The sequence below is a fragment of the Mesorhizobium sp. LNHC252B00 genome, assembly GCF_000502955.1.
Taxonomy (GTDB): Bacteria; Pseudomonadota; Alphaproteobacteria; order Rhizobiales; family Rhizobiaceae; genus Mesorhizobium.
Map to the genome: position 1 here is coordinate 56,646 of NZ_AYWO01000018.1, position 55,795 is coordinate 112,440.

58 protein-coding genes and 1 pseudogene (2 of these 59 only partly in view) are annotated in these 55,795 nt (G+C 63.5%); 20 read left to right on the plus strand and 39 right to left on the minus strand.

Annotated elements, in window-relative coordinates; all coding sequences use genetic code 11:
* Positions 1-14: the 5' end (the start) of a hypothetical protein gene (locus tag X744_RS149490; RefSeq protein ID WP_023760905.1), read on the minus strand. It extends 739 nt beyond the left edge of the window; 14 of the gene's 753 nt are visible here — the first part of the coding sequence; the start codon lies at positions 12-14; its stop codon lies beyond the left edge, outside the window.
* A 125-nt stretch (positions 15-139) separates the two neighbouring features.
* On the opposite strand from X744_RS149490, the gene X744_RS1000000173925 reads away from it, so the two are divergent.
* On the plus strand, positions 140-391 hold the full coding sequence (locus X744_RS1000000173925; protein WP_156938590.1) for a hypothetical protein: 252 nt from the start codon (positions 140-142) through the stop codon (positions 389-391).
* Between the two features lie 5 nt (positions 392-396).
* On the opposite strand, the gene X744_RS149485 is transcribed toward X744_RS1000000173925, so the two are convergent.
* The 9 genes from X744_RS149485 to X744_RS149445 form a co-directional block, all read right to left on the minus strand.
* Positions 397-2,463: a 3-hydroxyacyl-CoA dehydrogenase NAD-binding domain-containing protein gene (locus X744_RS149485; protein WP_023760907.1), complete on the minus strand. Its 2,067-nt coding sequence runs from the start codon at positions 2,461-2,463 to the stop codon at positions 397-399.
* A 345-nt stretch (positions 2,464-2,808) separates the two neighbouring features.
* Positions 2,809-3,756 (minus strand): ABC transporter permease, encoded by a 948-nt coding sequence (locus X744_RS149480; RefSeq protein WP_023760909.1) that lies wholly within the window; start codon positions 3,754-3,756, stop codon positions 2,809-2,811.
* 3 nt (positions 3,757-3,759) lie between these two features.
* Entirely contained in the window at positions 3,760-4,740 is a 981-nt protein-coding gene (locus tag X744_RS149475) for an ABC transporter permease (protein WP_023760910.1), read from the minus strand.
* A 1-nt stretch (position 4,741) separates the two neighbouring features.
* Complete coding sequence (locus tag X744_RS149470) at positions 4,742-6,211, minus strand: sugar ABC transporter ATP-binding protein (RefSeq protein ID WP_023760911.1); 1,470 nt, start codon at positions 6,209-6,211, stop codon at positions 4,742-4,744.
* 49 nt (positions 6,212-6,260) lie between these two features.
* Complete coding sequence (locus X744_RS149465) at positions 6,261-7,274, minus strand: ABC transporter substrate-binding protein (RefSeq protein WP_023760912.1); 1,014 nt, start codon at positions 7,272-7,274, stop codon at positions 6,261-6,263.
* A gap of 96 nt (positions 7,275-7,370) precedes the next feature.
* On the minus strand, positions 7,371-8,261 hold the full coding sequence (locus tag X744_RS149460) for an SMP-30/gluconolactonase/LRE family protein (RefSeq protein ID WP_023760913.1): 891 nt from the start codon (positions 8,259-8,261) through the stop codon (positions 7,371-7,373).
* 219 nt (positions 8,262-8,480) lie between these two features.
* The gene (locus tag X744_RS149455) at positions 8,481-9,482 is read right to left on the minus strand and encodes a YihY/virulence factor BrkB family protein (protein ID WP_023760914.1); all 1,002 of its coding nucleotides are present in this window, start codon (positions 9,480-9,482) and stop codon (positions 8,481-8,483) included.
* A 155-nt stretch (positions 9,483-9,637) separates the two neighbouring features.
* Positions 9,638-10,363: a response regulator transcription factor gene (locus tag X744_RS149450; protein WP_023760915.1), complete on the minus strand. Its 726-nt coding sequence runs from the start codon at positions 10,361-10,363 to the stop codon at positions 9,638-9,640.
* Positions 10,363-11,649 (minus strand): histidine kinase, encoded by a 1,287-nt coding sequence (locus X744_RS149445; RefSeq protein WP_023760916.1) that lies wholly within the window; start codon positions 11,647-11,649, stop codon positions 10,363-10,365. Before X744_RS149445 ends, X744_RS149450 begins: the two co-directional genes overlap by 1 nt.
* Positions 11,650-12,059: 410 nt before the next feature.
* Between X744_RS149445 and gnd the strand changes: the two genes are divergently transcribed.
* The 6 genes from gnd (at position 12,060) to X744_RS149415 (ending at position 18,566) form a co-directional block, all read left to right on the plus strand.
* Positions 12,060-13,067 carry a phosphogluconate dehydrogenase (NAD(+)-dependent, decarboxylating) gene (gnd, locus tag X744_RS149440; RefSeq protein ID WP_023760917.1) on the plus strand — a complete coding sequence of 336 codons (1,008 nt, stop codon included), beginning with the start codon at positions 12,060-12,062 and terminating at the stop codon, positions 13,065-13,067.
* Positions 13,068-13,087: 20 nt separating this feature from the next.
* A complete protein-coding gene (gene zwf, locus X744_RS149435) occupies positions 13,088-14,464 on the plus strand; it encodes a glucose-6-phosphate dehydrogenase (RefSeq protein WP_023760918.1) in 1,377 nt (458 codons plus the stop codon).
* Positions 14,465-14,476: 12 nt separating this feature from the next.
* Entirely contained in the window at positions 14,477-15,196 is a 720-nt protein-coding gene (locus tag X744_RS149430) for an ROK family protein (protein WP_023760919.1), read from the plus strand.
* 214 nt (positions 15,197-15,410) lie between these two features.
* Positions 15,411-15,869: a MucR family transcriptional regulator gene (locus tag X744_RS149425; RefSeq protein WP_023760920.1), complete on the plus strand. Its 459-nt coding sequence runs from the start codon at positions 15,411-15,413 to the stop codon at positions 15,867-15,869.
* 194 nt (positions 15,870-16,063) lie between these two features.
* A complete protein-coding gene (locus X744_RS149420) occupies positions 16,064-17,164 on the plus strand; it encodes a pyridoxal phosphate-dependent aminotransferase (RefSeq protein ID WP_023760921.1) in 1,101 nt (366 codons plus the stop codon).
* Between the two features lie 163 nt (positions 17,165-17,327).
* Complete coding sequence (locus tag X744_RS149415; RefSeq protein ID WP_023760922.1) at positions 17,328-18,566, plus strand: MFS transporter; 1,239 nt, start codon at positions 17,328-17,330, stop codon at positions 18,564-18,566.
* A gap of 6 nt (positions 18,567-18,572) precedes the next feature.
* Here the strand turns inward: X744_RS149415 and X744_RS149410 are convergent, their stop codons facing one another.
* From X744_RS149410 to hemC, 6 genes and pseudogenes are all read right to left on the minus strand, one after another.
* Positions 18,573-19,289 carry a glutamine amidotransferase gene (locus X744_RS149410; RefSeq protein WP_023760923.1) on the minus strand — a complete coding sequence of 239 codons (717 nt, stop codon included), beginning with the start codon at positions 19,287-19,289 and terminating at the stop codon, positions 18,573-18,575.
* Positions 19,290-19,303: 14 nt separating this feature from the next.
* Entirely contained in the window at positions 19,304-19,783 is a 480-nt protein-coding gene (locus tag X744_RS149405) for a TerB family tellurite resistance protein (RefSeq protein ID WP_023760924.1), read from the minus strand.
* Positions 19,784-19,907: 124 nt separating this feature from the next.
* Positions 19,908-21,525: pseudogene (locus tag X744_RS01000000170035) on the minus strand (heme biosynthesis protein HemY).
* A 10-nt stretch (positions 21,526-21,535) separates the two neighbouring features.
* Positions 21,536-23,041, minus strand: a complete 1,506-nt coding sequence (locus X744_RS149400) for a mitofilin family membrane protein (RefSeq protein WP_023760925.1) — start codon at positions 23,039-23,041, stop codon at positions 21,536-21,538.
* 109 nt (positions 23,042-23,150) lie between these two features.
* Positions 23,151-23,867: a uroporphyrinogen-III synthase gene (locus X744_RS149395; protein ID WP_023760926.1), complete on the minus strand. Its 717-nt coding sequence runs from the start codon at positions 23,865-23,867 to the stop codon at positions 23,151-23,153.
* 1 nt (position 23,868) lies between these two features.
* Positions 23,869-24,795, minus strand: a complete 927-nt coding sequence (gene hemC / locus X744_RS149390; RefSeq protein ID WP_023760927.1) for a hydroxymethylbilane synthase — start codon at positions 24,793-24,795, stop codon at positions 23,869-23,871.
* Between the two features lie 158 nt (positions 24,796-24,953).
* On the opposite strand from hemC, the gene tsaD reads away from it, so the two are divergent.
* From tsaD to X744_RS149360, 6 genes are read left to right on the plus strand one after another with little or no spacing between them, the layout of a single operon-like run.
* Positions 24,954-26,039, plus strand: coding sequence for a tRNA (adenosine(37)-N6)-threonylcarbamoyltransferase complex transferase subunit TsaD (gene tsaD / locus X744_RS149385; protein ID WP_198032259.1), 1,086 nt, complete (start codon positions 24,954-24,956; stop codon positions 26,037-26,039).
* The gene (locus tag X744_RS149380; RefSeq protein ID WP_023760929.1) at positions 26,036-27,058 is read left to right on the plus strand and encodes an NAD(P)H-dependent glycerol-3-phosphate dehydrogenase; all 1,023 of its coding nucleotides are present in this window, start codon (positions 26,036-26,038) and stop codon (positions 27,056-27,058) included. The genes tsaD and X744_RS149380 overlap by 4 nt, the downstream gene beginning before the upstream one ends.
* Positions 27,059-27,094: 36 nt before the next feature.
* Complete coding sequence (locus tag X744_RS149375; protein WP_023760930.1) at positions 27,095-27,391, plus strand: YciI-like protein; 297 nt, start codon at positions 27,095-27,097, stop codon at positions 27,389-27,391.
* A 40-nt stretch (positions 27,392-27,431) separates the two neighbouring features.
* Entirely contained in the window at positions 27,432-27,857 is a 426-nt protein-coding gene (locus X744_RS149370) for an EVE domain-containing protein (protein WP_023760931.1), read from the plus strand.
* Between the two features lie 53 nt (positions 27,858-27,910).
* Positions 27,911-28,510, plus strand: coding sequence for a methyltransferase (locus X744_RS149365; protein ID WP_245266795.1), 600 nt, complete (start codon positions 27,911-27,913; stop codon positions 28,508-28,510).
* A 51-nt stretch (positions 28,511-28,561) separates the two neighbouring features.
* A complete protein-coding gene (locus X744_RS149360; RefSeq protein ID WP_023760933.1) occupies positions 28,562-28,978 on the plus strand; it encodes a DUF1761 domain-containing protein in 417 nt (138 codons plus the stop codon).
* 15 nt (positions 28,979-28,993) lie between these two features.
* On the opposite strand, the gene gcvA is transcribed toward X744_RS149360, so the two are convergent.
* Positions 28,994-29,914 (minus strand): transcriptional regulator GcvA, encoded by a 921-nt coding sequence (gene gcvA, locus X744_RS149355; protein ID WP_023760934.1) that lies wholly within the window; start codon positions 29,912-29,914, stop codon positions 28,994-28,996.
* A gap of 130 nt (positions 29,915-30,044) precedes the next feature.
* Here gcvA and X744_RS149350 point away from each other — a divergent pair, with 130 nt between their 5' ends.
* Positions 30,045-30,305, plus strand: coding sequence for a hypothetical protein (locus tag X744_RS149350; protein ID WP_023760935.1), 261 nt, complete (start codon positions 30,045-30,047; stop codon positions 30,303-30,305).
* A 52-nt stretch (positions 30,306-30,357) separates the two neighbouring features.
* On the opposite strand, the gene X744_RS149345 is transcribed toward X744_RS149350, so the two are convergent.
* Complete coding sequence (locus X744_RS149345) at positions 30,358-30,894, minus strand: L,D-transpeptidase (RefSeq protein ID WP_198032260.1); 537 nt, start codon at positions 30,892-30,894, stop codon at positions 30,358-30,360.
* Positions 30,895-31,038: 144 nt separating this feature from the next.
* Between X744_RS149345 and X744_RS149340 the strand changes: the two genes are divergently transcribed.
* From X744_RS149340 to X744_RS149330, 3 genes are all read left to right on the plus strand, one after another.
* Positions 31,039-31,722, plus strand: coding sequence for a response regulator transcription factor (locus X744_RS149340; RefSeq protein ID WP_023760937.1), 684 nt, complete (start codon positions 31,039-31,041; stop codon positions 31,720-31,722).
* A gap of 121 nt (positions 31,723-31,843) precedes the next feature.
* Positions 31,844-32,299 carry a cyclic nucleotide-binding domain-containing protein gene (locus tag X744_RS149335; protein WP_023760938.1) on the plus strand — a complete coding sequence of 152 codons (456 nt, stop codon included), beginning with the start codon at positions 31,844-31,846 and terminating at the stop codon, positions 32,297-32,299.
* A gap of 146 nt (positions 32,300-32,445) precedes the next feature.
* Positions 32,446-33,537 (plus strand): glycosyltransferase family 9 protein, encoded by a 1,092-nt coding sequence (locus X744_RS149330; RefSeq protein ID WP_023760939.1) that lies wholly within the window; start codon positions 32,446-32,448, stop codon positions 33,535-33,537.
* A gap of 137 nt (positions 33,538-33,674) precedes the next feature.
* On the opposite strand, the gene X744_RS149325 is transcribed toward X744_RS149330, so the two are convergent.
* The 6 genes from X744_RS149325 to tesB form a co-directional block, all read right to left on the minus strand.
* Positions 33,675-34,481 (minus strand): exodeoxyribonuclease III, encoded by an 807-nt coding sequence (locus tag X744_RS149325; protein ID WP_023760940.1) that lies wholly within the window; start codon positions 34,479-34,481, stop codon positions 33,675-33,677.
* A gap of 167 nt (positions 34,482-34,648) precedes the next feature.
* Positions 34,649-35,332 (minus strand): outer membrane lipoprotein carrier protein LolA, encoded by a 684-nt coding sequence (locus X744_RS149320; RefSeq protein ID WP_023760941.1) that lies wholly within the window; start codon positions 35,330-35,332, stop codon positions 34,649-34,651.
* 169 nt (positions 35,333-35,501) lie between these two features.
* Positions 35,502-38,153 carry a DNA translocase FtsK gene (locus tag X744_RS149315; protein WP_023760942.1) on the minus strand — a complete coding sequence of 884 codons (2,652 nt, stop codon included), beginning with the start codon at positions 38,151-38,153 and terminating at the stop codon, positions 35,502-35,504.
* A 497-nt stretch (positions 38,154-38,650) separates the two neighbouring features.
* Complete coding sequence (locus X744_RS149310; RefSeq protein WP_023760943.1) at positions 38,651-40,003, minus strand: ammonium transporter; 1,353 nt, start codon at positions 40,001-40,003, stop codon at positions 38,651-38,653.
* A 31-nt stretch (positions 40,004-40,034) separates the two neighbouring features.
* A complete protein-coding gene (locus X744_RS149305) occupies positions 40,035-40,373 on the minus strand; it encodes a P-II family nitrogen regulator (protein WP_023760944.1) in 339 nt (112 codons plus the stop codon).
* Between the two features lie 217 nt (positions 40,374-40,590).
* Positions 40,591-41,466, minus strand: a complete 876-nt coding sequence (gene tesB / locus X744_RS149300; protein WP_023760945.1) for an acyl-CoA thioesterase II — start codon at positions 41,464-41,466, stop codon at positions 40,591-40,593.
* 99 nt (positions 41,467-41,565) lie between these two features.
* Between tesB and X744_RS149295 the strand changes: the two genes are divergently transcribed.
* Complete coding sequence (locus X744_RS149295; RefSeq protein ID WP_023760946.1) at positions 41,566-42,825, plus strand: ubiquinone biosynthesis hydroxylase; 1,260 nt, start codon at positions 41,566-41,568, stop codon at positions 42,823-42,825.
* Between the two features lie 164 nt (positions 42,826-42,989).
* Here X744_RS149295 and X744_RS149290 read toward each other — a convergent pair whose 3' ends face one another.
* From X744_RS149290 to X744_RS149280, 3 genes are all read right to left on the minus strand, one after another.
* The gene (locus tag X744_RS149290; protein WP_023760947.1) at positions 42,990-43,517 is read right to left on the minus strand and encodes a hypothetical protein; all 528 of its coding nucleotides are present in this window, start codon (positions 43,515-43,517) and stop codon (positions 42,990-42,992) included.
* Between the two features lie 148 nt (positions 43,518-43,665).
* Positions 43,666-44,022, minus strand: coding sequence for a YciI family protein (locus X744_RS149285; RefSeq protein WP_023760948.1), 357 nt, complete (start codon positions 44,020-44,022; stop codon positions 43,666-43,668).
* Positions 44,019-44,255, minus strand: a complete 237-nt coding sequence (locus tag X744_RS149280; protein ID WP_023760949.1) for a hypothetical protein — start codon at positions 44,253-44,255, stop codon at positions 44,019-44,021. Before X744_RS149280 ends, X744_RS149285 begins: the two co-directional genes overlap by 4 nt.
* A 232-nt stretch (positions 44,256-44,487) precedes the next feature.
* On the opposite strand from X744_RS149280, the gene X744_RS149275 reads away from it, so the two are divergent.
* Positions 44,488-44,913 (plus strand): OsmC family protein, encoded by a 426-nt coding sequence (locus tag X744_RS149275; protein WP_023760950.1) that lies wholly within the window; start codon positions 44,488-44,490, stop codon positions 44,911-44,913.
* Positions 44,914-44,965: 52 nt separating this feature from the next.
* Here X744_RS149275 and X744_RS149270 read toward each other — a convergent pair whose 3' ends face one another.
* From X744_RS149270 to X744_RS149240, 7 genes are all read right to left on the minus strand, one after another.
* Positions 44,966-45,595, minus strand: coding sequence for a DUF480 domain-containing protein (locus X744_RS149270; protein WP_023760951.1), 630 nt, complete (start codon positions 45,593-45,595; stop codon positions 44,966-44,968).
* A 33-nt stretch (positions 45,596-45,628) separates the two neighbouring features.
* Positions 45,629-46,408 carry a succinate dehydrogenase iron-sulfur subunit gene (locus X744_RS149265; RefSeq protein ID WP_023760952.1) on the minus strand — a complete coding sequence of 260 codons (780 nt, stop codon included), beginning with the start codon at positions 46,406-46,408 and terminating at the stop codon, positions 45,629-45,631.
* Complete coding sequence (locus X744_RS149260) at positions 46,408-46,845, minus strand: DUF3052 family protein (protein ID WP_023760953.1); 438 nt, start codon at positions 46,843-46,845, stop codon at positions 46,408-46,410. Before X744_RS149260 ends, X744_RS149265 begins: the two co-directional genes overlap by 1 nt.
* Before the next feature lie 2 nt (positions 46,846-46,847).
* Positions 46,848-48,683 carry a succinate dehydrogenase flavoprotein subunit gene (gene sdhA, locus X744_RS149255; RefSeq protein ID WP_023760954.1) on the minus strand — a complete coding sequence of 612 codons (1,836 nt, stop codon included), beginning with the start codon at positions 48,681-48,683 and terminating at the stop codon, positions 46,848-46,850.
* Position 48,684: 1 nt separating this feature from the next.
* The gene (gene sdhD, locus X744_RS149250; protein ID WP_023760955.1) at positions 48,685-49,080 is read right to left on the minus strand and encodes a succinate dehydrogenase, hydrophobic membrane anchor protein; all 396 of its coding nucleotides are present in this window, start codon (positions 49,078-49,080) and stop codon (positions 48,685-48,687) included.
* Positions 49,081-49,082: 2 nt separating this feature from the next.
* Complete coding sequence (sdhC, locus tag X744_RS149245) at positions 49,083-49,502, minus strand: succinate dehydrogenase, cytochrome b556 subunit (RefSeq protein ID WP_023760956.1); 420 nt, start codon at positions 49,500-49,502, stop codon at positions 49,083-49,085.
* A gap of 255 nt (positions 49,503-49,757) precedes the next feature.
* A complete protein-coding gene (locus X744_RS149240; protein ID WP_023760957.1) occupies positions 49,758-50,174 on the minus strand; it encodes a hypothetical protein in 417 nt (138 codons plus the stop codon).
* A 262-nt stretch (positions 50,175-50,436) separates the two neighbouring features.
* On the opposite strand from X744_RS149240, the gene X744_RS149235 reads away from it, so the two are divergent.
* Entirely contained in the window at positions 50,437-50,799 is a 363-nt protein-coding gene (locus X744_RS149235) for a hypothetical protein (RefSeq protein ID WP_023760958.1), read from the plus strand.
* A gap of 60 nt (positions 50,800-50,859) precedes the next feature.
* Here the strand turns inward: X744_RS149235 and X744_RS149230 are convergent, their stop codons facing one another.
* The 5 genes from X744_RS149230 to X744_RS149215 all read right to left on the minus strand — a co-directional run.
* A complete protein-coding gene (locus tag X744_RS149230) occupies positions 50,860-52,077 on the minus strand; it encodes a GGDEF domain-containing protein (protein WP_023760959.1) in 1,218 nt (405 codons plus the stop codon).
* Between the two features lie 110 nt (positions 52,078-52,187).
* Positions 52,188-53,384 (minus strand): GGDEF domain-containing protein, encoded by a 1,197-nt coding sequence (locus X744_RS149225; protein ID WP_023760960.1) that lies wholly within the window; start codon positions 53,382-53,384, stop codon positions 52,188-52,190.
* A gap of 160 nt (positions 53,385-53,544) precedes the next feature.
* The gene (gene leuC / locus X744_RS149220; protein WP_023760961.1) at positions 53,545-54,870 is read right to left on the minus strand and encodes a 3-isopropylmalate dehydratase large subunit; all 1,326 of its coding nucleotides are present in this window, start codon (positions 54,868-54,870) and stop codon (positions 53,545-53,547) included.
* Positions 54,871-55,235: 365 nt separating this feature from the next.
* The gene (locus X744_RS01000000170040; protein ID WP_245266793.1) at positions 55,236-55,496 is read right to left on the minus strand and encodes a VOC family protein; all 261 of its coding nucleotides are present in this window, start codon (positions 55,494-55,496) and stop codon (positions 55,236-55,238) included.
* 141 nt (positions 55,497-55,637) lie between these two features.
* Positions 55,638-55,795: the 3' end of a class I SAM-dependent methyltransferase gene (locus X744_RS149215; protein ID WP_023760962.1), read on the minus strand. The gene runs 478 nt beyond the window's last position; 158 of the gene's 636 nt are visible here — the last part of the coding sequence; its start codon lies off the right edge, out of view; its stop codon occupies positions 55,638-55,640.

Here is a 55,795-nt window from a genome sequence, read left to right on the forward strand (position 1 = left end):
TTTCGGTTTGTCATGATATCTCCTCGGGGAATCGCCACTCTTCGCCCAACCGCTAGCGACCGTCGTATGAGGAATTCCTAATTGTACAGAGTAAACTTTAGACAAATGCCGTCTCAATACGCGATCTGGAATCGCCGGCATGCGTAACCATCTGATATTTCAAAGGAATGTTCGACCATGGGCCGCCGTGGCACTGAAGTCCCATGCCGATCGGACCATAGTCTTGGCTACCGACCGGCAGCACGGAAAAGTCGTGGGGCAGTCTATCGCAAAGGCGCTGAAACAAAGAGCCTGGCGCCCAAATCATGGTCTCGGCCGATGCTCTCACCGCAAATCGCTGGCCGGCCTGTTCGCACGCTTCGTCGAGATCATCGACGCGCGTATCCGCTAAGTCCGCTATCCCTCGGCTTCCCAGGAACCGGTCTCGGCCATTCGCCTGAGCAACGGGGCCACGCGGAACACGTCCTTGCCAGTCCGCTGATGCCAGTACTCGAGCCGCTCGACGATCCTGGCCGCACCTTCGAGATCGGCCCAGAACATGGGGCCGCCCTTGCCGACGGGAAATCCATAGCCGTTGACCCAGACGACATCGATGTCGGACGCGCGGGCCGCGATCCCTTCCTCCAGGATCTTCGCGCCTTCGTTGATCAGGGGATAGAGCGTGCGCTCAGTGATTTCTTCCGCACTGATCGCGCGCGGAGCGATGCCCTTTTCGTCCGCCTTGGCGCGGATCAGCGCCTCGACTTTCGGGTCCGGAACCGGTGTGCGCGAACCGTTCTCGTAGAGATAGAACCCCTTGCCGGTCTTCTGGCCGAACCGTCCTTGCTCGCACAGCGTATCGGCGATGACGGCTGTCAGGCCGCGCGCCTTGCGGTTGCGCCAGCCAATGTCGAGTCCGGCGAGATCGCTCATCTGGAAAGGCCCCATCGGCCAGCCGAAATCGGCAAATGCCTGGTCGATCTGGCGTGGGGTAGCGCCTTCCAAAAGCAGCGCTTCCGATTCCAAGCCACGCGCCGCCAGCATGCGGTTGCCGACGAAGCCATGGCAGACGCCAACGACGACAGCCACCTTGCCGATCCGCCGCGCCAGGTCGACGACGGTCGCCAGCGCATCGGGCGCGGTCCTCTGCGCCCGCACGATCTCCAGCAGCTTCATGACATTGGCCGGCGAGAAGAAGTGCAGGCCGACCACATCCTGCGGGCGCGAGGTCGAGGTGGCGATTTCGTTGATGTCGAGATAGGAGGTGTTGGTGGCGAGGATCGCACCGGGCTTCGCCACCGCTTCGAGCTTGCCAAAGACTTCCTTCTTGACCGCCATGTCTTCGAACACCGCCTCGACGATCAGGTCGCAATCGGCGAGATCGGCATAGTCGGTGGAACCCTTGAACTGGGCGAGCCGCTGCTGCTTGGCGTCGTCGCTTAGCGAACCGCGCGTGACGGACACCGAATAGTTCTTGTCGATGGTTGCCAGCCCGTGCTGCAGGGCTTCCTGGCTGGTTTCCAGGAGGGTGACGGGGTAGCCGCCATTGGCGAAGGCCATGGCGATGCCGCCGCCCATCGTGCCGGCGCCGATGACTCCGACGCGGGCGATCCTGCGCTTGACGATGTCCTTCGCCGAAATTTTTGCCGCCTCACGTTCGGCGAAGAACAGATGGCGCTGCGCTCGCGACTGATCGCTGCCGACCAGTTTCACGAACAGCGCACGCTCAGCAGCCAGCGCCGCGTCGAAGGGCAGCGTGACGGCGTTGCGCACCGACAGCGCACAGGCGACCGGCGCCTCGAGGCCGCGCGCCTTCCTGGCGAGGTCCGCGGCCTCGGCGTCGAGAGCCGCGAGGTCGGTCTCTTTGAGCTCGTCATCGCGATCGCGCACCGGGGTGAAGGGACCACCCTTTCGGGCTATTTCCCTGGCGAAGTTCACGGCATGCGTGGTCAGATCGCCTTCGAAGACGGCATCGACCAGGCCGGCTTCATGCGCCTCGGCCGCGCCGATCGGCGCGCCGGAAACGATCATCTTCAACGCCTTCATCGCACCTACCAGGCGCGGCAGCCGCACCGTGCCGCCGCCGCCCGGCAACAGGCCGAGCTTGACCTCGGGCAGGCCGAGCTTTGCGCCGGCGTCGGCAACGCGGAAATGGCAGCCGAGCGCCAATTCCAGCCCGCCGCCAAGCGCGGTGCCATGAATGGCGGCGACCGTCGGCTTGGCGATGGTTTCCAGCGTTGCCACGATGGCGCGCAGCTCGGGCTGCTGCACCGGCTTGCCCAATTCGGTGATGTCGGCGCCGGCGACAAAGGTGCGGCCGGCACAAGCGATGACGATGGCGGCGACCGAAGCATCATCCCGCAAGCCGACCAGCGCCTGCATCAGCGGCTCACGGACATGAAAGCTCAGCGCGTTGACCGGCGGATTGTCGATGGTGACGATGGCGACATCCCCACCCCGGTTGACCCTGAGGAAATCGGACACGCAAAACCTCCCAGCAATGGTGAGCGGCTTGCGGCCGCGCGATCGGGATTTACAGCGCCTCGACGCGGATGGGAACCGGCTGCCTGGCTGGCATAATGATTAGCCGTTCGAGGTGCCTGGCCGCCATCATCTCCGAAGTAGCGATCCTTCACACCCCCTCTGCCCTGCCGGGCATCTCCCGCGCAAGGGGGGAGATTAGCAGCTTCTGCGTCTCGCTCACTTAGCAATGTTGGATATTGGCGAAAGCCGCGATAATGGCCGATCTCCCTCCTTGCGGGGGAGATGTCCGGCAGGACAGAGGGGGGTGCTGTCCCGCCAACGTCCCATGTCGTGCGCCCATCACATTCAGCGCAGCGCCTTCTGTCCGCCCGCCGCAGTGATGACGCCAACAATGATCAGCCCCGTCAGCAGCAATCGCACACCAGCACTGACGCCGAACGTGTTGAGCATGGTCAGCAAAAGCACCAGGAACAGCGCCGCGCCCCAGACGCCGGGGACATTGGCCTTACCGCCGGCCACCGACGTGCCGCCGATGACGACGACGGCGATCGAGGCCAGCAGGTATTCGTTGCCGATGTCGACATTGGCGCCTCGGAAATAGCCGGCGAGCAGCGCACCATCTATGCCGCCAAGCGCGCCCGACAGCATGTAGGTGAGGAAGCGGATGCGGCCGACATTGACGCCGGCGAGCCAGGCGGCGCGAATGTTCTGGCCGATGGCCAGCACCGAGCGGCCATAGACCATACGCTGCAGCGCGATGGCAGCTCCGACAGTGAACAGCACGGTGAGGATCGCCAGCACCGGAATGCCCAGCACCTGCCAGTTCGCGAAATCGGCGAAGCCTGGCGGCGGCTTGATCTGCAGCCCGCGCCCGTAGCTGATGTCGATCGACTGGATAATGAAGCTGGCCGACAGCGTTGCGATGATCGGCGGAATGCGCAGTGCCCAGATCAGCAGATAGTTGGCGGCGCCGATCGCCGCCCCGCAGGCAAGCGCCGCCAGCAGCCCGACCGCGATCATCGAATCGTTGCCGTCCATCACCTTCATGGCGACGGCACTGGCAAGGCCGATATTGGCCGGCAGCGACAGGTCGACATTGCCCGGGCCAAGCGTGATGACGAACATCTGGCCGACACCGACGATGACCGTGAACACCGCCAGCGACAGCGCGGCGGTCACCATGCCGCCGGCGCCGTAGCCGCCGGTGAAGACGATCGTCGCCAGCCAGACCAGCAAGGCGCCGAGAAACGACCAGATCCAGGGTTTGGTGAGCAGCGATTTCACCGATGCCATCGCTTACCTCTCCCTGCGGCTGATCAGCACCCGCGCCGCCAGCACGATGATCAGGATGGCGCCGTTGGCGGCCACCTGCCAGTCGGGTGGAATGTGCATGAAGGTGAGCAGCGGCGAGGCCGCCAGCGCCAGCGTCAGCGCGCCGATTACCGCGCCGATTGGCGACACCCGGCCGCCGACGAACTCGCCGCCGCCCAGGATGACGCCGGCAATCGCCAGCAGTGTGTAGCCATTGCCGATATTGGCGTCGGCCGAGGTGGTGATGCCGATCAGTGCCATGCCCGACAGCACGCCGAACAGGCCAGCTAGCGCAAACAGCACGATCTTGGTCTTGAGCAGCGACCAGCCTGCGCGCCCGAGCGCCGCCGGATTGCCGCCCGAGCCGCGCAGGATGACGCCATAGGAGGTGCGCATCAGGCCGAAATGGACGATGAAACCGATCAGCAGCGCGGCAATGATCGGGAACGGCACCAAAGGCGGCTTGAACGCCATCAGCCCAAGCAGCCAGTCCGGCGCCTTGCCGCCTGGTTTGGGCAGAATGAGAATCGCCAGGCCCTGCCAGACGAAGCTCATGCCGAGCGTCACCACGATCGACGGCAGATTGCGCAGATGGATCAGTGCGCCGAGCAGCGCATAGACGAAGATCGACCCGAGCAGGATCACGACGCCGATGAGCGGCGCTTCCTTCAGCCAGGTCGCGGTGACACAGCCGACAAAGCCGACGAAGGTGCCGATCGACAGGTCGAGCTCATTGCCTGATATGACGAACATCTGCGCGATCGTCGCCAGCGCGATTGGGATCGCCAAATTGAGCATCAAGCTGAAGCCGAAATAGCTGATGGCGCGCGGGTTGAGCCAGGCGATGGCAAGCAGCACCAACGCCAGCGACAGCGCCGGCAGCAGCCCGCGCAACAGGCGGGCGCGGGCCAGAGCGCCACGCTCGGCGGAAGTCCTGGCAGCGGTTTCGAGACTGGCGGCCGTCATCTCAGGCCGCATCGCCGAACGAGGATTGGATGATCTTCTCTTCGGTCAACTCGTCGCGGCGCAGATTGGCGACGATGCGGCCGTTCTTGAAGACATAGACGTGGTCGCAATTGTCGAGCTCTTCGGTTTCCGTGGTGTACCAGAGGAAGGTGCGGCCGCGGCCTGCTTCCTCGCGCACGAGGTCGTAGACCTCCAGCTTGGTGCCGATATCGACGCCGCGCATCGGATCGTCCATCAGCACGATCTCAGCATCGGAGCCCAGGGCGCGGGCAAACAGCGCCTTCTGCTGGTTGCCGCCCGAAAGCGAGAAGATGTTGTTGTTCATATCCGGTGTGCGGATGCCGATCTTCTTCTGCCAGAACTGGGCGAGTTCGGCCTCGCGCTGCGGCGATATCAACAGCCGGTTGCGCAGGCGCGCCAGCGAGCGGATGCCGATATTTTGCGCGATCGACCATTGCGGAAAGATGCCGTCCGCCTGGCGGTCGCCGGCCACCAGCGCCACCGGCGCGGTCACTTGGATGCCGGCCCGAGCGTGCGATGCCGCGGCGAAGATCGCCAGCAGCAGGTCGGTCTGGCCATGGCCCGCCAGTCCGGCTAGGCCGATGATCTCGCCGGCGCAGGCGACAAGGTCGGTGCCGTCCTTCTGTGCGGCGGGACGCGCCCGGACCCGCAGCGGACTGGCCCCGGGCTTGGCGGCAGCGATTTCGGCGGCGATCCTCTGGCGCGCTTCCGCTCCGCCCATCGCCGTCACCAGCCGGTCGCGGTCGAAGGCGCTGGCAGCATCAGCGACAACCACTTTGCCGTCGCGCATCACCACGATGCGGTCGGCATTGCGCAGCACCTCGCCCAGTACGTGCGAAATCAGGATGCAGCTTTTGCCGCCGGCAACGAAGCGGCGCACGAAAGCCAGCAACTGGCCAGCCGTATGGGAGTCGAGCGACGATGTCGGCTCGTCGAGGATGACGAGGTCGAGCCGATCCTGGATCACCGTGAATGCGCGCGCCACCTCCACCATCTGGCGCCGGCCGATCGACAGATCGCCGACGATGTCCGAGGGCGAGATGCTGTGGCCCGGAAATATCTCGTCAAGCTTGGCGGCGATCAGATCGGCCGCCTTGCGTCGCCAGCCGAAGCCGCGCAGCGAAGCATGGTTGATGCGCGTATTCTCGGCGACGCTGAGATTGGGGCACAGCGACAGTTCCTGGAACACGCAGCGTATGCCGAGCTGCTGCGCCCGCGACACCGAGTAGTTCGCCTCGATGCCGCCATGCACGCCGATCTGCCCGCTGTCGGGCGTCAACGTGCCCGCCACCATATGCATCAGTGTCGACTTGCCGGCGCCATTGTGGCCGACGAGACCCACGCATTCACCGGGCCCGACATGAAAGTCGACGCCGCCCAGTGCGCGAACGGCGCCGAAATGTTTTTCGGCGCCGTTCAGTCTGATGATGTCAGCGTTCCCTTCAGGCATGCTCAACGATATCCGCTCGGCGATACGGACGGCAACGCTGCCGTGATGCTCACTTGATGTTGGCCTTGATGGCCGCGATCGCATCTTCCTGCGTGTATTCGTGGCTGGCAACGCCACCCTTGGGGATCTTCGGCAACTCGGCCTCGAAATCGTCTTGGGTGAACGCCAGATACGGCACCAGCAGATCGTGCGGAATATCCTTGCGGCCATCGAGCACCTGCTGCGCCACCCAGAAGGCGAGCGACGAGACGCCGGGCGCGATCGATGCCGACCAGGTCTTGTAGCCATCCTTGTCCTTCTGTTCCTTCCACCACTGCAGCTCGTCCTGGCGGTTGCCCATGATGATGGTCGGGCGCGGCTTGCCGGCGGCGGCAAATGCCTGTGCCGCGCCATAGCCGTCACCGCCCTGGTCGACGATGCCGACGACATCGGGCAGCGACGGCAGGATGGTCGCCACCGCCTTCTGTGCCGTCGTCTGGTCCCAGTCGCCGGTCACCGAACCGACGATCTTGAACTCCGGATGGGCGGCAACCCCTTCGAGGATGCCGGCATGGATGGCATCGTCGATCGAGGTGCCGGCAAGGCCACGGATTTCCAGCAGGTTGCCGCCCTTGGGTTGGAACTTGGCCATCTGCTCGACTTCCTGCTTGCCCATGTCCTTGAAGTCGACGACGACGCGGTAGGCGCAGGGCTCGGTCACGGTGCCGTCGAAGGAAACAACGACTATGCCGGCATCGCAAGCCTGCTTGATGGCGCCGTTGAGCGCATCTGGCGAGGCGGCGTTGATGACGATCGCGTCATAACCCTGCAGGATAAGGTTCTGCACCTGCGCCGCCTGCGTCGGCACTTCCTTGTCGGCGGTGGTGAAGATGTCGGCCGCGCCGACGATCTTGTCGGCGACCGCCTTCTTGGTGACGATGCCATAGCTGTCGAGCATGGCCTGCCGCCAGGAATTCCCGGCATAGTTGTTGGAAAAGGCGATCTTCTTGCCACTGGTGTCGGCCAGCGCCGTGCCCGAGGCAAGCATTGCCGCCAGAGCGCCCAGAACGAACAGTTTCTTCATGTCATACTCCTCCCAGATGTGTTGACTGATGCAATTCCCGCCGGCTTTGGCCCGGCCTCACTCCCAACTCTGATTTGAGCACGGATTGTCGCGGACTCAAAACAGTCTCAATCCCGGCACGCGCACCCTGAGCCGGTACAGCGACGTCGACGCGGTAATGTAGAGGCTTTGCAGGTCGTCGTCGCCGAAGGTAAAATTCGCGCAATCTTCAGGCGTCCGGATAACGCCCAGAATGGCGCCCGACGCGTCGAAAACATGGATACCACCGGGGCCGGTGCAGTAAAGATTGCCGCGGCTATCGATCTTCATGCCGTCGGGCGCTCCCAGGCCTTCGCCCTCGGTCACCGCCCAGACCGCGCCGCCGTTGAGATCGCCATTCGCTTCGACGCCGAACACTCTGATATGTCCGCGTTCGGTGTCGTTGATGAACAGCCGCGACTCGTCCAGCGAAAAGCAAAGTCCGTTCGGCTGCACGAAATCGTCGGCCAGCAAGGTCAGTCGTGCGCCGTCGCCATCGATGCGGTAGACACCCTGGAACCGCAGCTCCTGAGGATGGGCAACGCCATAGAATTCCACCCTGCCGTAGCCAGGATCGGTGAAGTAGATCGATCCGCCGGTGGCAACAACGATGTCGTTCGGGCTATTGAGCTGCTTGCCCTGATGATGTGTCGCGAGCACGGTCACGCTGCCGTTGGCCTCGGCCCGGATCACGCGGCTCGTCGCGTGCTCACAGGTGACCAGCCGCCCCTGGCGGTCCAGCGTGTTGCCATTGGCCTTGTGGCTCGGCTCGCGGAACAGCTCGATCTCGCCCGCCCTACCGCGGCGATACATCCGGCTTTCGGGAATGTCGGAGAAGACCAGCCACTTCTCGTACGGATGCCAGACCGGCCCTTCGAGGAAGCCGAAGCCGCTCGCCAGCGTTTCGATCGCTGCATCGCCAACGACATCGTCGAAGCCGGATTGGCGGGCGCGCGCCGAAACTGACATCACTGGCTCGCGGCGGCGCCGACAGTTGCGCGAACCGGCATGGTAACGAATGACATGACGCTCTCCCGATATGGTCTTTTTATGTGTCGAGCGTAGTTGCGGCGCCGGCATGGCGATACGGGTCAAAGCGCACGGCCGACTGTGCGTTTGCACAGTCGGCCGTAGGAGCGGCGATAGTCTATAATATTGGCGAACACCCTGTCGCATCGCGGCGTCGGACTAGGGTCGGCGAACACTCAGCAAAAGCATGGTCAATGTCGCACTCGCGCACGCTACCGCTACGAGCGCGATCACGCCGGCAGAGTTGGACTTTTGCCCTGCGCGAAATGAGCCGTGCCGCGCAGGCATAGGACTGCGAATCAAGATCTCCAGATCGGGCCTGCTACCGTGTCGAACTGAATAGGCGCGCGTGAACTCGGCACCGAGAAGGAAAATTTCCGACGAGTAGTAGACCCAGAGCAATATGACGAGCAGTCCACCGGCGGCGCCATACGAGGACGCAATCGCGCTGGTGCCGATATACCAGCCGATAAGCGATTTTCCCAACGTGAACAGGGCAGCCGTCACGACAGCACCGATCCCGACATCGCGCCATTCCAGGCTTCGGTCGGGCAAAACTTTGTAGATGGCGGCGAACATCAGGGAGATCAGGACAAACGAAACGACGCCGTTGATCACGCTGAGTATGATCGTTCCGAACGGCAGATGGGCGTTGATAAAATCGCCCAGTGCCGAAATCGCAGCGCTTGCAATCAGAGAGACCAGCAGCAGGAAACCGAGCGCGGCCACCAATCCCAGACTGGCGGCTCGTGCCCGCACCAGACGAGACAAGGAGTTGCCCTGCGGTTCGACCTTCCAAATCGTGTTTAACGACTGCTGCATTTCGCCGAAGACGCCAGAGGCGGCCACCAACAAGGTGACGAGCCCAATGATCGCGGCCCAGGTCCCGTACAGCTTGCTGGATACGCTTTCCAGCGCAGTCTGGAGGAGATCAGCACTTTCCGGCCCCATCAGCCCGGAGATCTGGGCAGACAAAGCCAATTGTGCTGCATCATGACCGAAGACGAGACCAGCGACAGCAACCACAATCAGCAAAATCGGCGCCAGCGAGGTGGCGGCATAAAAAGCCATCGCGGCACCATGACTAAGAGCATTATCATCGATGAAGCCGGCTACGCTTTCACGCACCAAGTGCCATGAATCTGTGATCGAGGGTCGCACTTTGGGTCCGCGGGCAGTAAATTGGAAATGGCCTTCATTAGCAATGCGCCAGACCTTCCGATGTTCCGGTGGGGCCGCGCCACTGGTTTCAGGAATTGGATCGGAATCTGGCGCGAAATTTCAGCCATGAGATGAGGCGTCGTATAGGGCGAGGCCTACTCCTGCCCCGCCAGCCAGGTGTCGAGCCGGTCCTGTTCGCGGCGCAGCGCATCGATGTTGATCAGTCCGCGCGCCATGGCGAGATAGATCGCCCGCGTCCGCGAGTTGAACACGGAAGCATCGCTGGCGCCGTCCTCCGCCGGCACGATGCCAAGCTTGTCGTAGACATGCTTGATGCGGCTCTGCGCGCCGCGGATCGACAGGCCCCGGCGTGCCGCGATCGCGCGGTCGGTCAGGCCGAGCGCAATGTCGATCAGGCTTTCATATTCGCCGTCGGTGATGCCCTCGAATTTGTCTTGGACGCGGTGCTGGATGCCACGGATCTCGCGATCGATGATGCAGTGGCCTTCGCGGAAAACGCCGCGCAAGGCCGAGCGCATGCCTTCCTCCGTCGCCGATTTGAGCACATAGCCATAGACCGAGCCGGGCGGCACGATCCGCGCGACGCCGCGCACATAGGCCTCATCGGCGAAATTCGACCAGAACAGGATGTGCGTGCCGGCGTGGCGGTTCCAGATCGCCCTGGCAACCTCGATCCCTGTCGCCTTCGGCATCTGCAGGTCGAGCACGACATGCGGCGGCTCTCGCTCGGCCGCCAGATTGATGGCGTCCTCGCCATCGCTCGCCTCGATCACCTCGACATCGCCGGGCCACAATTGCTCCACCGTCCGCCGCGCGAAGGTGCGATGCAGTCCATCGTTCTCGGCGATCATCACAAGCATCACATGGCCTCCGGCACGGCGAACTCGCCGGGTGCTGCTGCAGCCGCCGCGACCAGCAATTCCCGAAATGGCTCCCGGTCGATCTCGACGACGACACGCGTGCCGCCGCTCTTGCGACCGGCTTGGCCGATGCGCAGCCGCGCCCCGATAAGGGCGGCCCGTGTGTGCATGTGACCAATGCCGCCATGCGCCGCCGGGTCAACCACTCCGCATCCCTGGCCGTCGTCGGTGATGATCACCCGCAGCACACTCGCCGTCGACGCCAGCAAGACATCGATGTGGTGCGGCGCGGCATGGCGAACGGCATTGTTGATCGCTTCCTGCACGATCCGGTAGAGCGCGGTGCGGACAGGCTCGGGCAAGCTGTCGGCGCCGCCGTCGCTGGTGTCGGCGATGCGCACGGCGATCGGCGGCTTAGCCCTGGCGACGCTGCGGTTGAGGTGCGCCTCGACCGCATCGCGCAGGCCGAACAGTTCGAGCACGCTCGGCCGCATATCGTCGACGATGTGGCGCAGTTCCGTGAGACAACCGGCAACCTCCTGCTCGAGATCGGCAAGCTGCGCTGCCCGCGCCACGCCTTGGCCACGCAACGCCGAGAGTTGGCGCGCGATGCGGGCGAGGTCGGCGAGCGTCTGGTCGTGCAGGTCCATGGCCATGCGCCGGCGTTCGCGCTCCATGCCTTCGGTCAACTGCGACGCGCCGACCCGCAGCAGCTCGACCCGATTGCGCGCCTCGCTCTCGGCCAGCATGGCGCGGCGTGCCTCCTCGGTCTGGATCAGCGCGAAGATATAGGGCGCGATCAGATCCGCGCATTGCTGGGCTACACCGACATCGGCAAGCGTGTAGCAATCGACCTCGTGCCGGCTGATGTTGAGCGCGCCGATAGTGCCGCCGCGTGCCCTGAGCGGCACGACGATGCGGCTGCGCAGTCGGGCGGCGAAGATCGGCCCATCGATGGCGGTGGCGAAATGGAAGCGCTCGTCGCTCAGTGCGTCGTCGGCGAGCAGATAGGGTACTTCGCCCCACAGCACCGAGCGTATCGGGCTGACTTCGGTTGGCAGCGGATGCTGGGCAAGCTCGCTCCAGCTGGTGTGGAAGCCGGCCTCATAACAGGCGTGGCGGCGGCCGTCATGCGACAGCACCGCCAGATCCATGTGGTCGTGCGGAATGAGCGAGCCGATCTCGATGGCTGTCGCGCGGAACGCCGTGCCGGGATCTATATGGCCGGCAAGCGCCCGCGAAATCGCCAGCAGCCGGTCGATCAGGACCAGGGACACCTCCGGCATGGTTTTCACGATCCTCCCGTGCCGGGAAATAGTGGACGCAGGCTGGCACCGCTGTCAACGACGGCTCGGTTGACGGGGCCGATCAACTTGCGGTGCGGTGATTGAAAACGCTTCGCGTCCTGGTCTAGGGAGGCGAGTCAGGAGACCGACGCAGAATGCCAGTGACGCCGACGCCAACCATTGCTCCGGGCGCCCCGGGAATTCCGGCACGATGGACGCCGAGCGCCAAGAGTGTCGAAACGTCGCTTGGCCGGCCACCCGCAGGGAAGCACGCTGATCTTCACTTTTTTCTGGCCCGGGGCCGGCGATTGGGAGAATGTCGGCTTCTCCGTTCTATCGCGCGCCCAGGATAGCCAGGCGATCCTTCCTCGATAAACCCCGCAAATCTCTTCGGAAACAGGGACGAAACCATGCAGATCGGAATGATGGGACTGGGCCGGATGGGCGCCAACATGGTTCGGCGCCTGATGCGTGACGGCCATGAATGCGTCGTCTACGACATCAACCCCGCCAGCGTCGCGGCTCTGGTGACCGACGGGGCGCTAGGGGCGGCTTCAATGGAAGAATTCGTCGGCAAGCTGGCCAAGCCGCGTTGTGTCTGGCTGATGCTGCCGGCGGCCATCACCGGCAGGATCATCGATCAGGTCGCGCCCCTGATGGAGCCGGGCGACATCGTTATCGACGGCGGCAATTCCTACTATCACGACGCCGTCGACCAGGCCGCGAAACTGGCCGCCAAGGGTATCCATCTCGTCGATGTCGGCACCAGTGGCGGTGTCTGGGGGCTGGAGCGTGGCTATTGCCTGATGATCGGCGGGCCCGATGTGGCGGTGCAACACCTCGACTCGATCTTTGCCACGCTGGCGCCGGGCGCCGACGCCGGCTCCAATCCGCTTAGGGATGCCGGAACCGCGCCCTATGGCTATCTGCATTGCGGACCTAGCGGCGCCGGCCACTTCGTCAAGATGGTGCACAACGGCATCGAATATGGCGTCATGGCCGCCTATGCCGAAGGCATGAACATTCTGAAGTCGGCCAATGCCGGCAAGCGCCAACGAACGGCGGACGCCGAGACCAGCCCGTTGGAAAACCCGCAATACTATCAGTTCGACATCGACCTTCCCCAAGTGGCCGAGGTCTGGCGGCATGGCAGCGTCATCGGCTCTTGGCTGCTCGACCTGACGGCCGGCGCATTGAAAGGCGATCCGGGCCTGGCGAATTTCGGCGGCCGCGTCTCGGATTCCGGCGAAGGCCGCTGGACGTTGAAGGCGGCGATCGACACTGGCGTGCCGGCGCCGGTCTTGTCCTCGGCGCTGTTCGACCGCTTCTCCTCGCAAGGCGAATCCGAATTCGCCGACAAGCTGTTGTCCGCCATGCGCTATGCCTTTGGCGGCCATGTCGAAAAGGCCGGCAAGTGACGGCGGCAGGGGAGACGCGCATGAGCCAGGAACGCTCCGACACGCTGGTGCTCTTCGGAGCGACCGGCGACCTCGCCCACAAGAAGATATTTCCAGCGCTTTACCAGATGGTCGCCAAGGGCACGCTGACCGAACCGGTGATCGGCGTTGCCTTCGACGCCTGGGACATCAAGCAATTGCAGGCCCGCGCCCGCGACGGCATCGTCAATGCGCTGGGCAAAATCGACGAGAAGGTGTTCGCACAGTTCGCCTCGCAACTGCGCTATGTCAGCGGCGACTACCGCGACGGAGCGACCTTCGAGAAGCTGAAAAGCGCGCTTGGCACCGCACAGCGGCCGATGCATTACATGGCGGTGCCGCCGACCATGTTCGAGACCGTCGTCCAGGGGCTGGAGCAATCGGGCACGGCCCAGGGCGCGCGGCTGATGGTGGAAAAACCTTTCGGCCACGATCTGCAATCGGCACGCTGGCTGAACCGGGTTCTGCATCTGGTGTTCGACGAACAGTCGATCTTCCGCATCGACCACTATCTCGGCAAGGAAGCGATCCAGAACCTGCTCTATTTCCGCTTCGCCAATTCCTTTCTCGAGCCGATCTGGAACCGCAATTTCGTCGAGAGCGTGCAGATCACCATGGCCGAGGATTTCGGCATCGAGGGTCGTGGCCGCTTCTATGACGATGTCGGCTGCATCAGGGATGTCATCGAGAACCATCTGCTCAACATCCTGTTGCTGCTTGCCATGGAGCCACCCGTCGGCCGTTCCGCCGACGACCTGATCGACGAGAAGGTGCAGGTGCTGCGCGCCATCCGCACGCTGACCAGGGACGATGTCGTGCGCGGCCAATTCACTGGCTATCTCACTGAACCGGGCGTGGCCCCGAACTCGCCGGTCGAGACCTTCGCGGCGGTGCGCTTCTTCGTCGACACCTGGCGCTGGCAGGACGTGCCGTTCTTCATCCGCGCCGGCAAGAACATGCCGGTGCATGTCACCGAAGTGGTTGTGCGGCTGAAGCGGCCGCCGCTCGACGTCTTCGATCCGATCAAGCCCGCCGACCAGAACTACGTCCGCTTCCGTATCGACCCGCAGGTGGTGATCGCCATCGGCGCGCAGCGCAAGGCGCCGGGCGACGACATGATCGGCGAACAGGTCGAACTGACGGCGCTCGACGACAGCAAGGGCGACATGCCGCCCTATGAGCGGTTGATCGGCGACGCCATGAACGGCAACGGTCAGCTGTTTACCCGCCAGGATGCCAGTGAGCTGGCCTGGCGCATCGTCGGGCCGGTGCTCGGCGACACCACGCCGCCCAATCTCTACGAGCCGGGGACATGGGGTCCGGCGGACGTTATGGGCGGCTTCGGGCCGCCCAACGGCTGGATCGATCCGGAAAAGTGAAAGGGTGGCACAATGGCCAAGGCGGTGAAGCAATCGGCATCGGGCTCCGAGAAATCAGGCACTGAAAAGATCGTGCTTTCGATCGATATTGGCGGCTCGCACGTCAAGATCCTGACCAGCGCCGGCGGTGCGGAACGCAGGGCGGACTCCGGACCGGGCCTGACACCGCAGCAGATGATCGACGCGGTGAAGAAGCTCGCCGAGGGCCTGTCCTATGATGTCATTTCGATGGGCTATCCCGGCCCGGTCAATCATAACAGACCGCTCACCGACCCCGCCAATCTTGGCAAGGGTTGGGCTGGATTCGACTTCGCGGGTGCGTTCGGCAAACCGGTGAAGGTGGTCAACGACGCACTGATGCAGGCCATTGGCAGTTACGAAGGCGGGCGCATGCTGTTCCTCGGGCTCGGCACCGGTCTGGGCGCGGCGATGATTGCGGACAATGTCGCCCAGCCGATGGAACTCGCCCACCTACCCTATAAGAACGGCAAGAGCTTCGAGGACTATGTCGGCGAACGCGGCCTGGTAAAGCGCGGCAAGAAGAAATGGCGCGGATATGTCTTCGATGTGGTCGAACGGCTCCGTGCCGCGATGCTGCCTGACTATGTCGTCATTGGCGGCGGCAATGTCGACAAGCTCGATGAATTGCCCGCCGACTCCAGGCGCGGCGACAACACACGCGCCTTCGAAGGCGGATTTCGTTTGTGGCGCGACAAGGCGCTGATAGTCTGATATTGTTATTGTTTAATATAGTTGTTCAAAATAGCGTGTGATATGATACAAGTCATTGCAGTGCGCAGATTTGCCGATTAGGAATTCCGCGCCACAACAACGCCGCCCGTCCCGTGGATGCACAAAGGACGCTTTAGCATTTTGATTTTGCGCATGATCCTTCGGGGAATCGAATCCGATTTTCAGGTCATTCGCTTTTAGACGGAGAAATAGAGTGATCGACGATAGCAACAGCGCCCGTAAAGACATCGACCTGCTCGAACTGACCGCTCACATCGTATCCGCTTACGTCGAGAAGAACCGTTTGCCCGTCTCCGGCCTGCCTGACCTCATCGCCAGCGTCAGCGCCTCGATAAGCGGGCTCGGCAAGCCGGTGGCCCCATTGGCTGCTCCGCTGGTTCCGGCGGTCAACCCCAAGAAGTCGGTGACGCCCGATTACATCATCTGCCTCGAAGACGGCAAGAAGTTCAAATCGCTGAAGCGTCACATCGGCGTGCATTTCGGCCTGACGCCGGACGCCTACCGCGCCAAATGGGGCTTGCCGTCGGATTATCCGATGGTCGCCCCCAACTATGCCGCCTCGCGCTCGCTGCTGGCGAAGTCGATCGGTCTTGGCCGCAAGGCCGCCCCCATCAAGGCACCTAAGGGCAGGAAGGCCAAAGTTTCAGCCTGAGGCATGTCGCTCAAAAGCATTTCCTCGGGCTTGACCGAGGGTGCGCAGTAGTTTGGGATAACGACCTCCTAAGGCAAGGACCTATTTCGGCGCTGAGCCAATAAATTGATTGAAGCCTGCCGGCGAATCCGCCTTGGCAGGCTTCATGTTTTTATGGCTTGGATGGGTCGAACGGGTTCGTTGGGGAGTGAGCCATGAACTACACCAGAATGGTGATCGAGAAAGAGGCGCCGGAAGAGTACGGCTACGACCGTATCCGCCACAATCTCTCCGAAAGCTCGATCGCCGACCAGAAGCTCTCCGACATCGGCCTGTCGCTGCCTGATCTCACGCTTTTCTATGGTGAGCATCGCGGCGACAAGGCTTTGCGCGCGCAGATATCGGCGCAGCATGCCGGCATTTCATCAGATGATGTCCTGGTCACCGCCGGCGCCGCAGGCGCGCTGTTCATCATCTCGACCTCGCTTTTGTCGGCGAACGACCATCTCGTCGTCATCAGGCCCAATTACGCCACCAACATCGAAACCCCACGGGCGATCGGCTGTGCCATCGGCTTTGTCGACCTGGCTTTCGAGGAAGGCTTCGCCATCGATGTCGAGCGCGTCAAGGCGGCGATGCAGCCGAACACCAGGCTGATCAGCGTCACCTGCCCGCACAATCCGACCGGCACGATGATAAGCCGGACCGATCTCGATGCGCTGGTGGCGCTGGCCGAAAGCAGCAACTGCCATCTGCTGGTCGACGAGACCTACCGCGACCTCTCCTATGGCAAGCGGCTGCCGTCGGCCGCGTCGCTGAGCCGGAAGGCGATCAGCGTCTCGTCATTGTCCAAGGCCTTCGGCATTCCCGGCATCCGCATCGGCTGGCTGATCACCAGGGATGCGGAGCTTCAGGAAAAGTTCCTCGCCGCCAAGGAGCAGATCGGCATCTGTGGCAGCGTCATCGACGAAGCCATCGCGCGCGGCATGCTCGAGCGCCGCGACGCTTTCCTGGCGACGCTGCTGCCTGAAATGGCGAAGCGCCGCGACATCGTCCAGGCATGGATCGACCGCGAGCCGCTCGTCGACTGGGTGCGGCCGGAAGGTGGCGTCGTCGGCTTCCCCCGCCTGAATGTCGATCACGGTTTCGACCTCGACCGGTTCTATGTGAATCTGCTTGAGAACCACGGCACGTATGTTGGGCCCGGCCACTGGTTCGAGATGGAGAAGCGGTTCTTCCGCATCGGCTTTGGCTGGCCGACGGAAGCCGAACTACGCGGCGGCCTCGACGCAATCTCCGCCGCGCTGCAGCAGTAAACTCCCCGTGCGGTCGATGGAGCAGGTTGAAAATTCCTTGATCCAGCACCGATTTTGACGCATATCCGCGGCGAACTGAGCTAAAAGTTCCGCCAGCCGGACCAGCGCCCATCGTGGAAGTGCCCCGCCAGCTGATGCCATCACAACGGGGCCTCTTGAATCCATGACAACCGAACAGATATTGCCCGACCAGCGCTATGCCGCGTTCCGCCATCGCTCCTTCCTGAGCTATTGGGCGGCGCGTTTTCTCACCACCTTCGCCACCATGATCGTGTCCGTCGCTGTCGGCTGGCAGATGTACGACCTGACCCGGAACCCGCTCGATCTCGGCCTGGTCGGCATCGTCCAGTTCCTGCCTTCGCTGCTGCTGGTGCTGGTCACCGGCGTCGTCGCCGACCGCTTCGGGCGTCGGCTGATCATGGCGCTGGCGGTGGTGCTGGAAGCGATCTGCGCGCTGACGCTGCTGCTTCTGACGCTGCGCGGCATCAGCGGACCGCTGCCGATCTTCGCCGTGCTTGCCATGTTTGGCATCGCCCGCGCCTTCTTCGGTCCGGCCTCCGCCTCGCTGTTCGCCAATCTGTTGCCGCCTGAGGATTTCGCCAACGCCATCGCCTGGAATTCATCGGCCTGGCAGACGGCGACCATAGTCGGTCCAGTTGCCGGCGGCCTGCTCTACGGCGTGTCGCCGGAAGTGGCCTACGGCACAGCCGCCGCCCTGATGCTTGTGTCCGGGCTGCTGATCTTCACCATCCCGAAGCCGTCGCAACGCACGGAGACCGAAAAGCCGACGATGCAGAACCTGTTCGGTGGGTTCAGCTACATCTGGAGCGAGAAGATCGTGCTGGGGGCTATTTCGCTCGATCTGTTCGCGGTGCTCCTGTCCGGCGCCTCGGCGCTGCTGCCGGTCTACGCGCGCGACATCCTTCAGCTCGGCCCCTGGGGTCTCGGTCTGCTGCGCTCGGCCCCGGGTGTCGGCGCCATCTGCGTCGCCGTCTGGCTGGCCGGCCATCCGATCCGCAACCATGCGGGTTTGATCATGCTCGGCTTTGTCGCCGCGTTCGGCGCCTTCACCGTGCTGTTTGGCCTGTCGACCATCACCTGGCTGTCGATCGTCGCCCTTGCCTTCCTTGGCGCGACCGACATGTTCAGCGTTTACATCAGGGAGACCTTGATCCAGCTGTGGACGCCCGACCATGTGCGTGGCCGCGTCAATGCCGTCAACCAGGTCTTCGTCGGAGCTTCCAACGAGGTCGGCGAATTCCGGGCCGGAACGATGGCAGCACTGATCGGCACGGTACCGGCCGTCGTGGTCGGCGGTTTCGGCGCGATCGTCGTCGCCGGATTGTGGGTGGTGTTGTTCCCTCAACTACGCAGGGTGCGCCATCTCAGCGGGCGCAATTGACGTGTCTTATCGAGCGGCCGGCTTGCCGAAGATCAGACGCAGGAACTCGTCCAGCCATCGCCTGAGATGCATGTCCCAGATCAGCCGGCCGCCGAGATGATCGCGGCCGGGCTGCGCGCCCGGCAGCTCGAAGCGATGCGCGCCGCGCACCACCCAGCGCTGCATCATCACCCTGGTCAGCTCGCCATGGAACTGGATGCCCCAGGCATTGTCACCATAGCGGAAGGCCTGATTGGGATAGGTCTCGGCCGTCGCCAGCAGCGTTGCGTCCTTGGGTAGCGAAAAGCCCTCGCGGTGGAACTGATAGACCATCTCAGGCCAATGCATCAGTTGCTTGCCGGCTTCGGTCGCCTTCAGCGGATACCAGCCGATCTCGACCAGCCCTTCGCCGTGGCCCTCGACCTTGCCGCCGAGATGGTTGACCAGCATCTGCGCGCCAAGGCAGATGCCGAGGCACGGCCGGTTCTCCCTGAGCGGTATTTCCAGCCAACTGGTCTCGCGGCGGACGAATTCATCCTCGTCATTGGCACTCATCGGCCCGCCGAACACCACCGTGCCGGCATGGCCGTCCAGCGTGTCCGGCAAAGTGTCGCCCAGCGGCGGACGTCGAACGTCGAGCTCGAAACCCTCTTCCAGCAGCATATGGCCGACGCGCCCGGGGCTCGAATTCTCCTGATGCAGCACGATCAGTATCTTCGGCTTCGAACTCGTTTGGCGCGGCATGGGAAGGCGAAAACCTATTCGTCGCTCGATGTTCCGGTGGCGCCAGGTGCAAGTGCGGCCGCCTTGCGGCGCGCCTCGACACGGTCGCTGCGCTCGACGCCGATCAGCTCGGCGACGCGCCAGACAGTGTTGTCCTCCAGCTCGTGCAGCTCGCCATCGGCATAGACGATTTCCCACATCAGGCCGATGAAGGCCTTGCGCGCATCGGCATCGAGATGACGCTTCAAGACACTGGTGAAGGCATAGAGGTCGATCGCCTCATTGTCGGCCCGCTCGCCGGCGGCGACAAGCGCTTCAAGTTCGGCACCGCTGATCGAGTAGCTCTGCGCCAGCACCGCCTTGAACCGCTCCCATTCGACATCCTGGCGCACGCCATCGGCGTTCATCACATGGTAGAGCAGCGCCGAAGCCGCAACGCGGGGATCGTCCGTACTGGAACGCGCGCCAGCGCCGGACGGCAAATCCCTGAGAAATGACAGAACGCGTTCAAACATAGATCCATTCCTCAGAGCATGATGCCGAAAAGTGTGAAGCGGTTTTCTCGGACAAACGGGACCCGTTTGTCCAGACATCATGCTCTATTTCCTTGAGTCAGAGGGGCCTGGCGGCCGGCCCAATTCAAAACAACCGAAACCGGCGTGGCGATTTTTCCGCTTCCTCGTCCGGATCGACGCCGGGATCATCCGGCAGCCGCGTATGCTCCTCGGCCGGCTCGACGCCCTCGGCATCCGTCGGCACCGCGGCGAAGGCCGCCGCCGTGATCGGCCTGACATGATCCTCTTGGCTCTCGGTGTCCTTATCCGCGGTCCCGGTCGGGCGGCTTTCATCGATCACCTCGACCGGCCTCTTCTCGCTCGTCGGCTTTGCCAGTGCTTCAACGACCGGCGCCGCACTGGCCGGTGCATCGTCATGGCTGTCGATCAACTGGCCGAGACGCTCCATCGGGGCGCGCCACTCGAAGGCATCTAGCCGACCCGTGATCGGCGATACCGGCGCCCAGCGTTCCGACACCACGCCGTCGGCGACCCAGGCCGGATCGCGCGGCGCCCGTACCGCCCTCGACAGCAGCTGCCGCACCTTACCCTGGTCGCCGGTCTCGGCCTCCTCGATGTCCGCGAGCAGCAGATAGGCGCCCTCGCGGCGGTCCATCCGGATCGCGGCCTCGGCCTCGCGGCGGGCGGTCGAGAAGTCCTGCGCGTCGAGTGCGGCGCGCGCCACCGTCATCGACGATTCGGCGTGGTTCTTCTTCATCTCCTGCAGCTTCTTCGCCCGGTTGAGGCGGTCGAGCACGGCGTCACCCGGCCTTGCATGTGTATAGAGCTCGGCGACCTCAGGGTGCGGCTCGGCCTTCCACGCCGCCTCGAGGATCTTTGAGCCCTTGCGCACGTCGTTCTGCTTGAAGAATGCCGCGGCGGCGGCAACGGCGGCGGGCGCGAAGTCCGGCCGAAGCCGGTTGGCCTCGATCGCCGCGGTTCTGGCGGCAGCGGGATCGCTGTCGGCGAGCGCCTGCGCCTTGGCGGTCAACAGCACGGCGCGGCGGCGATTGGCGGCTTNGGCGATTGGCGGCTTCGCGCTCGATCTGCCGTGTCGCCTTCTGCGCGTCGACCAGTTTCAAGGCACCGTCCCAGTCGCCGCGCGCCGTCAACTCTTCCAGCGTCGATTCGGCGGCCCAGGCCAGCTGCGGCGCCACCGCCGCGGCGCGGCCGGCGTAGTGTCTGGCGGCGTTGCGGTCGCCGAGCCGTTCAGCTTCGAGATAGAGCCCGCGCAGGCCAAGCAGCCGCATTTCGGGATCGTCGAGCATGCTCTCGAATTTCTGCCGCGCTCCTTCATGATCGCCTTCGAGCAGCGACGCCTGCGCCTCCAGCAGATGGATCAGCGGTTCCTGGTCGGAACGGATCAGCTTGGCCGCTTCCTTGGTCTTCTTGCGGGCCAGCGCCCCGTCACCGGCGCCGGCGGCGATCATGCCGGTCGACAGCGCCTGATAGCCGCGATCGCGACGGCGGACGCGGAAATAGCGCGAGATGGTGTAGGGGCTGTTCCACAGCGACTTGAGCAGCCACCACAGGATCATCACCGCGGCGACGACCGCGACGACAGCCACCGCCGCCACCATCAGGCTGACCTGGTATTGATAGCCGCTGAAGGTGACGACCATGTCGCCCGGACGGTCGGCCAGCCAGGCAAAGCCCAATCCGAGCGCGAAAACGACGATGAGGAAGCCCAGCAGGCGGATCATTCTGTTGCCCTCATGCCTTCATCGCGCCGGAGATCAGTGCGTCGACCTGCGTTTCGACTTCGATGCGTGCCTTCAGTTTGCCGGCAAAGTCGGCGCCGGCAGCCTTGGCGGCTTGCGGCAGCGTGTCATATTCACTGAGTGCCTTGGCGTAGTCGCCCTGTTTGACCGCCGCTTCCATCCGCGCGACGATCTCGGGCGCTCCAGCACCTTCGACAGCGCCGATCGGCCTGACCTTCACCAGCGATTCGGCGCTCGACAAAAGGTTCTGCAGGAAGCCGGCATTCTCATCGACAGGGGTTGCCGCGGCGACCATGGCAGTGGCGGCGGCATCTGTCTGCGAGGCGATCTCGGTGCGGGTGGAGACGCCCTTTTCAGCATAGGGGCGCAAGGTCGCAAGCTGCGGCGCGTCCGGTGAAATCGCGGCGAGGGTTTCGAGTTCGGCCGCAAACGGCCCGCCACGCTCGAGCGCCGCCTTCAATGCCGACGCGGCGATGGCGAGCGCGATCTTCGGCTGTCCGGCCGTCGCTTCTACCTTGCCGGAAAGTTGCGACACCGACTGCTCCAATGCGGTGAGCCTGCCATCTTGCGCTGTCATCGCCGCGCCTGTCGACTTCACCAGTGTATCGAGGCCGGCCAGTTTTTCGTTGAGCGGGCCGAGATCGACCGGCGCCGTGCCGCCTGCCTTGCCAAGTGCTGCGACCTCCGATTCAATCTGCTTGATCCTGTCGCCCAGTGCGGCGAGCCCGGCAGTGTCGCCAGCTCCGCCGGATTCGACCGCCGATTTCAGCGCCGCGACATCGGCCCTGACCTGCTCCAAGCCTGAAGACAGCCCGACTATCTTGGCTGCTGCATCGCTGTTGCCGCCAGCTTCCTTCAAGCCGGCGATTTCGCTCTTCAGCGAAGCGATCTCGACATTGACGCCCTCGAGCGAGACACCGGCATTGGAGCCCGGCGCGCCGAGCAGGCCCGCAAATTGCAGCCCCCCGGCGCCGAGCAGCGCGATGACGCCACCGATGATACCGGCAGCGATGCCGTTGAAGCTGCTACGCCTTGCCGGGGGCGGTACCATTTCCTCGTCCCGGGCCTCGGTTTTGGCTTTGTTGCCGTCGGTCTGCGTGCGCTTCGCCGATGCGTCTTCGAAATTGTAGTCGAAGGCTTTGGTTTTGCCGGCCGGCGCGTCGGACGATCCGGGATCGTTGGACGATTCGGGACCGTCGAACGATCCGGGATAGGGGAGCTCAGCCTCACTACTGCCCTTGCCCGCCGCCGCTGGCTGCTCCGATTCGGCGTGGGCGTCGGCATGCTCCCAGGGCTCGAGGTCGGTCTGGTCGGCATGCACCGGCTCATCGGGGCCCTCAGCCTGCGAAGCGTTCTCTGCTTCCTCAGCCTTCGCCTCGTCTGTCTGGGCCCTGGCTGCATCCTCGTCGACGACGCGTGAAACGGCGCCTGGCTCCAGATCGATGGTCACCGGCTCGCGGCGGCTTTTCGAGTGTCGCATCTTCGGCGTCTTGACCATGCCTGGCTCCGCACAATTCGCTTCGTCTCAACGCCTTGCGGCGCACGATAGTTCAAAAAGGGTCTAGCACATCACCAAGCGGTGAAAAGGGGCGGTGTGATGACGCGGCTCAGAGCCGCTCCTGCAAAAGCGCCAGCAGGGCTTCCTCGTCAGGCTGCGCGGCAATGCGGGTTCTTTCGCTTGCGATATCGTCGAGGGCTGCCGCGATGCGCGCCGAAAGCGCGAAAAACCATGTTTTCTCAAACAGCCCTTGCAGAGCGAGCCGGCTGGCCAGCACCTGGATCGCGGCAGCCGCCTTGGTTGAATAGAGCAGCACCGCGTCGACAGGTTGGCCTGCCAACATCGCAACAATGGCCTCGTCCGAATAACCCAATTGCAGGGTGTCATATGTCTCGACGGCATGGACCCGGACGCCCGCCGTCTGCAGCCTCTGTTCGAATGCCGGAAAGCGCACGCGCCCGCAGAGATAGGCAATCGTCTTGCCTGAGTGGTCGCCAGCAAGTCTGTCGGCGAGACCTTCGGCATTACCTGGGCCTTCACTGACAGACAAAAACCCCGCTTCGCGCGCGGCTTGCGCCGTCCTTTTGCCGACGGCATGGCAAGGCAACGCGGCGAACGCCGCGATGATTTCCTTCGGCGCATGGCGCACGGCATTGGCGCTGGTGACGGCCACGGCGACGGCATCGTCTGGAACCACTCCGCCATCGACCGGCAAAGCCACCGTTTCGGTCAAGGGCAACAGGATTGGCTGGAACCCTGTCTCCTTAAGTTGCCGCGCGGTGCGCGAGGCGCCCGGTTCCGGTCTCGTCACCAGGACGCGACGCATTTCAGAGCCAGCCGTCGAAGAACTTTTCGCCGGCTTTGGCCCGCACCGTCCGCGCGGCTTCATCGCCGATGCGGGCGGCGTCCTGCGCCGGTCCCTGCAGCTCGACCGTGTGCGACTGCGTGCCGTCGGGCGAGATGATCAGTCCGGCGAACGACAGTTTTCCGTCCTCGATCGTCGCATAACCAGCGATCGGCGTGCGGCAGGAACCGTCGAGCGCTGCCAGGAAGGCGCGTTCGCAGGCCAGCGCCTGGCCGGTCGGCACATCATGGATAGCCGCCAGCATCTTTTCGACATCGCGGTCGCCGATACGCGTTTCGATGCAGATCGCGCCTTGCCCCGGTGCCGGCGGGAAGATGTCGAGCGGTATCAGGTCGGTCACGACATGCTCGAGCCCAAGGCGCTTCAGCCCTGCATAAGCCAGGATGGTGCCGGCGGCGACGCCTTCGTCGAGCTTGCGCAGCCGCGTCTGCACGTTGCCGCGGAACATCACCACGTCGAGATCAGGCCGCATGCGGCGGATCAGCGCCTGCCGCCGCAGCGACGACGAGCCGACTTTCGCTCCCTGCGGCAGTTCGGCGATCGTCTTCGCCGCCTTGCCGACAAAGGCGTCGCGCGCGTCCTCGCGCGGCAGGAAGGCGGACAATTCGAGACCGTCGGGCAGCTGCGTCGGCATGTCCTTCGACGAGTGCACGGCGATGTCGATCCGGCCCGCCAGCAGCGCCTCCTCGATCTCCTTGGTGAACAGGCCCTTGCCGCCGGCTTCCGACAGCGGCCGATCCTGGATGCGGTCGCCGCTGGTCGAGATGACGACGATTTCGAACGCCTCTGCCGGCATGCCATGCGCGGCCATCAGTCGCGCCTGCGTTTCATGCGCCTGTGCCAGTGCTAGCGGACTGCCGCGTGTTCCGATTCTCAAGGTTGTTTGCATGGCGCGCGGTCCGTGATACCCCCCGGCCTGAGCATTTTGCAGCCAAGTGGAGCCACTTGGGGTCGCAGAAATGCGGCTAAAGTAACCGAGGCCTTTTCAGGCCCTTCTCCTAGCGGGGAAAGGCCTGACAGACAATCTCTTGGGATAGCGACGAATTGATCCGCGTTCTTGGCATAGAGACGAGTTGCGACGAAACCGCAGCCAGCGTCGTGGCGATAGACGGCGATGCCGCGCCAAAAATCCTGTCCAACATCGTGCTTAGCCAGATCGAGGAACATGCCGCATTCGGCGGCGTCGTGCCGGAGATCGCGGCCCGCGCCCATGTCGAGGCGCTGGACGGCATCATCGAGGCGGCGCTTGCCGATTCGGGCGTCGCGCTCGCCGACATCGATGCGATCGCCGCGACCGCCGGTCCTGGCCTGGTCGGCGGGCTGATCGTCGGGCTGATGACGGCCAAGGCGATCGCCGCGGCGGCCAACAAGCCGCTGATCGCCATCAACCATCTCGAAGGTCATGCCTTGACGGCACGGCTGACCGACGGGCTCGATTTTCCCTATCTGCTGCTGCTGGTCTCCGGCGGCCATACGCAGATCCTCGCCGTGCGTGGAGTCGGTGACTATCAGCGCTGGGCAACCACCATCGACGACGCGCTCGGCGAGGCCTTCGACAAGACGGCCAAGATGCTCGGCCTGCCCTATCCCGGCGGACCGAATGTCGAGAAGGCGGCACAGACCGGCAATGCCTCACGCTTTGTCTTTCCGCGTCCGATGAAGGGCTCGGCACAGCCCGATTTCTCCTTCTCCGGATTGAAGACCGCCGTGCGCCAGGCGGCGGCGGCGATTGAGCCCTTGAACGACCAGGATGTCGCCGACATCTGTGCCTCGTTCCAGGCGGCGGTCGCCGATGCGCTGGCCGACCGCGTTTCTCGCGCGTTGGCCCGCTTTCGAGAAACATTTCCCGCCACCAAGACTCCGGCGCTGGTCGTTGCCGGCGGCGTCGCCGCCAACCGTACTATCAAGGCGATGCTTGAGCGGCTCTGCGCCGAATCCGGCTTCACCTTCATTGCGCCGCCGCTAAAGCTTTGCACCGACAATGCGGCGATGATCGCCTGGGCTGGCATCGAGCGGCTGCGCCAAGGCATGGCGCAGGACAACGGCTTCGATTTCGTGCCGCGCTCGCGCTGGCCGCTGGACAGCATCTCGACCCCGATGGTCGGCTCCGGCCGGCGCGGAGCCAAGGCATGAACGAGGGGGCAATGAGCCGCAACGACACAGCGCCAACCGGCTGGCGCGTTGCCGTGCTCGGCGGCGGGGCCTGGGGCACTGCCTTGGCGCTGGCCATGCTGCGCGCCGGCCATTTCGTCCGCCTTTACGCGCGCGACCCGGAGACCGTCGCCGCGATCGACCGCGGCGAAAATCCACGCTATCTGCCGGGCATTATGCTCCAGGCCGGCATCGTGGCGACGAGCAACATCCAAGCCGCGCTCGACGGCGCCGATTGCGTGCTGGCGGTGACACCGGCGCAGTCGCTGCGGGCTACGCTGGCAGCAGCGAAGGACCATATGCCGGCCGGCAGCCCGCTCGTTCTCTGCGCCAAGGGCATCGAGCGCGATACAGGCGCCTTGCTGTCGGCAATCGTCGAAGAGATCCTGCCGCAAAATCCGGTCGCGGCCCTGTCGGGCCCAAGCTTCGCCACCGATGTCGCCCGCGGCCTGCCGACGGCCGTGGTCGTCGCCGCCCGCAACGAGACTCTCGCCGCCGATCTCGCAGCCCGCTTTTCGGCCGAGAACCTGCGCTGTTATTCGAATGACGACTTGATCGGCGTCGAAATCGGCGGCGCCTTGAAGAATGTCTTTGCCATCGCCGCAGGTGCTGTCACCGGCGCCGGTCTCGGCGCCAGCGCCCAGGCCGCCATGGTGACGCGCGGCTTTGTCGAACTGCGCCGCATCGGCGCCGCCTTCGGCGCGAGGCCTGAAACCTTGATGGGGCTTTCCGGCCTTGGCGACCTGCTGCTCACCTGCTCGTCCACCCAATCGCGCAATTTCGCCTATGGGCTGGCGCTCGGGCAAGGCAAGCTTCTTGCCGGGTTGCCGCTGGCCGAAGGCGTGCCGACGGCGGCGATCGCTGCCCGCATCGCCATAGAGCACAATATCGACGCGCCGATCATTGCCGCGGTCGCTGCCATACTGGACGGCGCTATCACCATCCGGCAGGCTGTGACGGCCTTGATGACCCGGCCGCTGAAGACCGAAACCAACGATTGATCCCACGACATCTATTCAACGACCAGGAGAGAGACCATGCTGTTTGCTGTGATTTGCAAGGACAAGCCGGGAAGTCTGCAGGTGCGCCTTGACACGCGGCCCGAGCATATCGCCTTCCTGGAAGGCCTGAATGGCGACAAGAAACTGGCTTTTGCCGGTCCGTTCCTTGACGCCGAAGGCAAGCCCAATGGCAGCCTCGTCGCCATCGAAGCGCCCGACATGGCGGGTGCACAGGCCCTTTCAGCCGCCGACCCCTACGCCAAGGCCGGCCTGTTCGAGAGCGTCGAAATTCGCCCGTGGAACTGGACGTTCAACAAGCCGCCGGCTAGTTAATTCCGATCGTCGGCGAGCGACCCTCAGGAGCAGAAAAGACATGAACTACTGGCTGTTCAAATCCGAACCTTCGGTCTTCTCCTTTGAGGCGCTGAAGGCCAAAGGCAAGGCCGGCACGCAATGGGATGGCGTGCGCAACTACGCCGCACGCAACAACATGAAGGCGATGCAGATCGGCGATCTCGGCTTCTTCTATCATTCCAACGATGGGTTGAACGTGGTCGGCATCGCCGAGGTCTGCGCGCTGGCCCATCCCGACACCACGTCGGATGATCCGCGCTGGGAATGCGTCGACATCCGCGCCGTCAGGGATGTGCCGAACCCGCCGACGCTGGAAGAGATCAAGGCCAATCCAAAGCTTGCGGACATGGCTCTGGTGCGGCTCGGGCGGCTTTCCGTGCAGCCGGTGACGCCGGCCGAATGGAAGGAAGTCTGCCGCATGGGCGGCTTGACACCGGCTCCGTGACGGCGCTGACGCCGAACAGCGCCAAACAATTCATTCTCGACAACACGGCGCTGATGGCGCCGCCGCACGCGCCGGAAATCCTGCTTCATCTTGCTGATGAAGCACATGAATTGTGGCAGCGGACCGAGGACGAGTTGGTCGAGATTGGCCTGCCGCCGCCCTTCTGGGCCTTTGCCTGGGCCGGCGGCCAAGGCCTTGCCCGCTATGTCCTGGACAATCCCGGCGCCGTGCGGGGCAAGCGCGTCCTCGACTTCGCCTCCGGCTCCGGCCTTGTCGCCATCGCCGCCGCCAAGGCCGGCGCTGCGAAGGTGATCGCAACTGACATCGATCCGTTCTGCGCGACCGCGATTTGTCTCAATGCCGAGGCCAACGACGTCATAATCGAATTCCTCGGCACGGATTGCATCGGCACCGATGCGGGATGGGACATGATCCTGGCCGGCGACGTTTTCTACGACAGATCCTTCGCCGACCGGCTGATGCCGTGGTTCTCAACCCTAGTGGCGCGCGGCGCCGAGATTCTTGTCGGCGACCCCGGCCGGTCGTATATGCCGAAGTCCGGGCTGGAACCCCTTGCGGTCTATGAAGTGGCCGTCACACGGGCTCTGGAGGATGCGCTGGTCAAGCGCACGACGGTCTGGCGCTTTGCTTGACGCCATCGCCGAACAGGCGTTCCATCATATCCGCATCTGGAGGGGGGACTCATGGATTTTTCAGCAGTGAACTGGCTGGCGGTGATCGCCGCCGCAATCGTGGCATGGCTGTTCGGCGCCGCCTGGTACATGGGCCTGAGCAAGCCATGGCTGAAAGCCGCCAAACTTGATCCGACCACGATGAAAAAATCGCCTCTGCCCTTCGTGATCAGCTTCGTCGCCGAACTGGTCATGGCGTACATATTGGCGCTTGTCGTCGGCGCGATAACGGGCGGCGAGCCGACATTGCTCGCCGGGCTGATCTTCGGCTTCGTGCTTTGGCTGGGCTTCGTCGCCACAACGCTCTCGGTCAACCATCGCTACGAGAATTTCGGCTGGGATCTGACCCTCATCGACGGCGGCCATTGGCTCGGCGTGCTGCTGATCATCGGCGCCGTGATCGGCTGGTTCGGCGCCGCGGCAGCCTGACAGTCTGCCGCAATCTCAGGTCCGCGTCTTGGCGACTTCCTCGAGAATCCAATCGCGAAAGGCGACGATACGCGGATCGTCGGCGGTACTCTCGGGATAGACCAGGAAATACGCGAACTCGGGCGCTACCCGCAGGCCGAGTTCAAAGGGCTGCACCAGCCTTCCCTGGGAAAGGTCGTTCGCCACCATGGCGAAATCGGCGAGCGCGACGGCATTGCCGTCGAGCGCCGCCTGGACGGCATCTGTAGAGTTTTTGAACACGACGGTTCGGCTGTCGTCGAAATCGTTGACACCGGCGGCCGCCATCCACATCCGCCAGTTCGGCCATGTCACGCCTTGTCGCGACCACTCGATATGGGCAAGCGTGTGGTTGAAAAGATCGCGCGGCTCGCGCAGCGGCGGACCGGAGGTCAACAGGCTCGGGCTGCACACCGGAATGAGGATGTTGTCGAACAGCCGGTGGGCGCGAAGTCCCGGGTATTTGCCGGCACCAAAGCGGATGCCGACATCGATGTCATCAAGTTCGAAATCCCGCAGTTCATAGGCGATGTCGAATCTCAGCTCGATATGGGGCTGATGCTTGCGAAAATGGTCGACGCGACGCATCAGCCATTTTGACGCGAACTGTGCGTCGAGCGTCACCTTCAAAAGGGCCGTACCGCGCGTCAGCTTATGCGCCCGCGAAACGGCCCGGCCTAGCAGGTCGAGCGCGTCGGTGGAGGCCTCGAACAGCACAGCGCCCGCCTCGGTCAGCCGGATGGTGCGGCTGGTGCGTGTAAAGAGCACCAGTCCGAGCTGATCCTCGATTTCCTTGATCTGGTGGCTGACGGCGGCTGGCGTCAGGCCCAGCTCATCGGCGGCGCGGGTGAAATTAAGGTGCCGGGCCGCTGCTTCCAGCGTCCTCAAGGCGCGAGTTCCGGGCAGCAGGCGGGTCATCTTATCCTCAAAGAAAACTTGATGATCCAGAGAAAACTACTCGTTTCTCACAGTAATTTCAATATGGCATGATCCAGCCATCGAAGCATTATCAAGCCGGACTTGATGCCCGGAGAGAACGGATCACCCCATGTCCATCATCGCTTTGAATTCATCGACACGCCGTCCGGCCTGGCTGACGGAGGCCCTTGACTGGCTGCGCCATGCCCGGGTCGCGATCAATCTCCCGCACCAGAACGTCGAAGACCTGTCGGATCGGCAGCTGCGCGACGTCGGCGCCAGGCGCAAGGACGTTGCACGCGCCATGGACCGCGAAATGGGCCGCCTCGGCCTTCTCGACATCGGCTGGCAAAGGAATAAGGAGACAGGCAGTAAAGGAATAGGGGGCTAAAGCGCGCCGACGCGCATCCACTCCCTACTCCCTACTCCCTACTCCCTACTCCCTACCTCACCACCCTCACCACCGTCCGATCCGACAGCAGCGGCAAAAGCCGCGCCATGGTTCGCGCCGTCACCGCCACGCAGCCTTGCGTCGGCGTGAAGCCGGGGCGCGCCAGGTGGAAGAAGATAGCGCTGCCGCGGCCGCGCCGGCGTGGCGCCACGTTCCAGTCGAGCACCAGGCAGGCATCGTAGAGCCGGTCGTCGCGCCGCATGCGTTCGTGGCTGGCACCATAGGGGATCTTGACCGGCCTGTTGTAATTGCGGTCGTCAGGCACTTCGCACCAGCCCAGATCAGGCCCGATCGGCGTCATCGTCAGACGGGTCTTGCGGCCGCTGGAGAACTGATCTCCCCGGAAATATCCCGACAGGATCCGCATCGAGGCCAGCGGCGTGGCGCCGTCGCCTTCGCGCTTGTCGGCCGAGATACCGCCGCCCCCCAGCGCGCACGCAAACACCGTTTTGCCGGCCTGCAGCAGGCCCTGGCTTGGATGGCCGGGCCTGGCCCGCACGGTCAGCACGCGCAGCCCTTTTCGCAAAATTGCGCCGGCTGCATTGCGATCGTGTTTTTTCTTGTATGATCGTGCCACGGAACAAATCACTGTGATCGGCTGTTGTGCCGGTCAGCTTCCGCATAAACAGGCAGCGGTCAACTGAATTTTCTTTTCAAAACAACGGATTGATCCATGACTTCACGCACCATTCTAATCGTCGATGACGATGACGACCTGCGCGGCACCCTGGTCGAGCAATTGTCCCTTTACGAGGAATTCGACGTGCTGCAGGAATCGACTGCCGCAAAAGGTGTCGCCACTGCGCGCGGCGGCCTCATCGATCTGCTTATCATGGATGTCGGGCTGCCCGACATGGATGGCCGCGAAGCGGTAAAGATCCTGCGCAAGGGCGGCTACAAGGCGCCCATCATCATGCTCACCGGCCACGACACCGATTCGGATACGATCCTTGGCCTCGAAGCCGGCGCCAACGACTATGTGACGAAGCCGTTCCGTTTCGCTGTGCTGCTCGCGCGCATTCGCGCGCAATTGCGCCAGCATGAGCAGAGCGAGGACGCCACTTTCTCGGTTGGGCCTTACACCTTCAAGCCCAGCCAGAAACTGCTGATCGACCCGCGCGGCGGCAAGGTGCGGCTGACGGAGAAAGAGGCCTCGATCATCAAATATCTCTATCGCGCCGACCAGAAGGTGGTGACGCGCGACGTGCTGCTCGAGGAAGTGTGGGGCTACAATTCCGGCGTCACTACGCACACGCTGGAAACTCATGTCTACCGGCTACGCCAGAAGATCGAGCGCGATCCTTCCAATGCGGAAATTCTTGTGACAGAAAGCGGTGGCTACAAGCTGGTTCCTTAAACATTTCATTATCCAATGAGCGGTCTGGGCGGGACTGCTGTCGGGTGCGATCCTGTCGGAGGGGGATTCAGGATCGACTCGTGAAGGAGGGATTGGACTGACCGTTCGGGGACACAGCTAGATGGCGCTGGATGACGACATCCGCATCCTGTCCGCCGTGAGGCTCTTCGAGGGCTTCACGCAGGAACAATTGCGCCTGCTCGCCTTTGGCGCCGAGAACACCAGGCTGCTTGCCAACCACAAGCTTTACCGCGAGGACGACGAGGCCGATTCGGCCTATATCGTGGTCAGCGGGCGTATCGTCCTCTATCGGGAGCAGGATGGCGAACGCATCCCGATCGGCACCGCCGGCCCCGGCACGATCCTGAGCGAACTGGCCTTGATCGCCGACACCAATCGGCTGACCAGCGCATCGGCCGAAATCGATTCCGAAGTGATCCGGCTCAGCCGCAAGATGTTCCGCCGTATCCTGGAGGAATATCCCGAAGTGGCGGTTCAGTTGCACCAGCGAATCCTGGAGGATTTCCAGGCGATGATCCGCCGCATCGAAGAGCTGGCGCCACGCTTCTCCGGCTGAGATGGAGGCGCAGATATACGGGCTGACCGTACTGCCGCCCGGACCTGAGGGTTCCGTTGACAGGCAACAGGTGAAATCCTACAGAACCCCTCGAAGGCGGGCGGCCTAACAGGCACCGCCACCACCAGGTTCCTGGGGAGCGAGGCATGCTGCCAGCTCGGTATGAGACGATCATCCTGTATGCCCGCAACGACGCGTTCGGCGACGGATTGATCCGGATTCCGGCTTTGCGCGCCGCCAGAACCGCGTTCCCCGATAGTTTTATCGTCTACGGAACCACCGGCTCGTCGTCCCTTGAACATGTCCTCGATCGCCATGCCGGCCACTTGGTCGATGCGATCAATGTACGGACGCCTCTGGCGCATCTCGTCGCCAGCCACCGCAAGGGCAAGGGGCGATTGGCCGTTGTCGATTTCCGCATCTCGGCGCGTTGGCTGCTCCAGGCCTCGGCGTCGCTGCTCGGCCGCGGGATCGCCTATGAAGCGAACTTTCCGGGTTTCGCTCTTTCCTGGCGCCCTGGCCAAAGGTCGGAAGCACGACCCGAGCACAATGCATGGCGTTACCACCGCCTCATCGAGCGACTTGCGGGGAAACGGTTGCCTTTCGACCATCGGCTGGAGCCCACCCCGGCCGCGCGGGCGGCGGCCAGGAGCCTGGCGGAGGGCAAGCATGCTCCCTTGATCGTTGTCGCGGCGCATGGCGACGGCGGCAAACGCATGACGGCGGATCAGGTTGTCGCTATCTCCGACAGCTTGATCGCCGACGGGGCAAATCTTCTCTATGTGAAAACCCCGGGGGACGGCCCTGATGTGGCAGAACTGGCCCAACGCGTGCCGAAGCTGCAACTTGTCGATTCCAGCACGGTCGAGGGTGTCGATGTCAGCGATCTTCTGCTGGCGCTCGGAGAGTTTGCCGATCTTTACATTGGCGCCGAAGGCGGTACGGCACATCTCATGGCGACCGTGATGACGCCGATGGTCATCGTCAGTGGCGGCGCCAATATGGCCCGTTGGAGGCCGCTTTCCAATTGCGTGGACGTGATCGAGTCCCGCCACGCAAGTCCAACCGGCCTGGTCGCCAATGTCCCGGCGCCGAAAATTATCGAGGCGGCCCAGCGGATGCTGGCGACGCGCCACCGCGACCACCCCTACCTGCTGGATCACGCGGCAGGCGTATCAGCGCCGCAATTTCGGGACAACGACACGCGCAAGGACAAAGACTTGAAGCGCGTCGTTTGAATCCGTCTGGCGCGCTTTGGGGTGTGTTTGAGATTCAGATCAGGCCGCGTCGAAAAAGGCGGGTTCCGAGTGAAAGCACCGGTAGTACAGGAGGCCGTCATTTGCAGTCCGGCGGCCTCACTTGAATATAGACACACCTAATCCAGATCGAACCGCGCGATGACAGGCACATGGTCCGACGGGCGCTCCCAGCCGCGCGCCAGGCGCAGGATCTCGTAGCCGGAAAAGCTGGGCACCAGATTTGGCGACGACCAGACATGGTCGAGCCGGCGGCCGCGGTTAGACGCTTCCCAATCCTGCGCTCGGTAGCTCCACCAGGTGTAGAGCTTCTGCTCATGCGGCACGTTGAGCCGCATCAGGTCGACCCAGTTGCCGGCGAGGCGCATCGCCTCGAAATTTTCCGTCTCGACCGGCGTGTGGCTGACGACGTTGAGCAGTTGCTTGTGCGACCAGACGTCGTGTTCGAGCGGGGCGATGTTGAGGTCGCCGACCAGCACCGAGCCGGACACCTCGTCATGCTCGGCCCGGATGGCATTCATCTCGGCGACGAAATCGAGTTTGTGCTTGAACTTCCTGTTGATGACGGGATCCGGTTCGTCGCCACCGGCCGGAACGTAGAAATTGTGCAGCAGGATCGCCTTGCCGCCGGCCCGCACCGTCACCGAGAGGTGCCGGCTGTCCTCGATCTCGCAAAAGCGTCGCTTCTCGACCACCTCGATCGGCCGCCGCGCCACCGTCGCGACGCCGTGATAGCCCTTCTGGCCATGGAAGGCGATGTGCTCGTAGCCGAGCTTGCGGAAGGCTTTTTCGGGAAACAGCTCGTCCGGAACCTTGGTTTCCTGCAGGCAGAGCACGTCAGGCGCATGCTCGACGAGCAGGCGTTCGACGATCGGCATGCGCAGCCGAACGGAGTTGATGTTCCAGGTGGCGATGGAAAAGGGCATTGGCAATCCAGGACAGCGTGCAACCGGCCAGAACCGATGGGTCCCGGCGGGGAAGACGCCTTTTGACGGAGTCAGCCCGGGAAATTGCCAGCCGCGGGCGGCAAAGACAAGCCGGGCAACGCCCGACGAGGCCCGGCCCGCTGCTTTCCACAGCTATAACGACAGGCTTAGCGCGGCTTGTTGGTGTTGAGCTCGCGGTTCGCCGTGTAGTCGATGGCAAAAGTGTCAGGCGCGAAGCTGACGCCTTCCTTGGTGTTGAAGATCATCACCGTCGTATCCTTGCCCTGCGCGTCGGTGATCGTCCACTGGCGCAAATCGAAGGTTTTCGGATCGAACATCATGGTGATCTTCGAATTGCCGAACACCGATTTGTCGGCGAGCTGGATGGTAGTAAGGTCATCCTCCTGCTTGACGCTTTTGACCCGGTCGCCGGAGAGGTCGATCCTGTCGTCGAGCAGCAGCTTCAAAGGCGTCTTCGACAGCGGATAGAGATCTGACGTGTTGAGCTTCTTGTTCAGGATGACCACCGACTTGCCGTCTGAAATCACCCGGAAGTTTGAAGAGCCATCATAGTTGAAGCGGATCTTGCCGGGCCGTTCGAGGAAGAACTTGCCGCCTGTCTGCTCGCCCTTGGGGCCGAACTGCACGAATTCGCCGCTCATCGATTTGACCGAGGAAAAATGATCGGCGATCTTCTGTGCCGCGGCCGGCACGGCCGCCTGCGCCGAGGCCAGCACCTGGAAGCCGGGCACCGCGTTGAAGGCTGCCGCCCCTGCAATCGCCAGGCCGAGGCCCAGCAACTGACGCCGTGAGGGAGCAACTTTGCCGGGCGCTGAAGGATCATTTCTCATGTCGGTCACTCTCATCTGATTCCTGAGTTGTTCTGTGCTTGGACCGCCAGTTAGGCTGAAATTTGGCGGGTCAAGCGTCCCTCAGTCGGTTCAACGCCTTGAAACGTTCCAGGTTGCCGGACCGGCTGTCACAAGCGTCAGGCCTTCTCGTCAGAATCAGGCCTTCTCGTCAGAACTTGTCGTCTTCGGTCGGCACCAGGATCTCGCGCTTGCCGGCATGGTTGGCCGGGCCGACGATGCCCTCCTTCTCCATCTTCTCGATGATCGAGGCGGCGCGGTTGTAGCCGATGCCCAGCCGGCGCTGGATATAGCTGGTCGAGGCCTTGCCGTCGCGCAGCACAACGGAAACCGCCTGATCGTAAGGATCGTCGGAATCCTCGAAATTGCCGTTGCCGCCACCGCCGCCTGAACCGCCCTTGCCGGACGGCTCGTCGTCGTCCTCGCCGTCGTCCTCGGTGATGGCGTCTAGATATTCCGGCACGCCCTGCAGCTTCAGATGCGCGACGATCTTCTCGACCTCTTCGTCGGCGACGAAGGGGCCGTGCACGCGCTGGATACGGCCGCCGCCGGCCATGTAGAGCATGTCGCCCATGCCGAGCAGCTGCTCGGCGCCCTGTTCGCCCAGAATGGTGCGGCTGTCGATCTTCGACGTCACCTGGAAGGAGATGCGGGTCGGGAAATTGGCCTTGATGGTGCCGGTAATGACGTCGACCGACGGACGCTGCGTGGCCATGATGACATGGATGCCGGCGGCGCGCGCCATCTGCGCCAGGCGCTGCACCGCACCCTCGATGTCCTTGCCGGCGACCATCATCAGGTCGGCCATCTCGTCGATGATGACGACGATATAGGGCATTGGCTCGAGATCGAGATTCTCGGTCTCGTAGATCGCCTCGCCGGTCTGGCGGTCGAAGCCGGTCTGCACGGTGCGTGAGATCTTTTCGCCCTTCTTGTCCGCCTGGCTGACGCGGGCATTGAAGCCGTCGATGTTGCGCACGCCGACCTTGGACATCTTGCGGTAGCGGTCCTCCATCTCGCGCACGGTCCATTTCAGCGCCACCACAGCCTTCTTCGGATCGGTAACAACCGGCGTGAGCAGGTGCGGGATGCCGTCATAGACCGAGAGTTCCAGCATCTTCGGATCGATCATGATCAGCCGGCAATCCTGCGGCGTCAGCCGGTAGAGCAGCGACAGGATCATGGTGTTGATGGCGACCGATTTGCCCGAGCCGGTGGTGCCGGCGACCAGCACGTGCGGCATCTTGGCGATGTCGACGATGACCGCCTCGCCATTGATGGTCTTGCCCAGCGCCAGCGCCAGCTTGGCCTTCGTCGTCTCGAAATCACGGCTGGCCAGAATCTCCCTGAGATAGACGGTCTCGCGCTTGGCGTTCGGCAGTTCGATGCCGATGGCATTGCGGCCGGGCACCACGGCGACGCGGCAGGCGATGGCGCTCATCGAGCGGGCGATGTCGTCGGACAGGCCGATAACCCGCGACGATTTGATGCCAGGCGCCGGTTCGAGTTCATAGAGAGTGACCACCGGACCGGGACGGACGGCGATGATCTCGCCCTTGACGCCGAAATCCTCCAGCACGCCTTCGAGCAGGCGCGCATTCTGCTCCAGCGCGTCCTTCGACAGGCTGGCGTCGCGCACCACGTTCTTCGGTTCCGACAGGAAGTGCAGCGACGGCATTTCGAATTTTTCCGAGCCGATCAGCGATGTCTGCGCCTCCCGCTGGACACGGGCGCCGGGAGCCGGACGCGGTGCCGGTGCCTCGACGCGGGTGGCGGCATCGGAGCGGAACGGCTGGACCTTGGTGGTGCCGCGCCTGATGGGCTCCTGTTCCGGCCCGAAATCCAGATCGTCGTCGGCTTCGAAAATATCGGCATCGTCGGGGTCGAGCGAGACGCTGCGGTCATTGACCATGGCGGCGAAGAATTCGGGCTCGACGCGGGCGCGGCCAGCCTGGCTCATCCGCGTTTCAGCGAACTCAGCCGATTCGACCCGTTCGGCGGCGCGCCGCCAGGCGGTGGAGCGCTGTTCCATCTCCGGCTCGTACTCGTCACGCTCCTGCCTTCGGCGCGCGGCGCGGCGGTGCATCCACGCGCGGAACGAGAGCCACCAATGAGTAATTGCCCCGAGCGCCAGGATACCCTCGTCGCCTTCGTCCTCATCATTGTCGAACAAAAGGTCGTCCTCGCGCGGATCAGCGGGCTCGTCCTCCATGACGGCAAATCCGTTCTTGCGTCCGATCAGCGCCGACCCATGGGCAAAGAGCCACAGCGCGGGTGCGGCCAGCAGGATGGCGATGATGCTGGCGATAAGCCCGGTCGGATAGCCGCCGATGACGACGCTGGGGATCTTCAGCACCATGTCGCCAAACACGCCGCCGAGGCCGGTAGGGAGCGGCCAGGTCTTGGGCGGCACCACACAACCGGCCATTGCCGCGGCCAACAGCGCGAAGCCGAACCAGGACAGCCCGCGCTTGGGCAGCCTGTCGATGCCGCGCGCGGAAAACAGCAGGAACCCCCAGATCACCGTCGGAACCAGCGCTGCGACGGCGGCGAGGCCGAAGAACTGCATGGCCAGATCGGAGAACACGGCACCCGCATAGCCCATGGCGTTGGTGACGGTGTTGTTCGTCGCGTGGGAGAAGCTCGGATCGGCGACGTTCCACGTGGCAAGGCTGGCGACCCCAAAGGCGGTGAGCGCGAACAGCCCAGCGCCGACCATCCGCCCGACCTGACGCCGCGCGAAGGCTTGGATGCCGTGCCCCGTATCGGCCAGCGCGAGCGGTGCTGAGGCCCCTGAACGCATGCTCTTCCCCGTCTGTCATGGACTCGCCAGGTGCGTGGCGCACTCCGGCAGATTCGGGTCTCAGACTATCGGTGGGAAGGTTAAAGGCGCATTAACTATAAGGGGTTGAGGTGATCAAACCTCGTTACCACCGGTTGAGCCGCTTGGAATGCATGCAGCAGTGCCTTTGAGGCGCTGGCAAACACCATGATGGACGACGGAGCTGGCAGATAGACCTGCCGCGGAACGAGACAATAGCGGGCCTGCGTGCCCGCCATTGTCCGTTTTTGGCAACAAAAGATCGGGCTGGGGCCCGGCAGGTCAGTTGGCGCCACCGAGCGCCTGCAGGTTTGCGCAGAATTCGGCGTGCGGCTTGCTCATCGCCGCATCCTGGCAAAAAAGAGGCCCGGAAATTATCCGGGCCTCAATGCGTGAACTCCTTTCGAGAGTGTCACGACGGGATGGTTTGGGGGGCCGGCGGGAGGAGGTTCCACCGGCCCCGTGAGGCGGAGCTGGCCTTACGGCACCACTTCGCCATGCTGGGAGATGTCGAGGCCTTCGACCTCTTCCTGGGTCGTCGGACGCAGGCCGACCAGCGCCTTGACGATGTAGAGGATCACGAAGGTTGCAATCCCCGTCCACACGATGGTGACGGCGACGCCGTAGATCTGCTTGCCGAGCGAAGCGCCTGCACCGAGGCTGTTGATCGCCGGATCGGCGAGAACACCGGTGAGCAGAGCGCCGATGACACCGCCGACGCCATGCACGCCGAAGGCATCAAGCGAGTCGTCATAGCCGAACATGTGCTTGACCTTGACCGCCGAGAGGTAGCAGACGACGCCCGCAACGATGCCGACGATGAAGGCGCCGGTCGGGTTGACGAAGCCGGAGGCAGGTGTCACCGCGACCAGGCCGGCGACGGCGCCGGAGATAATGCCGAGCACCGAAGGCTTCTTGGCGACGATCCATTCGGCGAACATCCAGGCGAGTGCCGCGGCTGCGGTCGCAACCTGGGTGTTGAGCATGGCAGCGCCGGCGAGGCCGTCGGCGGCCAGTTCCGAACCGGCGTTGAAGCCGAACCAGCCGACCCACAGCAGCGAAGCGCCGATCACCGAATAGACCAGGTTGTGCGGCGCCATGTTGGTGGCGCCGTAGCCTTCACGCTTGCCGAGAACCAGCGCGCAGACGAGACCCGCGACACCGGCGTTGATGTGGACGACCGTGCCGCCGGCAAAGTCGAGCACGCCGGCCGTGCCGAGGAAGCCGCCACCCCAGACCCAATGCGCGATCGGCACGTAGATGACCAGCAGCCACAGCGCCATGAAGATCAGCAGCGCCGAGAACTTGAAGCGTTCGGCGAAGGCGCCGGCAATCAGCGCCGGAGTGATGATGGCGAAGGTCATCTGGAACATCGAGAACACGAATTCAGGAATATTCGCGACGCCCGGCAGCCACAGCGAGGCAGTGGTGATGCCGTGATGGAAGAATTTCGAGGTGCCGCCGAGATAGCTGTTCATGCCGCCGCCGTCGGAAAAGGCCAGCGAATAGCCGAACATGAACCACAGCACCGTCACCAGGCAGGTGATGGCAAAGCTCTGCATGATGGTGGCGAGCACGTTCTTCTTGCGCACCATGCCGCCGTAAAACAGCGCCAGGCCCGGGATGGTCATCATCAGCACGAGCGCCGTCGAGGTCAGCATCCAGGCGGTATTGCCGGTGTCGAGCACCGGGGTTGGGGCAGCCGGTGCAGCCGCTGCCGCGGCAGGAGCCGCTTCCTGCGCGAAGGCGGCGACCGTGCCCAATGCTGCGAGAGCGAGCGAACCCAAAAGGGCGGCCCGTCCCGTCGTCTTCAAGGTAGAAGGAATATTCATTGAACTCTCCATTGGAATACGTGATCGCCGCTCAGAGCGCGTCGGTGTCTGTTTCGCCGGTGCGGATGCGCACCGCCTGATCGATGCCGAAAACGAAGATCTTGCCGTCGCCGATCTGGCCGGTCTTGGCGGCTGAGGTGATGGCTTCGACGGCCTTGTCGACCATGTCGGCACTGACCGCGACTTCGATCTTGATCTTCGGCAGGAAGCTGACCGCGTATTCCGCCCCGCGATAGATTTCCGTGTGCCCTTTCTGACGCCCGTAGCCTTTGACTTCGGTGACGGTCAGGCCCTGGATGCCGACGGCGGTAAGCGCTTCGCGGACCTCGTCGAGCTTGAACGGCTTGATGATTGCCATCACGATTTTCATAAGGTTGCACCCTTTGCTGTTGCGGTCCCCCGCGTTTGCACGACTTCACCGATCCTAAAGAGCCGGAGAGTGCCCACGTGGATTCAAGCTCCGTGCCAAGTGCCGAAGCAGGGTGTTAACCCGTTGTAAACAAAGGGATGAAGGCGGCCGAAGCCGTGAGGTGCCCGCAACAACGGCAAAGCATCTGCTTAAAAACTATGCAATTTTCGAAAAATGCCTACTCTGTAGGCGGTCGCTTGAGCCGGATCAGCCCTTCCTGCGCAACCGAGGCAATCAACGTGCCGTCGCGGGCAAACAGCGACCCGCGCGTGAAGCCGCGCGAGCCCTGTGTCGACGGGCTGTCCTGCGTGTAGAGCATCCAATCGTCGAGCGCATGGCTGCGGTGGAACCACATGGCATGGTCGAGGCTCGCCGCCTGGATATCGCGGTCGAAAATGGCGCGGCCATGCGCAAAGGTCGAGGTGTCGAGCAGCGTCATGTCTGAGAGATAGGCGAGCACCGCCGCCTGGATGGCGCGATCCGCCGGAACCGGACCGGTGGTGCGGATCCAGATGTTCTGCTTCGGCTCCAACTTTTCGCGGCTCGTGTAATGCTTCAGCATCACCGGCTTCATCTCGATCGGCCGGTCGCGCTCCCAATAGCGTTTGATGCCTTCGGGCACCGCCTCGCCGAACTTGCCCAGCAACTCGCGCTGTGACAGCAACGTGTCGGGTCCGGCAACGTCCTGCGGCATCGGCACCTGGTGTTCGAGACCGACCTCATCCTGCTGGAACGACGCCTCCAGCGAAAAGATCGCCTGGCCGTGCTGGATCGCCACCACGCGCCGCGTGGTGAAGGAGCCGCCGTCGCGGATGCGGTCGACCTCGTACACGATCGGCACCTTGGTGTCGCCGGGCCGCATGAAATAGCCATGCAGCGAATGCACGTGACGATCAGGGTCGACGGTTCGCTGCGCCGCGACCAGCGCCTGGGCGATGGTCTGGCCGCCGAAGACGCGCTGCCAGTCGAGCAAGGGACTGCGACCACGATACAGATTGTGTTCCAGCTTCTCGAGGTCGAGAATGCCGAGAAGCTCGTCCATGGCGGCCGTCATATTTCGCGCCCTCGCAGCAGAAGTGTTATGGCGGTTTCCGACAGGACGGACAGGCAGTCAAGGGCGCAAGACGCGGCTGGCGCGCAAGGAGCGAAGTTGATGCAACGCAAGGTGGACACGAAAACCAAGCCTGGACTCGATGTTCTGGTCGCCGGCGCCGGTTATGTCGGCCTGGCCAGCGCCGTATCGCTGAAGCAGGCCCGTCCGGGCCTTGCCGTCGCTCTCGTCGATGCCGCGCCGGCCGGTGTCTGGCAAAGGGATGGCCGCGCTTCGGCCATTGCCGCCGCCGCCTGCCGGATGCTCGACCAGCTCGGCGTGTGGGCCGAAATGGCGCCGCAGGCCCAGGCGATCACCGAGATGATCATCACCGATTCGCGCACTTCCGATCCGGTGCGTCCGGTCTTCCTGACCTTCGACGGCGAAGTGGCGCCGGGCGAGCCGTTCGCACATATGGTCGCCAACAAAGTGCTGAACGGCGCCTTGCGGGCCCGCGCCGAGAAACTCGGCATCGACATCATCGAAGGCGTGGCGGTGCAGGGTTTCGAGACCAACGGCGGTGGCATCACCGTGCATCTCGCCGACGGTGCGACACTGAAGGCGCGGCTGCTGGTCGCCGCCGACGGCGTCAACTCCAAGCTGCGCGACATGGCCGGCATCAAGACGGTGAAGTGGGAATATGGCCAGTCCGGCATCGTCTGCACGGTCGCGCATGAACGCCCGCACAACGGCCGCGCCGAAGAGCATTTCCTGCCGGCCGGCCCTTTCGCGACGTTGCCGCTCAAGCCCAGCGAGGACGGCACCAATCGCTCGTCGATCGTCTGGGTCGAGCGCACGCAGGATGCCGAGAAGCTGGTGGCCGGTGACGACCTCGTCTTCGAGCATGAACTCGAACAGCGCTTTAGTCTGAAGCTCGGCGAGATCCGCGTTGCCGACAAGCCGCGCGCCTGGCCGCTCGGCCTCACCATCGCCCGCGCTTTCGTCGCTCCGCGCATCGCGCTCGCCGGCGACGCCGCCCACGGCATCCATCCGATCGCCGGACAGGGCCTCAATCTCGGCTTCAAGGATGTCGCCGCACTTGCCGAGGTGATCGTCGAGGCCGACCGGATCGGCCAGGATATCGGCGCGCTCGACGTGCTCGAACGCTACCAGCAATGGCGCCGCTTCGACACGGTCCAGATGGGCATCACGACGGATGTGCTGAACCGGCTGTTTTCCAACGACATCGGCCCGCTGCGCGCCGTCCGCGACATCGGCCTCGGCTTGGTCGAACGCATGCCGCGCCTGAAGGAGTTCTTCATCCGCCAGGCGTCGGGACTGTCCGCTAGCACGCCTCGATTGTTGAAGGGCGAGGCGATCTGATCGGGGTGTCATTACACGCAAGGGTGTGTTGAGATTCAGATCAGGCCGAGTCGAGAACGGTGGGTTTCGAGAACCGGAGCGGAGCGTACGTTTGGGTACGCGAGAACCGGAAGCGCAGGAAGCTGCCGTTCGCAGGCCGGCATCACCTGAATATCAGCATACCCCTAGTTCACCTCGAAACCCAGCTTCTGCCGCAGCCGCAGTATGCGCTGGTCGGATATCTCGAGGCGTTTCTCGCCGCCTTGGGCGGCGCGGTTGACCATCTGCAGCAGGTCGTTGCGCTCGGCGACATCGAGGCGTTCGCGCAGGAACGGCGCCAGCTTGTCGATGACAACAGTGGTGTCGTCGATCTGTGCTGCCGCCCATTTGGCGTAGATCACCGCTTCGTCCGTCTTCTTCTTGTCGGCGATCTCGGAGATCACCAAGCGAATGACAGCCTCGCGTCGCGGCAGGACCGGCCCTTCCTCGGAGACGATTGCGGTGATCAGCGTCGCGGCGGCCACCACCGGATCGTCGATCGCGGTCAGTGGCGACAGGGCCGCCTGCTTGCGCAGCTTCTTGCGGCGCACCGAACCCTGGACCCGGCCGATGACATCGGCAACGTCACGCGCAGCCTCGTTCATGGCCTTCATCCGGTACCACCAGAACGCCGCCGCGCCCAGCACGCCAAGGACAGCAATCAAGAACGGCATGCCGACACCCCCCAAAATCCCGCCAACGATAGGAGAACTCTTGCGGTGCTTCAACATGCAAGAGTTGCGCCGGGCGAAGAACTCGGACCCCGCCAGGCGCTTCCGATGAAACCACCGCTCCAGACGACGGGCGACGAAGGAATCGCCTCTACGATCCCGGCACATCGTAGATCGCGCGCACCTCGATAGTGCCGATTTCGGCCAGCGGAATCTCGGCGGCGATCTCCAGCGCCTGGTCAAGATTATCAGCCTCGATCATGACGAAGCCGAGCAATTGCTCCTTGGTTTCGGCGAACGGGCCGTCGGTGATCAGGCTCTTGCCCTTGCGCCTGCGAAGGGTCTTCGACGTTTTCACCGATTGCAGCGCCTGGGCGATGATCAGTATCCCACGCTGATCCAACGAACGGTCATGAGCCATCGAATCGGCATCGAGCTTGGCCAGACGCTCCGGCGTCATGGCATGGAGGTCCTTTTCCTCACCATAGACCAGACAGACATATTTCATTTCCAGCTCCCTTGCTGCGTCGAACCAGTCGAACCATAGGACGCGGTGACGAGCGTGTCAGCGTTGCCCCTGACCGCTGCCGCATGGTCGAGAAGGCACGCCGCGATGCCGATGATGGCAACCGCGACCAGAAGCCGGCCAAAACCGGACGCCGGCGGGTGCAACCAGAAGTCTTCCGGTCGGCAGGCATTGCGGCCTGCGCCTTTCCACGGTGCGAAAAACAGATTGTCCATACGAACCTCCATCCGGCCACAACCTCGTGGCCGCCCGCAGGACGGGCGCGGGAGATCAAAGCCGACATTTTTGCACATGCACTTTTTCGAAAAGAATTTGGCCACCAACTGCGCAGTGGTTCAAAGAGCGCAGTGGCCTTCGCCTTCGCGCGCGCTATAGTTGACCGGACGCCGGGGCTCCCCCAGGCAACCAGCCGCGGCAACCCCAGCCACGACAACCAAGGAGGAATTCATGGACCGCACCGCAAACGCCGTCTGGAAAGGCGATCTGAAGGGGGGCACGGGCACGCTCGACACCCAGAGCGGAACCCTGAAGGGCACGCCCTATTCGTTCAAGGCACGCTTCGAGGACGAAAGCGGCAAATCCGGCACCAATCCGGAAGAGCTGATCGCGGCGGCGCACGCCGGCTGCTTTGCCATGCAGTTCTCGCATTTCCTGGCCGAGAACGGCACGCCCGCCACCGAACTCGACGCCAAGGCGGTGGTGACGCTGGTTCCCGGCACGGGGATCACCGGCAGCGCCCTCACGGTGGTCGGCAAGGTGCCCGGCATCGATGCCGCGAAATTTGGGGAGCTGGCCGAAAAGGCCAAGGCCGGATGTCCGGTCTCGAAGGCGCTCGGCGCCATAAATGTATCGCTTGACGCTCGGCTCGGCTGAGCACGCTGGATCCAGCGTGATGACCCGGCGCGAACGCACAGGCGCGCCGGGGTTATGCGCCCAGCGCGTCTAGCCGGGCGCGAAGTGCGGCGACTTCCTGCTCCAGCACCTCCAACCGCGCCTCCAGGTCGGAAGCCGGCAGGGCCGATGCACTCCGCTGCGCCGAAAGGGCTGCAACGTCCACAGGGCCGCTGAGGAGATGCACGTAGCGGTCCTCGCGTTGGCCCGGTCCGCGCGGGATTTCCTGGATGAGTGGCGGTCGGCGGCCGATCAGCATGTCGAGTTCGGCGCGCAGATCTTCGATCGATGAGAATCGCGCCATACGCTCGCTCCGCGCCAGCAGTTCATGTGCCGTCTGCGGCCCGCGCAGCAACAGCAGGCCGATCAAAGCGGTCTGCGGCGTCGTCAGCGAGAAGCGCTGCGCCATCTGGTGCTCGTAGCGCTCGACGCGCGAACCGAACATCTGCCGCACCAGCCCCTTTTGTTCGAGCAGCTTCAGCCCCCGGTGCACCTCGACCTGTTCCAGCGCCATCACCGGCTCGCGCGCCGTCTTCTGGTTGGCGGCGGCCAGTGCTGCATTGAGCGTCAGCGGATAGACATCCGGCGTCAGCTCCTTCTTCTCGATCAGGCAGCCGAGGATGCGCGCCTCGACGGGGGAAAGAATTGGAAGATCATCGCTCATTGGATTTGCTCGCGCCGGCAACCAACCTGCCGCCTAGACCCTTCTCTCAACCATCATCTTCTTGATCTCGGCGATCGCCTTGGCCGGGTTGAGGCCCTTGGGGCACGTTTGCGCGCAGTTCATGATGGTGTGGCAGCGATAGAGCCGGAACGGATCCTCGAGATCGTCGAGCCGCTCGCCCTTGGCCTCGTCGCGGCTATCGATCAGCCAGCGATAGGCCTGCAAAAGCGTTGCCGGACCGAGATAGCGATCGCCGTTCCACCAATAGCTCGGGCACGAGGTCGAGCAGCAGGCGCACAGGATGCACTCGTAGAGCCCGTCGAGCTTCTCGCGGTCCTCATGGCTCTGCAGCCATTCCTTGGCCGGCTCAGGCGACACCGTCTTCAGCCATGGCTGGATCGAGGCATGCTGGGCGTAGAAATTGGTAAGGTCCGGCACCAAATCCTTGACCACCTGCATATGCGGCAGCGGATAGACCTTGACGGCGCCGGAAATGTCGTCGCATCCCTTGGTGCAGGCCAGCGTGTTGGAGCCGTCGATGTTCATGGCGCAGGAGCCGCAAATGCCCTCGCGGCAGGAGCGGCGCAAGGTCAGCGTCGGATCGATCTTGTTCTTGATCCAGAGCAGCGCGTCGAGCACCATCGGCCCGCAATCGTCCATGTCGACGAAATAGGTGTCGATGCGCGGGTTCTCGTCATCGTCCGGTGACCAGCGGTAAATGCGGTACTCGCGCAGGTTGGTTGCGCCCTCCGGCTTCGGCCAGGTTTTGCCCGCCTTGATCTGCGAATTCTTGGGGAGTGTCAGTTCGACCATTACCTCAGGTCCTTTCGGATGACGAGCTTCAGCCCGGACCAGATTTCATTGACGGCGGCCACTTTCACGTCGACCAGATCGCGCTTCAGCGCCGCGGCGCGAACAACACCTTCGGTGACGTCAGTGGCCACTTTCGAAGCCTTTTTCGGCCAGGATACCCAGACCATGCCGTCGCGCTTGATCGCTGCCTCGACATCGCCGAGGCGATCCTCGATCTCGGCGCGTTGCCGGGCGAAGGCATGGACGGCGTCGTATTTCAGGATCGTTCCCGAAATATCAGACCAATCGGCCAGCCGATCGACTTGAGCGAAGTCAACGGCCTCAGTGAGATCGCTGAGATCATCGGGGAGCGCGATGAAGGCGGCGGTCATGCCGTCCTTCAGGCCGAGCTTGGCCGGAAGGGGCGTGCCGGAATATCCCGAGGCCGCCAGCGCCATCGTCAATACACCCTGGCCTTCGGTGCGATCTTGACCGGGTTGATACCCCCATCTTGTTCCTTGAGCAGCAGTTCGGTGTGCACTGGCCGATAGCTGAGCGTCACCTTGCCGTCTTCGCTGAGCCTGGCCAGCGTGTGCTTGCGCCAGTTGGCATCATCTCGGGCTGAAAAATCCTCCCGCGCATGCGCGCCACGGCTCTCCTTGCGCGCCGCGGCGCCGTAGACCGTGGTGATGGCGTTGGCCATCAGGTTTTCCAGTTCCAGCGTTTCGACAAGGTCGGAGTTCCAGATCATCGAGCGATCGAACACCTTGACATCCCTGAGCTCGCCCCAGATCTGCGAAATGCGTTCGCAGCCGCTGTCCAGCGATTCCTGGGTACGGAACACCGCCGCGTCTTCCTGCATCGCCTTCTGCATCTTCTCGCGCAGTACCGCCGTCGGCGTCGAGCCGCTGGCGTGGCGCAGCCGATCGAAGCGGTCCATGATCTTTTCGACCGAGGCCTCATTGGGCGAAGGAATTGCCGAATTGCGGTCGATGACCTGGCCCGCCCGGATCGCCGCCGCGCGGCCGAACACCACCAGGTCGATCAGCGAGTTCGAACCGAGCCGGTTGGCGCCATGCACCGAGGCGCAGCCGGCCTCTCCGACCGCCATCAGCCCCGGCGACACCTGGTCGGGATTGAGTGCCGTCGGGTTGAGCACCTCGCCCCAGTAGTTGGTCGGCACGCCGCCCATATTGTAGTGCACCGTCGGCAGCACCGGGATCGGCTCCTTGGTCAGGTCGACGCCGGCAAAGATCTTGGCCGATTCCGAAATGCCCGGCAGCCGCTCATGCAGCACGGCCGGATCGAGGTGGTCGAGGTGCAGGAAGATATGGTCCTTCTTCGGGCCGACGCCGCGGCCTTCGCGGATCTCAAGCGTCATGCAGCGCGAGACGACATCGCGCGAGGCAAGGTCCTTGGCCGATGGCGCGTAGCGCTCCATGAAACGCTCGCCCTCGGAGTTGACGAGATAGCCGCCCTCGCCGCGCGCGCCCTCGGTGATCAGGCAGCCGGCGCCGTAGATTCCGGTCGGGTGGAACTGCACGAACTCCATGTCCTGAAGCGCGAAACCCGCCCGCGCGGCCATGCCGCCGCCGTCGCCGGTGCAGGTGTGCGCCGAGGTGGCCGAGAAATAGGTGCGGCCATAGCCGCCTGTCGCCAGCACCACCATCTTGGCCGAGAAGCGGTGGATGGTGCCGTCGTCGAGGTTCCATGCGACGACGCCTGTACAGGTCCCGTCCGGCTCCATGATCAGGTCGAGTGCGAAATACTCGATGAAGAACTGGGCATTGTTCTTCAGCGACTGGCCATAGAGCGTGTGCAGCATGGCGTGGCCGGTCCGGTCTGCGGCGGCGCATGTGCGCTGCACCGGCGGGCCTTCGCCGAAATTCATCATCATGCCGCCGAACGGCCGCTGATAGATCTTGCCCTCCTCGGTGCGCGAGAACGGCACGCCGTAATGTTCGAGTTCGTAGACGGCGGCGGGCGCCTGCTGGACCATGTACTCCTGCGCGTCGATGTCACCCAGCCAATCCGATCCCTTGACGGTATCGAAAAGGTGCCATTGCCAATTGTCGGGTCCCATATTCGCAAGTGAAGCGGCAATGCCGCCCTGCGCCGCCACCGTGTGCGAGCGGGTCGGGAACACCTTGGTGATGCAGGCGGTGCGCAGGCCCTGTTCGGCCATGCCGAGCGTGGCGCGCAGCCCGGCACCGCCGGCGCCGACGACAACGACGTCGAACTTGTGGTCGACATAAGTATAGCCAGCGCTGTTGGCTCGTTTTGCGTCCTTGGCCAACTCAGCCTCCGAATGTCAGCTTGAGCAGGGCGAAGATCGAGGCGACGCCGACCGCTATGGGGAAAAATGTGTTGAGCGCGATCAGCGCCAGCTTCATGCCCTCGCCATGCACGTAATCCTCGATGATCGCCTGCATGCCGAGGCGCATATGGGTGAGCCCGGAGACCAGCACCAGGGCCATCACCATCGCCACGAACGGATTGGCAAGAGCTGCCCGCACATGCTCATAGTCGGCGCCGTTGAGTGCAATCAGGAAACCGACGAAGAACAGCATCAGCGGGATGTTGGCGATCGCGGTCAGGCGCTGGCGCCAGAAATGTCCGGTGCCCTCGCGGGCGGACCCGAGGCCGCGGACCTTCGCCAGCGGCGTGCGCATGTCGGAGTTGTTGTCGCTCATGATCAGGCTCCCCGCGCCATATAGCCGGCGATCCAGATCAGCAGCGTGAGCAGGATGGAGCCGGCCAGCGTGGCCCAGGCGATCTTCCAGGCCGTGTGCTTCTCCAGACCGTTGCCGGTGTCCCAGACCAGATGGCGCACGCCACCCAGCATGTGGTGCATCAGCGCCCAGGTGTAGCCGAACAGGATCAACCGGCCGAGCCAGGTGCCGAAGGCCCAGTTGACCCAGTCGAACGTCGCCTGCGAGCTTGCCGCAGCCATCAGCCACAGCGCGACCAGCAGCGTACCGAAATACAGCGCCCCGCCCGTGATGCGATGGATGATCGACATCGTCATCGTGATCGGCGGCCGGTACACGCTCAGATGTGGCGAAAGCGGCCGTTCACGTCTGGCAAATTCGCGGGTGGCTGGTGATTTGCTCATGGCTCCCCCAGTTCGGCGTCTCCTGCCTCATGTGGAAATGCGGCATTGCCGCTTCCGGTTGCGACTTCGGACAGCCGGTTTCTAATGCTCTTTTTGCACCGCGTCAAAGCCAGAAAACCGTTTCGAAAACGTAATTTAGTCTGACTAAACGGCAAGCTCCCGGCTTCAATCGATTAGCGCTGGGGCCCGAAGCCGGCTCGATATCGCTGCAGTGCAGCATGCCTGTCACCGGGCCCAGTGATATCGAGATTGGCGCTAGCGTTTGCAGGTCTGCGGCGTCGACCCCTTCTTCATCACCAGCGCTTCGCTTCCGTCGATCACGATTGCGTCATGTGTGCCCGCCTGGTAGCGGCTGCTCTGGTTGGCAGGCGACGCCGCAAACTCCTCGGTCGCGCCGTCGGACCCGACCACACGCAATGACGTGCCGAGATTCTGGATGGCAATCATGCCGTTATTGCCGCATCTGTAGGTGGCCGTGCCTATGCCGGATCGCGGCGCAGTAAGGTCGGTGGTGATCTTGGTTGCAGCTGCCGGGGGCGCCGCGGCTGCGATGGACGGCTGAGCCGGCGCAGACGAATTGACCGCCTTCGGCGCGCCATCCTGCGGCACACAGGCAGCAACGGTAACGAGCAACGGGAAAACGGACACCCAAACCATTCGGCGTACCGCCATTTGCCGTCCTCCCGCGCGGCAAATCAGCCGCGAATGCTTTGCCAAGATTTAGGTCATCCCGACGCAGAGACGAACGCCGGCGCGATGGTGCGGCCAAGCATGGCCGAATGATGGCCGCCGGGTTTTCCATCCAGTCGGATATTAACGGATATTAACCATGTTCACCGAGACATCGCCGCGAAGCGCGTCAGCCTCTTAACAAAGGTTAAGAAAGCGTTAATTTCCGATTCGAGGAGGCTTTCCTCAAGACATGGAGGACGCCATGCGTTCGAATTCGGGCAGATCGCGCCTTGCGGCGCTCACAGTGGCGGCCTCGGTCGTCGGCCTCGTGGCGCCAGCAGTCGCCGGTGCGCGGCATCAGGATCGCGTCTACGCCGATTCCTTCGGCAATCTCGTCATCGACAGTGCCGCCGGCTACAAGCGCATCCTCGTCGGCGAAGGCAGGCTGGCCAAGCAACTGTCCGACTACACCAGCGCCGGCCAGCCCAAGGTGATCTACGAGAACGAAGCCGACGATCTATCAGGCTACAGCGATTGCTACCGGCCACCGGTGCTGGTGAAGGGCCGTTCCTATATGTACGGACTTTCCGACGGTGAGATGCCGGAACTCAGCCCCTGCCGCTAGACTCGTGTTTGGACGCAATTTCCAAGGGAAAGCGCACCGCGCCTTTCTCGGGGAAACGTCTCACATTTCTCCTGGAATTGCTCTGCCGTCCATTCCGGCTGACGACCAGTTGTCGGCTGGCCCGGCCGAGATGCGCACGCAATCGCGCCCGGCATTCTTCGCCTGATAGAGCGCCTGGTCGGCGCGCCGCATCAGATCGGTAAAATCTTCGCTCGGATGAAGTTCGGCGACGCCGAAACTCGCTGTGCAGCGATTGTCCGCCGGCAGCCCGTTTATGGGAAGCGCACTGAAAGCACTGCGGGTGCCCTCGGCAAACAGCCGGGCGGCGGCAAGATTGGTTCCCGGCAGCATGATGGCGAACTCCTCACCGCCGATGCGGCCGGCGACATGATGGCCGGCGGCGGCCTCACGCAGGAAACCTGCAAAAGTCTCGATCACCCGGTCGCCGGACGCATGGCCGAAACTGTCGTTGACGCTCTTGAAGTGATCGAGGTCGGCGATAACCAGGGCGACCGGCACGCCTTGCCGCATCGCGCCAAGCACCGCCAACTCCGCATGGCGGGTGAAGCCGCCGCGGTTGAGCAGGCGCGAAAGCGTGTCCGTCTCCGATTTCGAGGTCACTTCGGCAAGCACGTCGCGAACCAGGATGGCCAGCATCAGCAGCGCCAGCGCCAACGCAAAGACCGTGCCGAGCGATTGCGACACCAGCGCGTAGCTGCTTTGCAGATAGGCTTGCGGATTGGCGCCCCAGCCGCCGAGCGCATGCGCAATGAACGGCTTTGAGGCAAACTGCAGGCCGCTCGCTGCCAGAACGGCCATCAATATGCGATCGAGATGGGCGGGCCCTTGCCTCGATGACCAGACGATTGCCAGCCCGACGAACTGCATGACCGCATAGGGAAGCTGGTAGGCCATCATGCGGACCAGCGACTGGCGTGGCAGGTCCTGCACGAAATACACGGCCATGGTCGTGGCGACCAGGAACAACAGCATCGGCAGCCAGGGCGGCTCCACGCCATACTTGCGGGCAAGCCCGCCATTGAACGCAATTGTGGCGCCAAGGAAAACCGCGAAGGCGGCAACGACCGGGAGCCGCGCGTCGGTGAAGGCGGGAATGCTGAATTCGATCGCCGAATAGGCCATCCCCAGCAGATAGCCAAAAGCCAGCCAGCGCGCCGCAGCGCGGCCGACATCATGGATGGCAATCGCCATGAAGGACGCCGCCAGCAGGCCTGCAACCGACAAATTGATCAAAAGGATGAAGTTGGCGCCGCTCATGATCTTCCCGCACCCGCGCCGACAGCTAAGCATCGACGGGCGAAGAAGACGTTAATGCTAGTGCATGTCGTCAAAAATGGTTCCGGTTTTTTCGGCCCGGCCGTGCGAGATCAGCCCAGCTTGAGCGGCTCCGGGACGAACGCCGTTTCCGGCCGCTCATAAGACAGGCGCACGCTGTCGCGGCCATTCTTTTTGGCTTTGTAGAGCGCGTCGTCGGCACGGCGCATCAGCGGCTCAAGCGCCTCGTCACCGCTTCGGGCCGCCACGCCGAAGCTGGCGGTGACCTTGGTGCCGACAGGAAGCCCGTCGACATGGCCAGCCGAATAAAGCGTTCGCACGGCCTCGGCGAACAGCCGCGCGGCGCCGAGGTCGCTGAGCGGCAGCAGCACGGCGAATTCCTCGCCGCCGATACGCCCGGCAACACCGCGTGCGCCTGCCGCGGAGCGAAGCTTGGCGGCGAAATCAGCGATCACCCGATCGCCCGCCGCATGTCCATGCACGTCGTTGAGCGCCTTGAAATGATCGAGGTCGGCCAGCACCAGCGCGACCGGAAACCGCGCGGTGGCGCAGTGCCGCAAGAGCAGCATGCCTCGCTCCTCGAAACCGCGGCGGTTGAACAGGCCCGACAGCGGATCGGTATGCGTCTCCGTTTTCAGCGCCTTCATCACGTCGAGTGCGGCGGCGCAAAACAGGCACAGCGCAATGAGCAGCGACAGCAGAGCGTGCGACAGAAGCGCCGTCGTCCAGTAGGACGAGCCGTAGAACCCGTCATAACTGGTGAAGGGCCCGTGCGCGACTACGACGATAAGGGTGCGCACGAAGAAGTTGACGCCCGACAGCAGCGACAGCACGAACAGGATGTTTTCGGTCGGGCCGTTGCGGCGCACCGGGCGCAGTTCGGCGGCGACCAGAAGGCTGATCCCACCGAAAGCGAAATTCATCGCCAGGATACGCCAGGTGAGATCCGGCGCGACGAACAGGAACCAGCACAACGAAGCCAGGCCGCCGCCCGCCAGCACGCCGATCCCAACATAGGGCACCTTGCGGCCATGGCGGTGCACGACGGCGCCGGACAGGCAGCAGCCGGCTATGGTGAAGCAGATGTTCGACGCCAGCTTGGTCAGCGGCATGCCGATCGGCAAGGTGAAATACTGCAGCAGGAAGCCGACCGCCGAGAGACTGTAGCTGATCGCCAGCACGGCGAGATACGGGCGGTGGCGTTGATAGGACCATAGCACGAGGAACGCAGCGCCGAGCGCCAACGCTATCGTCGGATTGAGCAGCGCTATGAGCAGACCCGTGTCCAAACGACTGTGATTTCCCCGCTTACGTCGGGGAAGACTTAGAGCGCAAGCGCAAACAAGCGGTTAAGCGAAAGCGAATATGTGAACGGACCGGATAAAAAAGGCCCCGGAGCCGCAAAGCGGTCCGGGGCCTGGAACGTGTTCGAAGCTGGGCGCTTCGGAGTTATTTCCACTCGCGGATGTCGACGAAGTGGCCGGCGATCGCCGCCGCCGCCGCCATCGCCGGCGACACCAGATGTGTGCGGCCCTTGAAGCCTTGCCGGCCCTCAAAATTGCGATTCGAGGTCGAGGCGCAGCGCTCATGCGGCTTCAGCCGGTCGTCATTCATGGCAAGGCACATCGAGCAGCCCGGCTCGCGCCAGNCATCGACATGCGGGCTGACCGTCTTGCCTTCGACCACCTTGGCGACGGCGCGCAGATCCTCGATACGGCCATTGGTGCAGGAGCCGATGAAGACGCGATCAAGCGAGATATCGGTGATCTTGGTGCCTGGCGTCAGCCCCATATAGTCGAGCGCGCGCTGCTTGGAGGTGCGCTTGTTTTCATCGGTTATGTCTTCCGGGTTCGGCACGATGCCTTGCACCGACACGACATCCTCGGGCGACGAGCCCCAGGAAACGATCGGCGGCAGCTTGGCCGCGTCGAGCACGATCACCTTGTCGAAATGCGCGCCCTCGTCGGACCGCAGCGTCTTCCAGTATTCGAGTGCCGCATCCCAGGCCGCGCCCTTCGGTGCGCGCGGCTTGTCCTTGACATAGGCGAAGGTCGTCTCGTCGGCGGCGATCAGGCCGGCGCGCGCACCGCCTTCGATCGACATGTTGCAGATCGTCATGCGTCCTTCCATCGACAGTGCACGGATCGCCTCGCCGGCATATTCGATAACGTAGCCGGTGCCGCCGGCAGTGCCGATCTCGCCGATGATGGCCAAGATGATGTCCTTGGCGGTGACGCCTTCCGGCAACTGGCCGTCGACGCGCACCAGCATGTTCTTGGCTTTGCGCTGGATCAGCGTCTGCGTCGCCAGCACATGCTCGACCTCGGACGTACCGATGCCGTGCGCAAGCGCGCCGAAGGCGCCATGCGTCGAGGTGTGGCTGTCGCCGCAGACGATGGTCATGCCGGGCAAGGTGAAACCCTGCTCGGGGCCGATGATATGGACGATGCCCTGGCGGATATCGTTCTCGGAATAATATTCGACGCCGAAATCCTTGGCGTTCTTGGCCAGCGCCTCGACCTGGATGCGGCTTTCCTCGTTCTTGATGCCGAACTTGCGCTCGGGCGAGGTCGAGACGTTGTGATCGACCACGGCCAGCGTCTTTTCCGGATGCCGGACTTTTCTGCCGGTCATGCGCAGGCCCTCGAAGGCCTGCGGGCTGGTCACCTCATGGACGAGGTGGCGGTCGATGTAGAGCAGGCAGGTGCCGTCATCCTGGCGGTCGACGACATGGTCGTCGAAAATCTTGTCGTAGAGGGTGCGCGGTGCGCTCATGTGCGTAAATCCGTCGATATGAGAATGAGAAAGAGCAGACGCCTGACTTTCGGCCCGGCGAAACGACCTGGACAGGTCGGCCTAGGAAAGTCGGCTGGTCAGCGCCCCGGACACGCGCGCGGAGAAGCGCGACGGCAGGCGTTTCCTGTCCTGCAGCACGAACCCCTTATAGGCCGGATCGCCAAATAGCTCTTCCATGGCGTGGCTCATACCAATGTTTTGGCTTTTCGGCAATTGCGTGCCTTCGCGGAACCTGGTTGCCCGCCCCCCGAAATGGGGAGATCACTGTCTGTCCTTCTTGAATTCGAACAGCTCAATCACATTGCCCGATGGATCTTCAAGCAGAATAGCCCGGCCAGCGCNCCCTACACGACGCTCTTCCGATCTATCAGGGTGTCCAGCCCCCTGGTTATGACCATGAACCTGTTCCATCCGCCTGGCTCCGGTTCACCTCCGGCCTGACCACCGCTTCCCGCACCTGGAGCGCTGAGATACAGGGTAAGATCGTCGCGAAGCAGCGCTGCGAACTTGCCAGGATTGTGCATTTCGACCTTGAATTCGAGATTGTCTCGGTAGAATTCTACCGCCTTGTCTATGTCGGCAACGATATAACGGACGGACGCCATTCAGCCTTCTCCTCTTGTGCCGAGATACTGCGGCGGCGCCATAGTAGCGGTGAGGCGCAGCCCCACGGTTTTGGAACGCACCGACGTGTACATGGTTCCGACCGATGGGGTGCTTGGATGGCGAGGACCAAGCTTATTCCGCTACAGGATTTCGAACACAAAAGTCTTCACCAACGCATCCGGCTCGGCGATCGCATAGCAGCGGAACCATGGGCTTCGCTCGACCGCTCGCCATTTTTTCATCTGCTCCAGTTGGTCGAACACGGCCTGAAAGCCGCCGCTCTCGAACACCTGGTCGC

What these genes read in the sequence shown, in the direction of transcription:
- X744_RS1000000173925 (WP_156938590.1), top strand. Translation starts at nt 140, where the DNA reads ATGCGTAACCATCTGATATTTCAAAGGAATGTTCGACCATGGGCCGCC.
- X744_RS149480 (WP_023760909.1), bottom strand. Translation starts at nt 3,756, where the DNA reads ATGGCATCGGTGAAATCGCTGCTCACCAAACCCTGGATCTGGTCGTTT.
- X744_RS149475 (WP_023760910.1), bottom strand. Translation starts at nt 4,740, where the DNA reads ATGACGGCCGCCAGTCTCGAAACCGCTGCCAGGACTTCCGCCGAGCGT.
- X744_RS149470 (WP_023760911.1), bottom strand. Translation starts at nt 6,211, where the DNA reads ATGCCTGAAGGGAACGCTGACATCATCAGACTGAACGGCGCCGAAAAA.
- X744_RS149465 (WP_023760912.1), bottom strand. Translation starts at nt 7,274, where the DNA reads ATGAAGAAACTGTTCGTTCTGGGCGCTCTGGCGGCAATGCTTGCCTCG.
- X744_RS149460 (WP_023760913.1), bottom strand. Translation starts at nt 8,261, where the DNA reads ATGTCAGTTTCGGCGCGCGCCCGCCAATCCGGCTTCGACGATGTCGTT.
- X744_RS149450 (WP_023760915.1), bottom strand. Translation starts at nt 10,363, where the DNA reads ATGCTTGTGATGATCGCCGAGAACGATGGACTGCATCGCACCTTCGCG.
- X744_RS149445 (WP_023760916.1), bottom strand. Translation starts at nt 11,649, where the DNA reads ATGCCGGAGGTGTCCCTGGTCCTGATCGACCGGCTGCTGGCGATTTCG.
- gnd (WP_023760917.1), top strand. Translation starts at nt 12,060, where the DNA reads ATGCAGATCGGAATGATGGGACTGGGCCGGATGGGCGCCAACATGGTT.
- zwf (WP_023760918.1), top strand. Translation starts at nt 13,088, where the DNA reads ATGAGCCAGGAACGCTCCGACACGCTGGTGCTCTTCGGAGCGACCGGC.
- X744_RS149430 (WP_023760919.1), top strand. Translation starts at nt 14,477, where the DNA reads ATGGCCAAGGCGGTGAAGCAATCGGCATCGGGCTCCGAGAAATCAGGC.
- X744_RS149420 (WP_023760921.1), top strand. Translation starts at nt 16,064, where the DNA reads ATGAACTACACCAGAATGGTGATCGAGAAAGAGGCGCCGGAAGAGTAC.
- X744_RS149415 (WP_023760922.1), top strand. Translation starts at nt 17,328, where the DNA reads ATGACAACCGAACAGATATTGCCCGACCAGCGCTATGCCGCGTTCCGC.
- X744_RS149410 (WP_023760923.1), bottom strand. Translation starts at nt 19,289, where the DNA reads ATGCCGCGCCAAACGAGTTCGAAGCCGAAGATACTGATCGTGCTGCAT.
- X744_RS149405 (WP_023760924.1), bottom strand. Translation starts at nt 19,783, where the DNA reads ATGTTTGAACGCGTTCTGTCATTTCTCAGGGATTTGCCGTCCGGCGCT.
- X744_RS149400 (WP_023760925.1), bottom strand. Translation starts at nt 23,041, where the DNA reads ATGGTCAAGACGCCGAAGATGCGACACTCGAAAAGCCGCCGCGAGCCG.
- X744_RS149395 (WP_023760926.1), bottom strand. Translation starts at nt 23,867, where the DNA reads ATGCGTCGCGTCCTGGTGACGAGACCGGAACCGGGCGCCTCGCGCACC.
- hemC (WP_023760927.1), bottom strand. Translation starts at nt 24,795, where the DNA reads ATGCAAACAACCTTGAGAATCGGAACACGCGGCAGTCCGCTAGCACTG.
- X744_RS149380 (WP_023760929.1), top strand. Translation starts at nt 26,036, where the DNA reads ATGAACGAGGGGGCAATGAGCCGCAACGACACAGCGCCAACCGGCTGG.
- X744_RS149375 (WP_023760930.1), top strand. Translation starts at nt 27,095, where the DNA reads ATGCTGTTTGCTGTGATTTGCAAGGACAAGCCGGGAAGTCTGCAGGTG.
- X744_RS149370 (WP_023760931.1), top strand. Translation starts at nt 27,432, where the DNA reads ATGAACTACTGGCTGTTCAAATCCGAACCTTCGGTCTTCTCCTTTGAG.
- X744_RS149365 (WP_245266795.1), top strand. Translation starts at nt 27,911, where the DNA reads ATGGCGCCGCCGCACGCGCCGGAAATCCTGCTTCATCTTGCTGATGAA.
- X744_RS149360 (WP_023760933.1), top strand. Translation starts at nt 28,562, where the DNA reads ATGGATTTTTCAGCAGTGAACTGGCTGGCGGTGATCGCCGCCGCAATC.
- gcvA (WP_023760934.1), bottom strand. Translation starts at nt 29,914, where the DNA reads ATGACCCGCCTGCTGCCCGGAACTCGCGCCTTGAGGACGCTGGAAGCA.
- X744_RS149350 (WP_023760935.1), top strand. Translation starts at nt 30,045, where the DNA reads ATGTCCATCATCGCTTTGAATTCATCGACACGCCGTCCGGCCTGGCTG.
- X744_RS149340 (WP_023760937.1), top strand. Translation starts at nt 31,039, where the DNA reads ATGACTTCACGCACCATTCTAATCGTCGATGACGATGACGACCTGCGC.
- X744_RS149335 (WP_023760938.1), top strand. Translation starts at nt 31,844, where the DNA reads ATGGCGCTGGATGACGACATCCGCATCCTGTCCGCCGTGAGGCTCTTC.
- X744_RS149330 (WP_023760939.1), top strand. Translation starts at nt 32,446, where the DNA reads ATGCTGCCAGCTCGGTATGAGACGATCATCCTGTATGCCCGCAACGAC.
- X744_RS149325 (WP_023760940.1), bottom strand. Translation starts at nt 34,481, where the DNA reads ATGCCCTTTTCCATCGCCACCTGGAACATCAACTCCGTTCGGCTGCGC.
- X744_RS149320 (WP_023760941.1), bottom strand. Translation starts at nt 35,332, where the DNA reads ATGAGAAATGATCCTTCAGCGCCCGGCAAAGTTGCTCCCTCACGGCGT.
- X744_RS149315 (WP_023760942.1), bottom strand. Translation starts at nt 38,153, where the DNA reads ATGCGTTCAGGGGCCTCAGCACCGCTCGCGCTGGCCGATACGGGGCAC.
- X744_RS149310 (WP_023760943.1), bottom strand. Translation starts at nt 40,003, where the DNA reads ATGAATATTCCTTCTACCTTGAAGACGACGGGACGGGCCGCCCTTTTG.
- X744_RS149305 (WP_023760944.1), bottom strand. Translation starts at nt 40,373, where the DNA reads ATGAAAATCGTGATGGCAATCATCAAGCCGTTCAAGCTCGACGAGGTC.
- tesB (WP_023760945.1), bottom strand. Translation starts at nt 41,466, where the DNA reads ATGACGGCCGCCATGGACGAGCTTCTCGGCATTCTCGACCTCGAGAAG.
- X744_RS149295 (WP_023760946.1), top strand. Translation starts at nt 41,566, where the DNA reads ATGCAACGCAAGGTGGACACGAAAACCAAGCCTGGACTCGATGTTCTG.
- X744_RS149290 (WP_023760947.1), bottom strand. Translation starts at nt 43,517, where the DNA reads ATGCCGTTCTTGATTGCTGTCCTTGGCGTGCTGGGCGCGGCGGCGTTC.
- X744_RS149285 (WP_023760948.1), bottom strand. Translation starts at nt 44,022, where the DNA reads ATGAAATATGTCTGTCTGGTCTATGGTGAGGAAAAGGACCTCCATGCC.
- X744_RS149280 (WP_023760949.1), bottom strand. Translation starts at nt 44,255, where the DNA reads ATGGACAATCTGTTTTTCGCACCGTGGAAAGGCGCAGGCCGCAATGCC.
- X744_RS149275 (WP_023760950.1), top strand. Translation starts at nt 44,488, where the DNA reads ATGGACCGCACCGCAAACGCCGTCTGGAAAGGCGATCTGAAGGGGGGC.
- X744_RS149270 (WP_023760951.1), bottom strand. Translation starts at nt 45,595, where the DNA reads ATGAGCGATGATCTTCCAATTCTTTCCCCCGTCGAGGCGCGCATCCTC.
- X744_RS149265 (WP_023760952.1), bottom strand. Translation starts at nt 46,408, where the DNA reads ATGGTCGAACTGACACTCCCCAAGAATTCGCAGATCAAGGCGGGCAAA.
- X744_RS149260 (WP_023760953.1), bottom strand. Translation starts at nt 46,845, where the DNA reads ATGGCGCTGGCGGCCTCGGGATATTCCGGCACGCCCCTTCCGGCCAAG.
- sdhD (WP_023760955.1), bottom strand. Translation starts at nt 49,080, where the DNA reads ATGAGCGACAACAACTCCGACATGCGCACGCCGCTGGCGAAGGTCCGC.
- sdhC (WP_023760956.1), bottom strand. Translation starts at nt 49,502, where the DNA reads ATGAGCAAATCACCAGCCACCCGCGAATTTGCCAGACGTGAACGGCCG.
- X744_RS149240 (WP_023760957.1), bottom strand. Translation starts at nt 50,174, where the DNA reads ATGGCGGTACGCCGAATGGTTTGGGTGTCCGTTTTCCCGTTGCTCGTT.
- X744_RS149235 (WP_023760958.1), top strand. Translation starts at nt 50,437, where the DNA reads ATGCGTTCGAATTCGGGCAGATCGCGCCTTGCGGCGCTCACAGTGGCG.
- X744_RS149230 (WP_023760959.1), bottom strand. Translation starts at nt 52,077, where the DNA reads ATGAGCGGCGCCAACTTCATCCTTTTGATCAATTTGTCGGTTGCAGGC.
- X744_RS01000000170040 (WP_245266793.1), bottom strand. Translation starts at nt 55,496, where the DNA reads ATGGCGTCCGTCCGTTATATCGTTGCCGACATAGACAAGGCGGTAGAA.